Source organism: Calditrichota bacterium (genome assembly GCA_013112635.1).
In the GTDB taxonomy this organism is placed as follows: domain Bacteria; phylum Calditrichota; class Calditrichia; order Calditrichales; family J004; genus JABFGF01.
Genome location: JABFGF010000016.1, coordinates 1 through 50,905 on the forward strand (window position 1 = coordinate 1; position 50,905 = coordinate 50,905).

Annotated in this window: 50 protein-coding genes; 29 read left to right on the top strand and 21 right to left on the bottom strand. The window is 34.2% G+C overall.

Going from position 1 to position 50,905, the window contains the following annotated elements; genetic code table 11:
- Positions 1–665: 665 nt before the first annotated feature.
- The 6 genes from HND50_21670 to HND50_21695 all read left to right on the top strand — a co-directional run bounded on the left by HND50_21670 (position 666) and on the right by HND50_21695 (position 9,949).
- On the top strand, positions 666–3,083 hold the full coding sequence (locus HND50_21670; protein NOG47863.1) for a hypothetical protein: 2,418 nt from the start codon (positions 666–668) through the stop codon (positions 3,081–3,083).
- 314 nt (positions 3,084–3,397) lie between these two features.
- A complete protein-coding gene (locus HND50_21675) occupies positions 3,398–3,751 on the top strand; it encodes a hypothetical protein (protein NOG47864.1) in 354 nt (117 codons plus the stop codon).
- The gene (locus HND50_21680; protein ID NOG47865.1) at positions 3,732–3,986 is read left to right on the top strand and encodes a hypothetical protein; all 255 of its coding nucleotides are present in this window, start codon (positions 3,732–3,734) and stop codon (positions 3,984–3,986) included. Before HND50_21675 ends, HND50_21680 begins: the two co-directional genes overlap by 20 nt.
- Before the next feature lie 328 nt (positions 3,987–4,314).
- Positions 4,315–6,507 carry a T9SS type A sorting domain-containing protein gene (locus HND50_21685; GenBank protein NOG47866.1) on the top strand — a complete coding sequence of 731 codons (2,193 nt, stop codon included), beginning with the start codon at positions 4,315–4,317 and terminating at the stop codon, positions 6,505–6,507.
- Positions 6,508–6,518: 11 nt separating this feature from the next.
- Positions 6,519–7,778 carry a T9SS type A sorting domain-containing protein gene (locus HND50_21690; protein ID NOG47867.1) on the top strand — a complete coding sequence of 420 codons (1,260 nt, stop codon included), beginning with the start codon at positions 6,519–6,521 and terminating at the stop codon, positions 7,776–7,778.
- A 131-nt stretch (positions 7,779–7,909) separates the two neighbouring features.
- Positions 7,910–9,949, top strand: coding sequence for a T9SS type A sorting domain-containing protein (locus HND50_21695; protein NOG47868.1), 2,040 nt, complete (start codon positions 7,910–7,912; stop codon positions 9,947–9,949).
- 168 nt (positions 9,950–10,117) lie between these two features.
- Here the strand turns inward: HND50_21695 and HND50_21700 are convergent, their stop codons facing one another.
- The 5 genes from HND50_21700 to HND50_21720 form a co-directional block, all read right to left on the bottom strand.
- A complete protein-coding gene (locus tag HND50_21700; protein NOG47869.1) occupies positions 10,118–11,509 on the bottom strand; it encodes a T9SS type A sorting domain-containing protein in 1,392 nt (463 codons plus the stop codon).
- A gap of 247 nt (positions 11,510–11,756) precedes the next feature.
- On the bottom strand, positions 11,757–13,424 hold the full coding sequence (locus HND50_21705) for a T9SS type A sorting domain-containing protein (protein ID NOG47870.1): 1,668 nt from the start codon (positions 13,422–13,424) through the stop codon (positions 11,757–11,759).
- 104 nt (positions 13,425–13,528) lie between these two features.
- The gene (locus HND50_21710; GenBank protein ID NOG47871.1) at positions 13,529–14,194 is read right to left on the bottom strand and encodes a response regulator transcription factor; all 666 of its coding nucleotides are present in this window, start codon (positions 14,192–14,194) and stop codon (positions 13,529–13,531) included.
- 2 nt (positions 14,195–14,196) lie between these two features.
- Positions 14,197–17,307, bottom strand: a complete 3,111-nt coding sequence (locus HND50_21715) for a hypothetical protein (protein NOG47872.1) — start codon at positions 17,305–17,307, stop codon at positions 14,197–14,199.
- A 226-nt stretch (positions 17,308–17,533) separates the two neighbouring features.
- Positions 17,534–18,412 carry a hypothetical protein gene (locus HND50_21720; GenBank protein NOG47873.1) on the bottom strand — a complete coding sequence of 293 codons (879 nt, stop codon included), beginning with the start codon at positions 18,410–18,412 and terminating at the stop codon, positions 17,534–17,536.
- A 244-nt stretch (positions 18,413–18,656) separates the two neighbouring features.
- Here HND50_21720 and HND50_21725 point away from each other — a divergent pair, with 244 nt between their 5' ends.
- From HND50_21725 to HND50_21750, 6 genes are all read left to right on the top strand, one after another.
- Complete coding sequence (locus HND50_21725) at positions 18,657–19,343, top strand: hypothetical protein (GenBank protein NOG47874.1); 687 nt, start codon at positions 18,657–18,659, stop codon at positions 19,341–19,343.
- Entirely contained in the window at positions 19,330–20,082 is a 753-nt protein-coding gene (locus HND50_21730; GenBank protein NOG47875.1) for a DUF5131 family protein, read from the top strand. Before HND50_21725 ends, HND50_21730 begins: the two co-directional genes overlap by 14 nt.
- A gap of 50 nt (positions 20,083–20,132) precedes the next feature.
- Complete coding sequence (locus tag HND50_21735; GenBank protein NOG47876.1) at positions 20,133–20,990, top strand: hypothetical protein; 858 nt, start codon at positions 20,133–20,135, stop codon at positions 20,988–20,990.
- A gap of 28 nt (positions 20,991–21,018) precedes the next feature.
- Complete coding sequence (locus tag HND50_21740) at positions 21,019–22,902, top strand: sigma 54-interacting transcriptional regulator (protein NOG47877.1); 1,884 nt, start codon at positions 21,019–21,021, stop codon at positions 22,900–22,902.
- Between the two features lie 234 nt (positions 22,903–23,136).
- Positions 23,137–24,975, top strand: a complete 1,839-nt coding sequence (locus HND50_21745; protein NOG47878.1) for a hypothetical protein — start codon at positions 23,137–23,139, stop codon at positions 24,973–24,975.
- Positions 24,976–25,032: 57 nt separating this feature from the next.
- On the top strand, positions 25,033–25,644 hold the full coding sequence (locus tag HND50_21750; GenBank protein NOG47879.1) for a hypothetical protein: 612 nt from the start codon (positions 25,033–25,035) through the stop codon (positions 25,642–25,644).
- Between the two features lie 102 nt (positions 25,645–25,746).
- Here the strand turns inward: HND50_21750 and HND50_21755 are convergent, their stop codons facing one another.
- The 8 genes from HND50_21755 to HND50_21790 all read right to left on the bottom strand — a co-directional run bounded on the left by HND50_21755 (position 25,747) and on the right by HND50_21790 (position 32,571).
- Positions 25,747–26,733, bottom strand: coding sequence for an alpha/beta hydrolase (locus HND50_21755; GenBank protein ID NOG47880.1), 987 nt, complete (start codon positions 26,731–26,733; stop codon positions 25,747–25,749).
- A gap of 174 nt (positions 26,734–26,907) precedes the next feature.
- Positions 26,908–27,708: an HAD-IB family phosphatase gene (locus tag HND50_21760; GenBank protein ID NOG47881.1), complete on the bottom strand. Its 801-nt coding sequence runs from the start codon at positions 27,706–27,708 to the stop codon at positions 26,908–26,910.
- Positions 27,709–27,773: 65 nt separating this feature from the next.
- Positions 27,774–28,817: a hypothetical protein gene (locus HND50_21765; protein NOG47882.1), complete on the bottom strand. Its 1,044-nt coding sequence runs from the start codon at positions 28,815–28,817 to the stop codon at positions 27,774–27,776.
- Between the two features lie 559 nt (positions 28,818–29,376).
- The gene (locus HND50_21770) at positions 29,377–29,595 is read right to left on the bottom strand and encodes a hypothetical protein (GenBank protein NOG47883.1); all 219 of its coding nucleotides are present in this window, start codon (positions 29,593–29,595) and stop codon (positions 29,377–29,379) included.
- Positions 29,596–29,784: 189 nt separating this feature from the next.
- Positions 29,785–30,282, bottom strand: coding sequence for a SocA family protein (locus HND50_21775; protein NOG47884.1), 498 nt, complete (start codon positions 30,280–30,282; stop codon positions 29,785–29,787).
- Positions 30,275–31,177 (bottom strand): hypothetical protein, encoded by a 903-nt coding sequence (locus tag HND50_21780; protein NOG47885.1) that lies wholly within the window; start codon positions 31,175–31,177, stop codon positions 30,275–30,277. The genes HND50_21775 and HND50_21780 overlap by 8 nt, the downstream gene beginning before the upstream one ends.
- Before the next feature lie 361 nt (positions 31,178–31,538).
- Positions 31,539–32,075: a hypothetical protein gene (locus HND50_21785; protein ID NOG47886.1), complete on the bottom strand. Its 537-nt coding sequence runs from the start codon at positions 32,073–32,075 to the stop codon at positions 31,539–31,541.
- Positions 32,076–32,217: 142 nt separating this feature from the next.
- Positions 32,218–32,571, bottom strand: a complete 354-nt coding sequence (locus HND50_21790; GenBank protein ID NOG47887.1) for a hypothetical protein — start codon at positions 32,569–32,571, stop codon at positions 32,218–32,220.
- A 171-nt stretch (positions 32,572–32,742) separates the two neighbouring features.
- Here HND50_21790 and HND50_21795 point away from each other — a divergent pair, with 171 nt between their 5' ends.
- The 3 genes from HND50_21795 (at position 32,743) to HND50_21805 (ending at position 35,724) form a co-directional block, all read left to right on the top strand.
- Positions 32,743–32,904, top strand: coding sequence for a hypothetical protein (locus tag HND50_21795; GenBank protein NOG47888.1), 162 nt, complete (start codon positions 32,743–32,745; stop codon positions 32,902–32,904).
- Positions 32,904–34,097 (top strand): T9SS type A sorting domain-containing protein, encoded by a 1,194-nt coding sequence (locus HND50_21800; GenBank protein ID NOG47889.1) that lies wholly within the window; start codon positions 32,904–32,906, stop codon positions 34,095–34,097. The genes HND50_21795 and HND50_21800 overlap by 1 nt, the downstream gene beginning before the upstream one ends.
- Positions 34,098–34,299: 202 nt before the next feature.
- On the top strand, positions 34,300–35,724 hold the full coding sequence (locus HND50_21805) for an MBOAT family protein (GenBank protein NOG47890.1): 1,425 nt from the start codon (positions 34,300–34,302) through the stop codon (positions 35,722–35,724).
- Here HND50_21805 and HND50_21810 read toward each other — a convergent pair.
- The 6 genes from HND50_21810 to HND50_21835 are packed head-to-tail and all read right to left on the bottom strand — an operon-like array spanning position 35,705 to position 42,235.
- Positions 35,705–37,741, bottom strand: coding sequence for a hypothetical protein (locus HND50_21810; GenBank protein NOG47891.1), 2,037 nt, complete (start codon positions 37,739–37,741; stop codon positions 35,705–35,707). The genes HND50_21805 and HND50_21810 overlap by 20 nt on opposite strands.
- Positions 37,734–38,522 (bottom strand): DNA/RNA non-specific endonuclease, encoded by a 789-nt coding sequence (locus HND50_21815; GenBank protein ID NOG47892.1) that lies wholly within the window; start codon positions 38,520–38,522, stop codon positions 37,734–37,736. The genes HND50_21810 and HND50_21815 overlap by 8 nt, the downstream gene beginning before the upstream one ends.
- Positions 38,519–39,661 carry a His-Xaa-Ser system radical SAM maturase HxsC gene (gene hxsC / locus HND50_21820; protein NOG47893.1) on the bottom strand — a complete coding sequence of 381 codons (1,143 nt, stop codon included), beginning with the start codon at positions 39,659–39,661 and terminating at the stop codon, positions 38,519–38,521. The genes HND50_21815 and hxsC overlap by 4 nt, the downstream gene beginning before the upstream one ends.
- Positions 39,658–41,130: a His-Xaa-Ser system radical SAM maturase HxsB gene (gene hxsB, locus HND50_21825; GenBank protein ID NOG47894.1), complete on the bottom strand. Its 1,473-nt coding sequence runs from the start codon at positions 41,128–41,130 to the stop codon at positions 39,658–39,660. Before hxsB ends, hxsC begins: the two co-directional genes overlap by 4 nt.
- Positions 41,130–41,414 (bottom strand): His-Xaa-Ser system protein HxsD, encoded by a 285-nt coding sequence (hxsD, locus tag HND50_21830; protein NOG47895.1) that lies wholly within the window; start codon positions 41,412–41,414, stop codon positions 41,130–41,132. The genes hxsB and hxsD overlap by 1 nt, the downstream gene beginning before the upstream one ends.
- A 26-nt stretch (positions 41,415–41,440) precedes the next feature.
- Positions 41,441–42,235: a peptidoglycan-binding protein gene (locus HND50_21835; GenBank protein NOG47896.1), complete on the bottom strand. Its 795-nt coding sequence runs from the start codon at positions 42,233–42,235 to the stop codon at positions 41,441–41,443.
- A gap of 335 nt (positions 42,236–42,570) precedes the next feature.
- Between HND50_21835 and HND50_21840 the strand changes: the two genes are divergently transcribed.
- The gene (locus tag HND50_21840) at positions 42,571–43,452 is read left to right on the top strand and encodes a hypothetical protein (GenBank protein ID NOG47897.1); all 882 of its coding nucleotides are present in this window, start codon (positions 42,571–42,573) and stop codon (positions 43,450–43,452) included.
- 14 nt (positions 43,453–43,466) lie between these two features.
- On the opposite strand, the gene HND50_21845 is transcribed toward HND50_21840, so the two are convergent.
- Positions 43,467–43,634: a hypothetical protein gene (locus HND50_21845; GenBank protein NOG47898.1), complete on the bottom strand. Its 168-nt coding sequence runs from the start codon at positions 43,632–43,634 to the stop codon at positions 43,467–43,469.
- A gap of 198 nt (positions 43,635–43,832) precedes the next feature.
- Here HND50_21845 and HND50_21850 point away from each other — a divergent pair, with 198 nt between their 5' ends.
- From HND50_21850 to HND50_21910, 13 genes are all read left to right on the top strand, one after another.
- Complete coding sequence (locus tag HND50_21850) at positions 43,833–43,991, top strand: hypothetical protein (protein NOG47899.1); 159 nt, start codon at positions 43,833–43,835, stop codon at positions 43,989–43,991.
- A 122-nt stretch (positions 43,992–44,113) separates the two neighbouring features.
- Entirely contained in the window at positions 44,114–44,335 is a 222-nt protein-coding gene (locus tag HND50_21855; GenBank protein ID NOG47900.1) for a hypothetical protein, read from the top strand.
- A 122-nt stretch (positions 44,336–44,457) separates the two neighbouring features.
- The gene (locus tag HND50_21860) at positions 44,458–44,712 is read left to right on the top strand and encodes a hypothetical protein (GenBank protein NOG47901.1); all 255 of its coding nucleotides are present in this window, start codon (positions 44,458–44,460) and stop codon (positions 44,710–44,712) included.
- On the top strand, positions 44,705–45,229 hold the full coding sequence (locus tag HND50_21865) for a hypothetical protein (protein NOG47902.1): 525 nt from the start codon (positions 44,705–44,707) through the stop codon (positions 45,227–45,229). Before HND50_21860 ends, HND50_21865 begins: the two co-directional genes overlap by 8 nt.
- Before the next feature lie 171 nt (positions 45,230–45,400).
- The gene (locus HND50_21870) at positions 45,401–46,318 is read left to right on the top strand and encodes an SAM-dependent DNA methyltransferase (protein ID NOG47903.1); all 918 of its coding nucleotides are present in this window, start codon (positions 45,401–45,403) and stop codon (positions 46,316–46,318) included.
- Positions 46,315–46,716 (top strand): hypothetical protein, encoded by a 402-nt coding sequence (locus HND50_21875; GenBank protein ID NOG47904.1) that lies wholly within the window; start codon positions 46,315–46,317, stop codon positions 46,714–46,716. The genes HND50_21870 and HND50_21875 overlap by 4 nt, the downstream gene beginning before the upstream one ends.
- 7 nt (positions 46,717–46,723) lie before the next feature.
- Positions 46,724–46,957, top strand: coding sequence for a hypothetical protein (locus HND50_21880; protein NOG47905.1), 234 nt, complete (start codon positions 46,724–46,726; stop codon positions 46,955–46,957).
- Complete coding sequence (locus tag HND50_21885) at positions 46,954–47,805, top strand: hypothetical protein (GenBank protein ID NOG47906.1); 852 nt, start codon at positions 46,954–46,956, stop codon at positions 47,803–47,805. Before HND50_21880 ends, HND50_21885 begins: the two co-directional genes overlap by 4 nt.
- Before the next feature lie 2 nt (positions 47,806–47,807).
- Positions 47,808–48,896, top strand: coding sequence for a hypothetical protein (locus HND50_21890; GenBank protein ID NOG47907.1), 1,089 nt, complete (start codon positions 47,808–47,810; stop codon positions 48,894–48,896).
- Positions 48,886–49,677: a hypothetical protein gene (locus HND50_21895; protein NOG47908.1), complete on the top strand. Its 792-nt coding sequence runs from the start codon at positions 48,886–48,888 to the stop codon at positions 49,675–49,677. Before HND50_21890 ends, HND50_21895 begins: the two co-directional genes overlap by 11 nt.
- On the top strand, positions 49,658–49,936 hold the full coding sequence (locus tag HND50_21900; GenBank protein NOG47909.1) for a hypothetical protein: 279 nt from the start codon (positions 49,658–49,660) through the stop codon (positions 49,934–49,936). The genes HND50_21895 and HND50_21900 overlap by 20 nt, the downstream gene beginning before the upstream one ends.
- Entirely contained in the window at positions 49,937–50,128 is a 192-nt protein-coding gene (locus tag HND50_21905; GenBank protein ID NOG47910.1) for a hypothetical protein, read from the top strand.
- Positions 50,125–50,268 carry a hypothetical protein gene (locus HND50_21910; protein ID NOG47911.1) on the top strand — a complete coding sequence of 48 codons (144 nt, stop codon included), beginning with the start codon at positions 50,125–50,127 and terminating at the stop codon, positions 50,266–50,268. Before HND50_21905 ends, HND50_21910 begins: the two co-directional genes overlap by 4 nt.
- A gap of 11 nt (positions 50,269–50,279) precedes the next feature.
- Here HND50_21910 and HND50_21915 read toward each other — a convergent pair whose 3' ends face one another.
- Positions 50,280–50,786 carry a hypothetical protein gene (locus HND50_21915; GenBank protein ID NOG47912.1) on the bottom strand — a complete coding sequence of 169 codons (507 nt, stop codon included), beginning with the start codon at positions 50,784–50,786 and terminating at the stop codon, positions 50,280–50,282.
- Positions 50,787–50,905: the final 119 nt, after the last annotated feature.

Consider the following 50,905-nt stretch of genomic DNA (forward strand, 5'->3'; position numbering starts at 1 on the left):
GACTAAAGTTTAAGTTATTATGATGAGTTTCAGATATATTAAGCAGAGAATTTTTTAAAAATTGTTTATCAGAACTACTTAGCTCTCCTTTTGATATTGAAAGAAGACATGCATCTTCAGCTTTTTCTAGATCACCTTTTTTTATGCTTTGCTCAATTGTTAGTGTTATAATTTTCTTATTCCACATTTTGGTTCCTTAGTTTGTGAATATTTTGTAATAAATATAGATATAATTTAGTAAAAAAAAATGGGATAATAGAAAGAAATATTCAACTTTAGGAGCGTTATATATATTAATTAATTTCATCTTTTTTGAGTTACAAACTAGCTATTGACATACGGAATGGATGTAACTATACTATAATATGAGAAACTCAATTCTCAAATTTTGGTCGGGAGAAACCTTGATTTATCAGGGTTTTTTTCGGCCTGAAATCATTTTAATTTTTTTAAGAAAAGGAGCTATATGACCTGTCAAAATACCTGCACAAATTGCAGGGAAAGTTTTAACACAGACAACAGGAAGAACTATCTTTGCCCTAAGTGTCGCAAAGAATATAACCGGAAATATTACCGCAAAAACAAAAAATTCGCCTTGAATAATTTCAGCGAATAGAAAGGATACCTATGTACAAAATTTACCAAAATTTGAAAGTTGAACTAACATGGAGTTTGAACTATCGTTAAATAACGAGAAAGCAGATGCTACAAATGTAGCAGCAAACTGGTATTCAGAGAGAGCGAATATCACATCTGAAGCAGATGTAAAAAACATATTTTGCAAACATTCCTATTCACCCCACCAATGGATAGATGGTAATCGCAAGCAAGCGAATTACATCCAAACCTCGTTTATAGTCGTTGATTATGATGATGGGTTTACGATTAAGGAAGCCCGCCAGCGATTTAGTAAATACAATCATATTATCATCACATCAAAAAGCCACCAGATCGTAAAAACGAAGAAAGAAACTTTGGGTAAAGTGGACCGCTTTCATATTGTTTTCCCGATTGACAAAGAAATCAAAGATCCTGAAACGGTAAAAGAGTTGAAATATGCCAAGATCTTTGAAGGCTCAGATCCGGCTGTTTATGAAACAGGCAGGTTTTTCTTTCCTTCACCGGATAATGCGGAAATATATATAAATGAAGAAGGTGAGAATCTTGAGATCGAGAGATTAGAATATTTTGAACAGAAAGGGAATAAACCTGCTAAGCAGGCGAAGGCGAGGGTTCTCGATTTATCAACCATTGACACCATCCGCACCCATTGCAAAACAGTAGATGAAACCTTTAAAGCCATTGAGACTGATGGTGCCCATGCTTCTGTCGGGCATAAACAGAGACTGCTGGCAGCTAATATCATTCGTAATACAACGGATGATGAAGCCTATGTAAAGAAACTGTTTGGCAACCTGTCCGATTATGATGAAGAAACAACCCTAAAACATTACAGGAGTTTCGACTGTAGGCCAATCACCTGTTCCAAGCTACAGGATATTGACTGGAAGCTGTGTAGTGGGACGTGTCCATTGATGAAAGATATCGATAAGCACAGCCCGATTGCTTTTAAGTATCGAAGTGGTGAGGGGCTGATGACCAACGACGAATTACTACAAGATGCTGAGAATGAAGAAAAATTTAACGAATTGATGAAACGGGCCCGAGCGTCTTCTAATCCACTGAAAAAGCAGAAACTTATCGAACGCCTTGCCACAGAATCAGGATTAAAAGAATCTACTTTAAAACAGGAAATCAGAAAAGTACAGGTGGTCGATGATGAAAAAACCTTTGTTGTTAATGGCAGGATTCATGAAGTAAAAGCCGCCGAGTTTATAATCCATAAATATAGTTTTATTCGGTTTCAGGAAGACTTTTATCAATATAATGAAGGCATCTGGGAGAAGATGTCAAAAGAAGAGGTGGAAGCTATTATCCATAATGAAATAAAAAACTGGTCGGATAACCATACGATCTCAGAAACAATTAATGCAGTCAGACGGGAATGTTTTGTCTCAGCAAAGACCGTGGAAGAAAAAACAGGTACATATGTGATTGCCTGTAATAACGGGTTGTTTGATGTGAAAACGAATGAATTGAGAGATTTCACTGAGAAATATTACCGCTTTCAGAAGATGCCTGCTAATTATGATAAAGCAGCAAAGTGTCCTGAATTTATGCAGGTATTGGAGGAACTGTTTGATGGAGATGAAGATGCGGATGATAAGAAGATCATGCTGCAGGAGATTATGGGCTATCTGCTGATCCCGGATTATACATTAATCAAGAAGATGTTTTACCTGTGGGGACCAAAGGCCAATAATGGGAAGTCTACTGTACTGGATATTATCCAGGCCGTTATGGGAGAAGATTATATTGACAGCGTGCCTCTAAACAAGCTCGATGGCTTTATGTTGAAAAGACTGGCGGGTGTTCATGCCAATATAGTTGGTGACCAGGATGCGGCTGTTAAAGTACCGGATGGTGTTATAAAGATGCTTGTGGGTGGCAGGGATAAGATAACCGCTGATGTAAAGAACAAAGAAGCCATTAACTTTAAGAACTACGCCCGTTTGATTTTTGCTGTGAATAAGCTTCCCTTTAGCCAGGCCAAAGACGCCGGTTATTATACCCGAGTAGCCGTACTTGTTTTCAATAATGAGTTTGTTTCTGACCCCGTAGGGGGACAGAAACAGGCTGATCCGGAAAAGATTGACAGGATTATTGAAAATGAGCTTGATGGAATATTGAACTGGATGCTGGAGGGACTACAACGATTGCTTAAGAATAAACAGTTGACGATACCCAATTCTTCTATTCAAGCATTGAATGATTATAAGACAGAGAATAATTCTGTTTTAAGCTTTGTAAAAGATAAATGTGAATTAGGTGATGGAATTAGAAGTAACCGAACAGCGGTATATGAAGAGTATTGTGAATGGTGTAAAAGAAATGGTTTTAAGAACCAGGTTAAGGCATCAAACTTTTATAAAACATTGCAGTCAGATTTTCCAGTTAACGATTATCGCGATAATAGAACAAGATATTTAGAAGGGATAAAAGTGTCAGCTCTTCCTTTTTGAGCTGTCACTTACCTGACACAAAAGGGTATTAGCTGACACAAAATCGATGAAAAAATTAAAAAAGTAAAAGATTTATTCAAAAAATGATGAAATAAAGGCATTTACCTGACACACCTGACACCTTGCTGTCACCTCTAAACCCTTGCTATCAAAGGGCTGTGACGGCTGTGTCAGCTAAATACTTAAAATTGTTAAAAAAAATAAAATAAATAATCATGAAAATTATAAAATATTTACCAGAACCTGAAAATGACACATTTTACCTGACACAGCTGTCACCAACAAACAATAAATAAACCTAGGACCAATTAAATATGGAAAAACTAAATGCATGGGATAAATGGCTTGAAGCTAAAACGCCCAAAAAGAAACGAAAACATAATTACCCGAAAAACAGAAAGAGCGGTGTTCATAAGAACTCACAGAAATATCACCTGTTACAAGAGCATCCGGAGTCTTTTATAAAAGAGACCTGGATTAAACACGGAATATATCAGGCTGGTGAAATATTGGATGCGAGTCCAAAAGTAATCTGGCACCTGGCCAGGGAAAAAGGCTGGAAACGTCCTTTGCCGGATTTTTTAGCTTTAGCTGCCCAGACGGGCAATTGGAAGATCACTGAGAATTATTATATAGAGGAAGAGAAAGATGAAAATATATTGGGTTAGGAAAAAAATTTTCAAATGTGGCACAGAAGAGTTTGATGATTATTATAACTGGATCGATAAGAACTTCATAGTTTACGGATTTGGAGATTTTCACTATTCTGAATTGGGAGTAGACATTCCGGTTCACTATCTTGAAAAAGGGGATTTACTGCCCAGCAATCCTTACAAGCAAGTACCTGATTGGCAAAAAACTCCATGGATTGCACCGGCAGAGGCTGTAGCTGAAATAAATTAAATAATAGTACCTCTAGGGGTACTATTATTTAGAATAATCCTAACTAAAAAAAGGTTGCGTTTCGATTTTTCTTTTTAGTATATTTATAGGTAATAATCACTCGGTATTTTTTACTTTGCTGATCTTGAGGGGGAAGGCAAAGTAAACAAAGGGAAACAATGTGTTTTATTAAACCAACACCCTCAATCTTTTTATATATTTTGAATTGCCTTCCTATTCTAATAAATCCACGGAAGTATTATTGCCAAATGGATGTGAAAACATTTACCAATAATAACACAAAAAAGTCGAATTGCGGTTTTCCAATAGTTCAAATAAGGAGGACAGAATGAATACTCTTAGGTTTAGAATCATTATTTTAACATTTATAGTTTTACCTTTTCTTATTTCTGCTCAAGACAAAACACCACAAACTACACAAAAAGATGCGTGGTCAAAATATCAAGATGACAACGGCGCTGACTGGAAACTAAGATGGAATAAAAAAACTGGTTCTCCAGCAAGTATGTATGGTGGAAAATCGAAAGAATATGAAGGAAGTTTTGAAACAAAGGCAAAATCATTTTTGAAGGATAATATTGAACTCTTTGATTTTGAAAATGAAAGTTATATTGATCAATTAATAGTAACGAAAACAGTTGATAGAAAAGAAGGAACTTTTGTCCGCTTAAAGCAGCTTTACAATAATATACCTGTAGTTGGTGGTGAATATGTCACAAGATTTGACAACACAAATAAGGTGACTTATGCCGGCGGTTATTTATATAATAAAATAAACCTTGACTTAACGCCGAAAATATCTGAAAGTGTTGCTATTGAGTCGGCCAAAATTGGACTTAACATAATGGAATTGAAAAGCCAACCATTAACAGAAGTAGTGATTTTACCTTGGGATGGAAACTATTCTTTATGCTGGAAAGTTCTATTAGTTGAAAGTGCTATAGGGAAGTGGGAATGTTTTGTTGATGCTCAAAATGGTGCGTTAATTTATCATGAAAACATAGTTTCCAATTCAGTAACCAAGAGTGGAAATGTATACTTGACAAACCCAGGAAATGGAGGTATTACCAGCGACTCAATTGAGGTTGAGTATGTTGGAGGAAAAAATCAGTTTGAATTAAGGAATAACTTTGCCACACCTATAAACTCATCAGGGCAAGTAATTACCAGTACAACCGGTAATTTTTATTACACTCCGCCAGGATCAACTGTTTATGATAATACGAATTTTGATTATGTCAATACACTTTATCATGTTTTCAATTTTGCCACGGTTTACATAAGAGATGAACTTGGATATACACCTTCAGCAATTGATATTTATGTACATCAGAACTACGACAATGCCTATTTTGATGCAGAAACATCTGTCTTACGTTTTGGGCAAACGTTAACGGGGGATTATTTTGATTTTGCAAAATCAAATGACATGATTTATCATGAATATACTCATTTCATTATATACAACATTAGTGGTATCTACGGATTTAATGATGAAAAAGGTGCTATGAGTGAGGGTTACGCCGATTATTTTGCTTGCTCCTTTACAGATGACTCAAATTGGGCTGAATGGTTGCATACTACTTATACAACTCATTTACGCAAATTAAACACTGATCCGGCCACATTTAATTATTCGAACTATGATAATATCTCCTATCGTACAAGCCCCGTTGGAAGCGCGCATGCAAATGGAATGATATGGTCTGGGGCTTTGTGGGATTTACGGACACTGCTTGGAGACTCACTTGCGGATGAAATAATATTTACTAGTGTTATTTCATTAACATCAACGCCAACCTTTTTGGACGGATTAAATGCGATATTAGATTATGCAGGGACAGTTTATCCTAGCACTATACCTACCATAAAAACTATTTTTTGTAATAGAGAAATATCATTTCCTGAAACGCCTGGATTATTACAAATATCAACAAGTTCCGGTGGTTTTGTGCAGTTAAATTGGCCGCTAAATACAGAATGTAATCATTCTGGATATAAGATTTATAGAGACTATGACTTTAATGGTTTTCAATTACTAACAACAGTCGGCGCATCTACTACATCATATGAAGACAGAGGTATTACTGTAGGAAACAAGTTTGATCCAAAAGTCAGGTATAAAATATCTGCCTTTGATGTATCAGGTCAAGAATCATCAACATCCAATGTTGTCACCACTTATGCCGGTGGCATAAATAGTAAAGATGTATTGAATAATCTTAAAGAAATTCAATTAACTAAATTTGAATTATTTAATGCCTATCCAAACCCCTTTAATCCCCAAACAAATATTAACTTCTCGCTTCCTGAAAAGTCTAATACAATTTTATCTGTCTATAATACATTAGGTATGGAAATAAAAACACTGGCAAATGGTATATTAGAAAAAGGTATTCATAAAAGAGTTTTATATGCAAGCCAACTTCCGACTGGAATTTACATAGTCAAGATAAATTCAAGAGGTTTGGAAACAAACAAAAAATACACACAAACACAAAAGATCATTTTGATAAAATAGTCAGGTATAAAATGAAAAAAATCATATTCATTTTGCTGCTATGCAAATTTTTATATGGCCAGAATTCTTTAGGCTGGCAACAGCTTCCCCAAATTACAGAAAATGTTAAAACTCTAAATGGTTTGCACTTTTTTAATAAAGATTCTGGCTGGGTTTGTGGATCCTATCGGCCTAGTTCTACATTCCAGTTTGCAGCTAAAACAAATAATGCTGGTGGCACTTGGGAACAATATGATGACATTGGGAATTTAAGGATTCTAAACGATATTACTTTTATAAATGATTCAGTCGGTTTTATTTTGAACGGGTGGATTTTAAAAACAATAGATTTTGGGAAAACCTGGATAAAAGTATTTGACGACTTTGGAGCAGATGTAAAAAGCCGCATTAAATTTTATGATGAAAAATATGGTTGGGCAATCGGAATGGATGAAACAATAGTAAAAACATCCGATAGTGGTGAAACCTGGGAATATGTTACTATTGACAGCTTAACCATGCAAACACTTGGAAATCTTAGCATCGTTGACACGAATATTGTTTATGTTTCAAATTTTCGTTCCATTCATAAAACCATTAATAGTGGCCAAACCTGGTCGGTTATTTATAAAACGACAGGTACTTTCGAAGAGTTTTATGATGTAGAATTTACATCTCCAAAGAAAGGCTGGATAGCCGGGACAAGCAGAAGAGTATTGTTTTCGGAAGATGGTGGTGAAAACTGGGTGGATAAATCACCAGTATTAAGCTTTGATGCAATTAACAACCTCGATGCGCTTGACTCATTGACTGTCATGGCTGTTACATCTGAAGGCGCTATACTGAGAACAGATGATGGTGGTGAGAACTGGACTGAACAAGTACCTCAGGATGTTTTTAGTTATTTAGTTGATGTCAAAATGATTGATTCATTGACAGCTTATGCTGTAGGTTTCAACGGCACCATTGTAAAAACCACAAATGGGGGAGTAACCTGGCTAAATGAAACACAATCAAATGATATACCAAATTCTTTTAAACTTTACTCGCCTTATCCAAACCCGTTTAACCCAACTACGACCATTAAATTTGAAATACCTAAACGAGGCTTTGTAAATATTGGTGTTTATAATACAATAGGTCAAAAAGTTCAAACACTGCTTTCTGAAGAAATCAATCCAGGGGTGTTTGAGTTGGTTTTTAATGCTTCTGGTTTAGCAAGCGGTGTTTATTATATAAGTTTAAAATCGGGCTCTTTTATCAAAAGTAAAAAAATATTGCTATTACGTTAAACCGGTTTATTTAGCATATTTATAGAAAGATTTTTTTATTTGTACCTCACGAATGATTTATGGTATAGAATACAGACACTTTAATTGCATGCAAAGCAATCGGGGAAAGTAAATAAACAAAAGGAAACGACATGTTTTGTTTTGTTAAGTCCAATACTCTAAGGCTAATACTTATCTCATTGTTTTTGACATATTCCTATGCTCAAAATAAAAATTTAACATCCCCGGAAATTAAAACTTACTTTTCCAAACAAGATTCTTCAAAGCAATTTGTTTTATATAATCATCAAGCAAAGATAGAAAATAAAAATGTAGCCAAACAAACACTAACTATTTCTGCTGACTTTGAAATGGATGTATTGATTGTGTTCAACGAAGAAGATATTGATACTTTTTTATTTTATGATAGCACGGTATATGAAGTACAGATACCTAAAGGAAAATATAACTTTCTTGTAAGTAAATTTGAATCAAAACACATATTACAATTGTATTTTAAAGAAAATATATTATTAAACACTAATACTTTTATTGAAATAAGTCAGAAAGAAATTAGTCGTCAAAATAAATATGCTTTTTATAGGGAAGATAACTCAAAACTCAGGCTAAACATTGCCGAGTTAACATTTTTATTTCCAGAAAAGAAAATAGGACGTGATGGTTTTATAGGTTTTGGATATTATATCGGCCTGGATTCATCTCAGTTCAATATTCATTATAACATCCTCCCAGACTTTTTAAAGAAAGAATGGGCTTTTCAAGGAAGAATAAAACATAATATCAACCTATACTTACTAAACGGAGTATTATGGGATTTTGGTTTTGATACTTTAATTACAAATGACATTAGTAATTGGGCTTTTGCAGATTTCCAGTACTTTTTTGAAGATTCGATTTTAAAGAAGAATAAAACAGTACAGATCGGGCCAAAAAATCCGGGTAATTACCATGCCTGGGTTGATAGTTTTTTACGTGAGCCTTATAAATTAAGAATTTTCCAAGATGAGTCTACTTCCAATTTATTGTATCATTCAAAATTCTCCACATTTGTAAATGCACAACAATTTTATAACAATCAGTATAAGACATCACAAAAAAGAATATTTAAAGACAAGGTTGAACACTATATTTCGCCCTCAAATTATGAAAATCCAATTATATCAACCAACAACAATTACGTAGGATGTGGCATTCCACCCGTGTTTTGGAATGGGCGGTTTAAAAATAAAAGAGATTCAATAAAACTTAGTGCACCATTTGATTTTTTATCACGCGATTTTTTATTTGTGTCACAATCAAATGACGTAATTAATCAGTCTCCTTTTGATTATTATATTTATCAAAATGGTTCTGAAATAAAAAGAGGGAAAATTGGGCAAATAATGGCTATTTATTTAGGCGTTGGAGCCCTTTTTGATACTCTTGACTATGCAGTTGATCCTGATAAATATCGTTATTCTATAACAAATGAAAAAGTTGAGGTTGCTGGAATTGCAGGAGGTGTTCGAGTTGATGCTGATTTTGATTTAAGGCTTGAAGATAAAAGCCCGCCTTACATGGATTTTTTTCAAATTTCAGAAGATAATATTATCACGAATGTTCTACGAGGAAAAGAGGATGCTAAAATATCAATCCGAGCATATGATGATGTAGCTATAAAAGATGTCTCTTTTCAATTAGAGTCTTTTGAAACATTCGAACGAATTGATTTGGAAGTAACAAAAAATCCACCTTATTATGAAGCTGATTTACCATTTTTAAACGATGACAGCTATTCATTGTATCTATCTATTTCAGATTCCAGTGATAATAAAATTACTACATTTATGGATCCAGTATTTTTGGTTGATAAAACCACCTCTTTGAATGAATCGATAGTACCAGTCAAAGATTTTGAAATTACTTCTATCTATCCCAATCCTTTTAACTCTCGAATAAAAATCAAAGTAAACCTTGATAATAAGAACTATAAGAAAAGCAAAATTGAAATTTATAACATCTTAGGTAAAAAGATTAAAAGTTTTGAAAATAAATTTATTAAACCGGGAATTACAACTATTATTTGGGATGGAACTAATAACCAAAATTCTGATGTTGCAAGTGGAGTTTATTTCATTTACTTGAAAATCTCTACTAAATTTGTTACAAAGAAATGTGTCATTATTCGATAAAAAATAAATCGAAACCTGTTTTGAAAACTAGAAAAGCGAGCTGCCGTTCATAGTGGGAACAAAGAGTATATAATTTGCCTAGTTTTGGGGCTAAAAAGCATCCGATCTTCGAAGAACTGATGGTTTCAATAATGATTGAGCTTGCAAAGTCACAGATACTTTTACAACCTATTTTAACAATAATATTTTTTTCACCGCGGTATAATCCGGTGTTTGAATTTTAGAGTAATATATGCCTGTTGAAAACTTCGAGGGATCCCAATTTACTTCATACCTTCCGGCGTGCTTTTTCTCGTTTATGAGTGTTTGTATTTTTTGCCCCATTGTATTATAAATCTCAACTTTTACATTTGTATTTTTTGCTAGATCAAACTTGATGGTTGTAGTAGAGTTAAATGGATTAGGATAGTTTTGATATAAAAATGGTTTCTCTGGAAACACGGCTGGATTACATTTATTGATTGCAACAATAGTTTGGTTCTCGTACCATTCAATTTTATTTGTACTGCCGGAACCTGAGATTATATCCATATCACCATCACTGTCTACATCTTTGGCAAAGACCGACCAAGCAGAAACAGAGTTTGATGTTACAATATGGGATGTAAAGTTCTGATTTCCATCATTTTCATACCAATTAATATTTTCAGAAGCAGCTATAACATCGATATCACCATCATTATCAATATCAATAGCGTAAACAGAATAAGAAATTTGAGTACTGTCACTATCATTAATTAAATGTGCAGTAAAGTTTTCAATACCATCATTTTCATACCAAACAACTTTATCATCATAAGTAGAAGCAGAGATCACATCTATATCGTTATCATTATCAACATCAATTGCGAAAACCGAAGCAGCGCCATCTGCACTTGAAGTAATTATATGAGTTGTAAAATCTTCGCTTCCGTTATTTTCATACCAAACTACCTGATCATAGTAAGGAGATGCCGCAAGCACATCAATACTTCCATCACTATTAACATCATTTGCATATACTGACCATGCTGAAAATAAATCAGCAATTATATGAGCAGTAAAATTCTGATTCCCATCATTTTCATACCATTCAATTTTATTGTCAAGCCAAGAAGCGGATAGAACATCAATATCACCATCACTGTCTAAGTCAATCGCATAAACAGACCAAGCTCCACTCAAACCAGTTGTGACGGTATCAGAAACGAAATTTTGTTTTCCATCATTTTCATACCAAACTATTTTATAATCACCTGCATTGGTAGAAAGTACATCCAGGTCATTATCACCATCTACATCAATCGCAAACACAGAAGTAGCTTGATCTGCATTTGTTGTAATAGTATGTGATGTAAAATATTGGCTACCATCGTTCTCATACCATGCTATTTTGTCATCATCATAAGACGCAGATAGCACATCAATATCTCCATCCTTATCCAGATCAATTGCATAAACAGACCGGGCACTACGGGCGTTGTTTGAAATTGTATGAGGAACAAACTGTATCTGTGCTGTACTAAAGCCAAAAACTAAAACCAAAAACATTTTAGTAATAAATAGGCGTTTTAATGTCATATAGTAGTTCCTTTAAAACCTGATAACTATTTACCAACAATCTAAAATTTTGAACAAATCCAGTTGATGTTATCCGTTAATTCATTAAACTCCAATAGATTGTCTTCCAATTTTGTTAATTTCCCGTTAACACAATACTGATTTAACCCTCGATATTGCACTTGTTAAAAAGTAAACCAAACCCTAAAATCTAAAAAGCCCAATAACCTCTCTTGTAAACATTTACTTCTATTTACAAAGCCTAATACTATCTCAACAGTACCATTTTCCGTGTTAGCAAAAATTTATCTGCTTTTAGCTGGTAGTAATAAACACCGGATGCAAGACCGGTCCCATTAAAAGTTGCCTTGTGTGAGCCTGCCACCATCTTTTTATTTACCACTGTTGCTACTTTCTGACCAATGGCATTGTATATTGTAAGATTGACCAGTGAAGCTTTTGGAATATCAAACCTGATAACTGATGTTGGATTAAAAGGGTTTGGATAGTTTTGTCGTAGAATATAGTCTTTGGGCTTTAATAGATTAAAATCTTCAACCCCCACAATAGATTCAATTATAATATCCATTGTATCATAATCTGATTTAACACACTCATCTGTAACTTTTATATAAATCAAACATGTATCACAAGAATCTAAACTTGCTGACCAAAGTATCAGATTTTTTATTGAATCATTATACGACCAGTTCAAAGCTTTACTATTTGAACTTATATCATAGGTCATCAATGAGTCAGGAGAATCAATATCGTTTGTAAAATCTAAAAGGTCTATTGTAATTACTGAGTCAGGATATAAAACCATAAAATCAGGCAGGCTTAATTCTGGAGGACTATCATTTGCACAGATTACTCTAACTCCATCCAGATACCAACCTGAACTAACATCGCTTCCACCAACCCAAGGATTATCTTCAGAATAAAAACGGAACCCTATTTGAATTGTATCTCCCGCAAACGGCGTCAAATCAATCGATGGAGGTTGCGACCAAATTCCCCCACTTGTATTTACATATCTGTCTGAAACAACTTCCCATTTCCCATTATTTTTTTTGATATGAACCTCACCGAAATCGGATGAAGAAAAACTATACCAATGGTAAAAACGTAAACGAGGTAATCTTTCACTTTCAGGGACAACGATTTGTTGTGATAAAAATCTACTATCAACTGTTGATGCATAGTTTCCATTTAAAACAGTTCCTGCACAATTAGGCGGAAAAAAACATGAATCAGGCCCGGAAAATGGCATGCCAACCTCCCATGTACCTCGTTCAGCAGACCAATCATTAATACCTTCCTCAAAATATTCTGGATTAGTATTCTTTACCTCCCCTGATAGTAACGATATATTATCGATATACCACCCTGTACTTACGTCAGTACCACCGACCCACGGATTATCTTCCGAATGAAATCGGAATGCGATTTGGACTAGTGAATCAGCAAATTCTGCGATATCGATGAATGTAAGAGTCCAAACATTACTACTAGTTGCGGAATAAGTCGCCGATAAAGTTGTCCAGTTTTCTCCATCTGTACTTATTTGAAGTTGTCCATAATCAGAAGATGAAAAGCTATACCAATGCCAAAATTTAAGTCTAGGGTTTTCTGATTTTGGAGGTACCTTGAATGGAATATCTCTTATTAGTTTTGCTTCAGCGGTTGTAGGGTAATTGCCATTAAAAACCGTTGCAGCACATTTAATACCACCATAGGCAGTATCGGGCCCTATCACCGGCTTACCAAAATCCCAAGTACCTCCAGTAATCCCCCAGCGTTCTTGAGGCTCATCTTCAAAATCTTCAAACCACAATGTATCTACCACCTGGGAGAGAGATGAAATTGGAAGCAGCAAGCTAATAATCAATATAAAGTAAAAAAGACAGCGAGATAATTTTGCATGAAAAAACATGGACACCTCCAATGTTTTGAAGTTTGAAAATATTTATGTGGTTTATAAAAAAAAGTTAGGACTATTATAAAGAGAAATATATATGAATGTAACTGGCCAAGTGGTTAGTTTTCAGTAGAGGGATTATCTGAAAAATCAAGGTCATCTATATCGATAAGCCCTTTTTTTAACGCTGTTAAAACCGCATTAAGGCGGCCAGAAACATGCATGATATTATAAATATTGTTGGTATGATATTTAATGGCATGTACAGAGAGGTTGCGATCATCAGCTATGGCTTTGTTACTTTTTCCCGAACCTAAATCGAGTAAAACTTCCCTTTGATGTTTGGTTAGCTTGATTTCTGTACCGAGAAGTTTAAAGTATTCATTAACCTTATTGGCAATAGACATGCTCATTGCCGCGCGACCGTTTAAAACATCATCAATAGATTTTAGTATTTTTTGTGGACCATCCGTTTTTAACAAATATCCCGAAGCACCGTTTTTTAATGAATTAAAAATATGATTTTCATTATCAGACCTGGAAAGCATTAGAATTGGGGTTTTTGGCGACAAGGCTTTTATTGCTATGGCGCCATCAACTCCGGAAAGGCCTGGCAAAAATATATCCAGTAAAACAAGATCCGGTTTTTCATCGATTAGTTTTTTTAATGCGGATTCACAATTAGGAAAAGCGCCACTGCATTTGTACTGTTTATTACTTTCAATTATTTGCGCTAAATCTTCCCTATCCTGTTGCTCATCTTCGATAATAAATATTTGTTTCATATTTACAATTTAAACGTTTTTTTTATGAGATCAACTAACCGAAAGGGTAGTTTCGCACGAAAAACAATCGAGCTCCCCTTGTCATTTCCAGAAATAATTTCCAGCTCGCCATTTAATTCTTTTGCACGTGATTTGAAATTTTTAAGACCATTTCCGCGGTTTGTTTTTTTCTGGTCAAAGCCTGGGCCATCATCACATAAGCCCATAATAAGAACATTATTCGTTACGTTTACCTTTAACAGAACATTGCGGCATTCTGGGCAATGTTTGGAGATGTTGTTCATTGCCTCCTGAAAAATCCTTAATAAATTTGCCCGCCAATGTGACGGTAAATAAATCTCGTCAAAATCACTATTTAAACCTTCTAAACGAAAAACAACCAGCCCGTCATCAAAGATATTATCACTGCAATCTTTAAGGTAGGTTATGAGTTGTTTAAGGGTTGCCCTTTCCGGATCAAGGCCAAAAGCAAGGGCCCTCAAAGAATGTGAAATTAAATCGGTTTGCTGTGATATTTGCTCTGACAAACTGTCTTTATTATCGTTTGAATTTCCTTTGAGTCGGTAGCTTAGATTTTTAATCTTTGTAATCGGAATCCCTGTGTCATCATGCAGATCCCTTGCTAAGTCTGCCTGCAGTTTATCTCTTATTAGGCTTGCCTGTTTTAAACGAAAAAAATGGACACTAAGAGCTGATAACCCCCCAGCAGTGATGAGCGAAAATAAAAACCACCAAGTTTTCCAAAATGGTGGGGAAATAATTATGGCAATATCCAATCCATCTTCATTCCACATTCCATCACCGTTGGCCGCTTTTACCTTAAACCTGTAATTACCAGGATCAAGATTTGTGTAGACGGCTTCTCTCTTGTTGCCAATATGAATCCAATCCCGGTTAAATCCTTCCATTTTATATGCATACTGGTTTTCATGCGAAGCTTTATAATCCAGAGCTGCAAATTCAAGAGAGAAAAAGTCATCGCGCCAGGAAAGGTTTATTTCCTTTAATCCATTTAATGATAAATCCTCAACTTTCTTGCCAAATTTTTTAAAAGATGTTAAAACTACTGTTGGTGGTTTTGACTTTTGTCGCTCTTGTGGTATAAAATAATAAAGACCGTCTGAAGCACCAAAATAGAGGGTATTCCCATCTTTTAGTGAAGCGCCTAAATTAAAGCCCTGTTCAGGTAAACCATCTGAAAATGAATAATTAGTAAATATTTCAGTTTTTGGATTGAAACGAGAAATCCCTGTATTTGTTGATAACCACAGGTCGCCAAAATCATCCTTTAAAATTCCATAAACCATTTCACCAATAAGACCATCTTGTGTACGGTATACTTTATAATTTTCAACTAATTGACTTTGTGCATTATTATAAATGCTTGAAACATTTAATTTAACTATCCCATGTCCGTATGTCCCCATCCAAAGTATATTTTTATCTGTTTCGAAAAATGAAGTTATTCGAAAGCTGTAATCATTAGGTAGGCCTAATTTAAATTGGGAATAATTCTTTTTTTCAAAATCAAATAACAACAAGCCTTCTGTCCAACCGGAGGCCCATATCACATTTTCTTTTAATGATGTTTGATAAAATGCTGGAATAAATGTTTTATCACTGTTATGGGACTCTGCAAAACTATATTCAGTAAATTCTTGTGTTTCTAGATTAAACAAATTCAATCCTCCACCATTTAGCCCAATTAAAAAATTACCTTGAATTTCTTTTAGACAATAAGTGGTATTGGCAGAAATCGTTTGAAGATTATTCTCATCATGTAAAAATATGTCCATTTTTCCGGTTTCAGGATTTAATCGAATTAATCCGGAACCCAACACCGCAACCCATAAAATCCCTTTTTCATCTTCATATAAGTCACGTACTTGCAAATTATTGTTATTTGGAAGAGAGAAATAAAACTCTCTTACTTTTTGGAAGGAATTTTCATCTTTCTTTAATAGACACAAACCACCGTCAATACCTGCCCATAAATGGTCTGGCTTTCTACTCTTTTTTATTGTCCAGACATTGGATAATTTCGTTTTATTGAATCTTTTATCATCAAGATAAACAGGATATTTATTAAAATATATCCTGTCGGTAATTATTTTATAAATACCAGTATCTTTACTTCCAGCCCATACAACTCCAGTACTGTCAATCCACAGGGAGTATATTCGGTTAGTTCCAAGTGTATTGCTATCATTTTCCTTGTGTTTCAAATAAGAAAAACTTTCCGAACCAGGATTATATTTCATAATCCCTGCTCCATCGGTAGCAAACCAAATGAAACCATCCTTATCTTCTACGATCGAATAAAAAATACAATCTGTCTGGATTTGTTTACTTCCCGTTTGGGATGTGTTGAAATAAAAAAAGTTGTTTTCATTTATATCTCCATTTGGGATTTTAACTAAACCACCACCATTACTGCCTACCCAAATATTCCCTTTTGAATCTTCAAAAAAGGAAGCAACGTCAAAATAGGATTGCTTAATATTACCTGTAAAAGTTTCTGGGAAGTGTGATATTTTTGACTCCATATTCACTTTTCTTTTTATAACAAATAAACCGATTTTATCAGTCCCAATCCACAGGTTGCCTTTACTGTCTTCGAAAAGTTTTTTGATTTTATTGTTTGAAAGTTTAGCAGAGTACACTCCCGTAATAGGAAAATCGCTAAATGAATTATTTTTAAACAAACGCAATCCAATTGCTGTAGAAATCCATATTTCAAAGTCATCAGTTGTATTTGGTATCTTAAGATGAAGTATTTCAGTATCAAGATAATTACTAAATCGGCCATTCATTTGATTTATTTGCGAAAGTTTAGATAATGAATGACCTGCTGCTATCCATAAATTACCGTCCTTGTCTTCCTTGATATCTTTTATTTGAAATCCACCGATTGAGGTTGAATCATTTGGGTTATGTAGATAACGGGTAAAAGTATATCCATCGTATTTACACAAACCATATTCAGTACCATACCACATAAAACCCTGGCTGTCCTGAAAGATACAATTTATTGTGCTTTGAGACAGACCATCTTTTACATCAAAGTTTTCAAAGTAATAAGAATTTTTCTCTTGAGGGTTTGCATTATTCAAAAAAAGAGAAACAGCTAATATCCAAGTAAATCTGTTTAGTACCATTTAAGGAGAAGTTTTTATTTTAGTGACTTTATGAAGAGTAACATGTACTGAACATTCTAAAGAATAACTAAAACTGCAAATTTATTTTGAGTTACTCTCAATAATTATGCACATCATTACTGTATTACTCATTTTTAATCGAAAATCAAGACTTTTTTAAAGCCTTTGAACTCCAGGGGCTTTATTTGTAAAAATATTTCTTTTTCTCGGTATCATAGCCAACCCCTAATTCTTTAAGAAGTTTTTCTTTCGAGTTCTCAGCATGTGTATTAAAAATAATACGCTGAACTGCTTTAGATTTAGATTTTCGAGCACCTTCATCATCTTCATCAAAAAAGAACCTGGATGTACTTATAAGATCGCTATAACAGCTTTCAAAATTACATAAAAACTCAGCGATAAAATCTTTGGTTCTAGAATTATCAATGCTCATCTGAGGGTTATCCACATGCTCCAAAGCATCCAGTAATAATTTATCTTTTTCTTTGGCGAGCTGTCTATATGAAGCCTTACTTCTTCCATCAATATATTTTTGAAGTCTGGTATTGAACAATCGTTCTCCATGTATTCCCGGGTTTGGATCAAATTGGTAGGTATCATGTTCTTCCATTTTTGGTGTATGAAGTAACAGAAGGTTATACAAATTAAATATCCAAATATATAAAGGGTCTGCCCAGAGTTTAGCATTATATTTTTTCTTTCTCTCCATTATGTCTTTTTTAAACTGTTCAATCTCTTTTTGGTGTTCTGGGGTTAATGGACTTTTTTGTGTCATCTTATTCACCTTAGTTTCCAGGTTTCTTTCGAGAGAAGAGTAGAGCTTTTCCATCTCTTTTCTACTTTTCAGCCATACATTTTTATCATAAATGCGCAACAGCTCTTTATCATATATCTCAATTAATTTAACTATTGTCTCTTCGTCTATAGCATCCTCAGGAATTTTATTTGGGGCAGCCAAGGGCGCTACCAGGTCACCGTATAAAGCCCAGCGTTCACCCCAACACTCTTCCTGCAAATCTATAGTGATCTCCTGCCCTTCAGAAATAAAAAAACTATACAAAATAGACTCCCTCATCGAATTAGGTCAAAAACATGCCAAAAGAAGCACCTTGAATGACCTAAATAACCCAATTCAGTTTATTATACTTCATACTGTTGAAATTTAAAACATAGGATTGAGGATGACAAATACAAGAAAAAACAAAATAGGTCAAAAAGGAATAAAAAAAGATCATAGTAATGACCTAAAAAGAATTTTTCATATCAGTATAATAGAAGAAACACAAACGGAGGATAAGTAGAAAATGAATAAAGAGCACGAAAAATCGATTGAATTAGCCCAGCAGGAAAACAGAAAAAATGGAGATAGAGGTAAAGTCTCGGTGGCTAAGAAACCACATTACCGCAGCAAAGGGATAAAAACCCATCCACGGAGGGAAGGCTATAAGAACATTGATGTGACATCCGGAGGCCCAGCTAAGTTTAAGGGCTTATCACCCATGTTACTGGGTCCCGTAGATTCTACACCCCAAGCCCAAAATATGGAGAATTTGTGGCAGTTTTCCAAAGTATTTAAAGGGGATGTAGACGCAGATGGGCAGCCGACACCTGCTTTTTTTGATAGAAGAAACAGAGGATTTGCCGATAGAGTCGCACACCGCAGAGTGAAAAGCAATGAATTCTATTTATTTCATTATTGGCAGGGCAGAAAACTTAATTATACAGAGGCAAGAGAGGAAATATATGTAAAGAATTATAGCGAGTTAGTACGTGAAAGCCAGGTTTATAAAGACCTATTGGCTTTATTAGATGAAGGCATGAACCTTCAAATAATTGGTTATGATGGTCGTGATTACGATGCGACATTAAACCAGGATGGTAAACAATTAAATGAATGGTTAAGAGACTTAAACAAGCCTTTTGGGCACGAACTTGTCCTTGCTGGTCTCTTGGCAGAAACTAAAGGATTTTTAATAAATGAAGAAAAGTAATATTGATAGAATCGGGTTAGAGCGTTGGAACCCAATTACCGGTTGCACAAAATATAGTGCTGGATGTAAGCACTGCTATGCAGAAAGAATGGCAAATAAACTGGCAAGCTGGAATAATCCCAGATATGAAAATGGCTTTGAATTCAAAATGCATGAAGATTTACTGGAAAAGCCCCTAAAAGTAAAAAAAGGTAGAAAATACTTTGTCTGCTCCATGTCAGATTTGTTTCATGAGAATGCAACCGATGAATTCATTTTGAAAGTTTTTGAAACAATGAATCTCGCACAACAACATACTTTTATGGTTGTTACCAAAAGGGCAGAAAGACTAATTGAACTAAATGATAGGATAAACTGGTCTGATAATATTATCATGGGTGTTACTATAGAAAGCGATAAATATGAGTTCCGCGCTGACCTGCTCAGGCAAACCGGAGCCCTCCATAAATATCTATCCTTAAAGCCACTGTTAAGCTCATTGAACACCCTAAACCTGGATGGCATTGACTGGCTTCTGGTTGGTGGAGAATCAGGTGGAGAAGCAGCACGGCCAGTAAAGATAGAGTGGATTAGGGAACTCAGGGATAAGTCTGTTGAGGCAAATATTCCTTTTTATTTCCGTCAATGGGGCAGGGCTGAAAACAATCCTGATCCACTAGATCCTAGCATTAAAAATGTTAAGGGCGGCTTATTGTTAGATGGCCAGACCTGGAAACAACTACCAAGTGTTTTACAATAAATAATAACTATGGCCGGTCTGAAGGCCGGTCTTTTAACCAAAAAAAACAATTGAAAATTAACTGGAAAAAATATGAAGAATTTGATTGGAATTCTTCTTCACAAACAGCAATGAAAAAAAGTGAAAGAATGGAAATAGCCGAAATTGCAAAAGATATGCTTGAATTAAATGATAATGATATGGCCGAAGCTACACCACCCGGAAGATTCGCAGCTACGGTCATTCATCCTAATAACTGTGATTTAGGCATAAAAATCTATAAGAATAATGATGATGGCAGACGCCAGGCGAACAGGGCAATGGCTGTTTACCTGCAGGATATTGAGAGACTTCCCGGTCTTCCAAGTGAGAATGTGCAAAAGATAATCCGTGCAGATCGCTATAATAAGGAGAGAAACTATATAATCCAGGAGTGGATTTCCGGTGACAGCCTGGAATATCTACAGATCAAAAATGCGATTGAACCTGCGCATATTCGCCCGATTATCGAACAGCTATTCCTAAATATTATTATCCCGCTTTGGACAAAAGGAACCGTCTGGTGGGATTCACGGGATGGTAATTACTGTTTTGATGCGAACACTCAAAAACTAACGTTGATTGATATTGATTCTTTAACCACTTATTATGAAGAAATTATTGAAACACCCGATGTATGGAATAGACGTGAACGTGGAAGGGCATTTGCCTTACCTCGCCTGCGCCAAATGGTACTAAGGCTTTTGCAAACCCAAGGGTTCGATAGAGGAATGCAGAAAAAATATAGAGCGATATGGGATAAAGAATTCCTACCCGTTCTTAAAGTCCTTGGCCGGGAAATTACTGATGAATTAGTAGCTGTTACTCACTACCATCATTTCATAAGTGAATTAGAAACAGCAGGACTATTACCAACCCTTACAGTATAATGCTGTAGGGGTTTTACAGGAGAAGCGAATGATAGCCAGAATCAGGGAACTCATTGATAAACGCAAGCATAACGAAGCCTATGAGTTAGTAAAACAAGAATTAAAAAAGAAATTCAATCTGCATAATGAAGAAGATGAGCTAATTTACAGTGAATTACTTGCCTTAAATACAACTGTCAAAACATTGCTAGGCGCCAGTTATGATGACCTGATTTTAGATGCTGTACGGCGCAAGAAATTTAACTCTCAGAAAAAATACAAGATTGATAATGTGAATGTTTTTCTTACAGATGAAAACCTGCTGCTATCTGATAGCGAGACATATATTAATATTATACATGACACTAAATATTTTAATTTTTCTGATAGAAGCGCATCCGATGCTTTTATTAAACGACTTGGTCAGAAACATATAGACACAGAACTGGAAAAACACACAAACCTAAAAAGAGGCGATTATATAAAGATAAAACATCCCTCTTTAAAGGCCCAATACAGCTTTCATATACTGGCATTATTTGGGAATAATAACCAGCTCGATTTTGAAGCAATGGAAAAATCATTAAGCTCTATTCTGATTGAAATGGAGCAGATGGACCTTAAAAAAATTAGTATGCCGGCCATTGGTTTTGATTGGGTCTATATGGTTCCGGATGAACAGAAAGAACAAGTTGCCACCTCCATTGCTGACAAAGTTGCTGAGGTGATTGTTACAACAATCAAACAACAAAAATTTTCTGCTTACCCGGATATACACATAAAATTTGTGGCTTCTGATACAAAAGAAGCATTCACTAAAGCTTTTTACCACTGGAGTAAAATGGATGACTACTATTTTAAGAACATCATTCATTTTCAGGAAAACCAGAAAAAACTAATCAAGGAAGCCAAAACAAATAATCCTAATTATATAAAGCTATTAAATGAAATCAGTAATGCTTTTCGCGAAGACTCTATTGTCTTGCTTTTGGGTGAAACAGGAACAGGTAAAAGTTTCTTTGCAGAACAAATCCATAAATACAGTGCTCGTTCAGCAAAACCATTTGAGAGCTTTAACTGTGCATTATTGAAGCAGGGTAAAAACTATACCCAGTTGTTTGGCTGGGTAAAAGGTTCCTATACCGGAGCGGATAAAGACGGTGTTGGATTAATTGAAAAAGCAGAGGGTGGCACTTTATTCCTTGATGAAGTGGGTAACCTCGATTTGGAATCTCAAAAATCCCTCTTATTGTTTTTGGATAAAGGGCTCTACAGGCGCTATGGCGATCCTAACCAAAGACAGGCCGATGTCAGATTGTTATTTGGTACAAACCAGAATTTAGAAAGAAGAGTGAAAAAGCATCTGTTTGCCCACGATTTGTTTGAGAGAATCGCAGGGCGGGTATATACTCTACTGCCACTACGATATAGAAAAGATGATATTGAAATATTTACAAAATGGCTGGTAAATAGTTTTAATAAAAAGAAAAATCAGTCTGTAGTAGTAGACAGCCTTGCCATCAACGAACTTATGAAGTATTCCTGGCCTGGCAATGTGCGCCAGTTACAATATTATCTACAAAACCTCTACCATAATAGTATCTATAATGAATCGTTCAAGATTGATGTACAAAACATTCGGGAACTGCCTCCCCGTGATTCATTATTTGAAGAGTTTGATAGATTCGAAGAACTTGAAAACATTCTTGAGTCATTCCTAAAAGACTGGAATTCTAAAAAAGGTAAGTTCACCGAAGAATTTATCAATCCAATTCTGGCAAAGATTTATAAAGAAAACATAAATGGAAATATCCGTGAAACGGATAAATTTCTTGGCATAACGGGCTCTTCAGGTAAGCAATCAGAATTCAACAGAAGTTATGCAAAATTCGCAGGACTTGAAGAAATATATAAATCGAACTACATCGACTGAAATCGATCCTCATCGATAATCCTAGCATAAAGTAACATCTTGTAAATCTATATAACTCCTTGTAATTATTAGGTTAAGGCCTAATAATATCCTTTTGGCACGCTTATTTCCTTTGTTATGGAGAAAAAGGGCAAACAAAAGGACTGTTCAATGAAAATACGAGGACCACCACCCAAGCGAAAAATCCAAGACTGAAACATTAATTAATTTAATAATAACAAAATTGGTAAAAAAATGAAAAACCAAAGAACTTTGAAAAATCGTCTGAAAAGACAAAATAAAAAACGAAGAATGAAAAGGAAAAGAGGAGCATCTCAAAATCAACGACAATTCATGAATAAAGCTCAAGAGAGAAAGCAGGAAAACCTGGCACCACAAACAAAAAAAAATACGGTGAGCAAACCAAATGATTTATGTTCTTGTGGCAGCGGAAAGAAATACAAAAAATGTTGCATAAGATACCACCAAGCAGAGATGCTTATTATAGTACCCATTAGTGTTGTTTCAGAGATAACATACAATGTAAACATAAAAACAAAAGATGGTGAGTTTATTGAAGGGTACTCTATGATTCGATTAATGTCATTACATGAATTCTATTTTGATATAGAAACAGACAAAGAAGAATTGTTAGAATGCTTAAAAAATTGGGAGTCATACAGTACATCCAGAATTGATAATTACATAATTCCATCATTACACAAACATATAACTGATGGCGAAATAAACACTTTAGATACTGGGACGCCGAATCATTTAACTGATACAAATAATAAAACAATAGAAAACTACGACTGGATAGAATATAATTCAGTAAAAAAAATTGAGAATGTCAGTGTTAATAAGCCTATAGAGATCGAGCTTAAAACCCTGGATGGAAATGTTCAACCTCTATCACCTGAACTGAACCTCGAACTAAAAAACCCAGAACAGTACTTGGATGATTTACTTAAAGAAGCATATAAATTTTTTAAAGAAGAGATTTTTTCTTCAGTAGGATTTTGCATAAGTCCTCTTGATCAAATTAAAATTGCTTTAGAATACTCTGCTTATAATTACTCAATTTTAAAATATGGGAAAGTTTTTACAAAGACTGAATCGGATGCTTTTATCGATGATACTCTAACAGAAATAAAAAAAGCCGGAAAGTATGAAACATTGATTGAAAAGACAAAGGAAATGCAAGAAGCTTTTCGCGCAAAATATGAAGAAATAACATCACACCAACTTGATGATTTTGTAAATGATTGGCTTGAGTTATTAATACTACCTAAACACTATAGTAAAGAGGAAGACAAACTGCGTTTTGAAGCTGTTCGTAATTGGTATTGGTCGTTTTATTTAATGGAAACAGGCATTTACGATGCAGTAGACTTGGACAAGGAAATTAACCACCAAAAAGATACTGAAAGCGATCCTGGAATCACATATACATCATTCAAAAAAGAACATCCAATTATCGGTATGCATTTACAATTTTCAGAAATAGAGAAAAGATTACTATCTGAGATGGCAAGAAATCCAGAGTTTGTAAGTACATATTTTTATCAAATGATCAACGGTACTGAAGAACTTTTTAAAATAGTTCCGAAAAATTGGATAGACGATTTTTTATGGGCCAGCTCGAATGGGTTTACTGCAAGCCAACTATCCACTCCGATTATTTTTCGCTTTGGGCCAAGCAGAAGTATGTTTTATCAAACTTTTGGCAAATCTACATTACAAAATCTTTTTAAAAAGGAGGGTTTCTGGGGTTTTTCTAAACAGTTTAATATTAAACTTAATCCAAAGGGAATTTTTTCAAATTTTTTAAATCCAAATCCAGTTTTTAAAGATAATATCAAGGCTTATTATGAATCTATTGGTACTAATATGGATCGCTTTGAAGCAATGTGGAAATTGGAAAATAAGTATTTGGCATACCAATATTTTTCTCAAATGTTGCTATCAGAATCTGCCGTAAAATTGTTTTTAGGTAATGATGCAACGCAGAAGGAGGAAGTTGTTCAGAATTTAAATAATATAAAAGTTTTTAGGAAAGTATTCATAAACACTGAAAAGGTATATCACTAAATTAAAAGCCGGTTCGCTTCGGACCGGCTTGTTTTAACTTTAAATGCGGAGAATAAAATGAAATTTAAAATTGGCAATTGCATCGGTGAAGTTTTAATAGACAGGGTAAACTCAATGTACAGCCCAAACCCGCCGTATGGTTATGAAAAAATAACCGCAGAAATGTATTTCAACAATAAATGGCAAAAATTATCACCAAGACACACAGGGGAATTAACTAATCCCAAAGCAAACAATCTCCTTACGCTTTGGAATAATCTTAGGGTTTGGGAAGGTGATGTCGACAAAAATGGTAACCCAACCGCTGAATATTTAGCCAAAAGAAATGAAAGATTGAAAATTGGTGATTATTGGAATCAAACCCGCAAAAATCCTCTTTATTACTATTGGGAGGGCAGGAAACTAAATCGGTCAGAAGCAATGAGAGAAGTATATATTCCTATATATCTGGATTATGTGTTAAAAACAGATCTTTATGCAGAACTCAAAAAGCGAGTACGTGCAGGACGAAATTTATTAATTTTAGGTTATCAAGCCACTAAGTATTCATCAATAAATGATATGGATGGAAAAAAGTTAAAAAAGTTATGTTTTAGCCCGAGCAAGAGATTCGTAAATGCTCATATTTTAGCAGGCCTGTTAACTGATAATCATGTATGGGAAGAATAAAAAACTAATTAGCCGACTCAATTGAATCGGCTTTTTATTTGTATCCATCAGTTCGATATCTTAATTTGGTGTACAAAAGGGCAATAGTGGAAGCTCCAGTATCTATTTTGAATCAGCCAAAGTTAAAATACTTGTTTTTCTAAATTCATCTTTTGGAAAAACACGGCCATTCAAGAGTGTGTTGAAGATGTGATCAAACACAATGCCAGGCTCTCCTTTTTTCTTTCCAGATCTAAAATAGGAATGGCCTTTCGGATAATCATACGTTGTATTGACCTCATCACAATCAACGGCATACACATTTTTTGGTGTAAGGCCCAAATCCTCAGGCCCAGAATGTCCAAGACGACGAGACGCTTCTGCATTCTTCAAGTTTGATACTTTACTCGCTCTTAATGCTAAGTCATCAGATGCATAATAAATAACAACATTTCGCGATGTGTGACTTATCAGCTCTCCTTCATGTCCTTTGTGTAATGATTCATTTAAAATGTCAGCTGCTACCAAAAAAGTGTTCCTAAACAGTAATGGTAAACCTCCAGGCTGGTCATATTTATGCCAGTTACTTAAGGTTTGACGAAGAACCCGGTTTCCCATTGAGTGAGCTAAAATATTAATTCTTTTCAGACATGGATTATCATCAGGGTTATATTCTGTTGAGCTTCTCCATTCCATGAATTTCTGTAACATTCTAGCTAATGAAAAAGCACTTTGATCCGCAGCTTTTTGGTCATCCCAGTAGTCCTTTATGATTCCGATGTCATTATCACAAGGCCATATGATGGGAATAACAAGAATTTCTTCATCTTTTTTATTATCACAGAGTGATTGTAACTCTTTTGCATGATTAAACACATCCTCAGGAAGAGTAGAGAATCCATGTATATACATCAAAACGTGTTTATAGTTTGAGTTTTTAATTGCAGATAGCAAGGTCATACTTCCAATTTCCTCGATAGATTTTTTGGAAGACCTACGGCAACAAAAAAAGGCACGACTCGATGAATTGTTTTCAAGGTCAAATTCAAATTCTTTGTTTAGTTCAGGCTCGGTATTTTTTGTGGGCACTCTATTAGTAATAAATAGCATGTTTCCCTCCCTGTATAATATCGTTAACTTCTTATTTCAATCTTAAGGTTCTTAAGTACTTAAATAAGAACTCACAGTCTGTTGAGGATAAATTGATTTCGAACGATATTTTGTTTTCTTACTTTTAGGTTTTCAGAAAGAAGTGATCTCTTCAATATTTATTTAAGCATTTAACTATTTACTTAGTATATGTGGCAAAATTTTTAGTAAATCATTTTCTGCAACTTCAATATTTGCTGCAGCCTTCATTCCTTGTCCTTTAGGAGGATATGCGATGGCTAAACCTGCTTTCTTCGCTACTTCATCATCATTAAATCCTTCTCCAACAAATATAGAATTCTGTAGGGTGAAACCATTCTCAGTACACATCTTCTCCAAAGCTATTGCCTTACCTTCAAAATCATACTTTGTTGCATTTACTCCAGTTAGTAAACCATTGCTATCAAATAAGAATTTATTTATGTATATATGATCAAACAATTCGTCAGCATTCGGGATTTTTTCGTAAAGAAAAACATCAATCCCACCTGATATTAAACCTACAATAAAACCGTCATTTTTAAGTATATTTATTGCTTCATTTAAATTTTTTGTTACTTGTATATTCTCAGTAATTTTTTTAAAATCTGATCGTTTTAATCCCTTCTCTTTAAACTGGTCACACGCCCATTCACACCACTCTTGATATGAAGTCTGTTGTGTTATATAGCGTCGCATTCCTGCTTTTCTAACAGCTTCTGGAAAACCAAGAAAATCCCAGACCATAGTCCATGAAAATTCCAAACCCCGGAGTAATGTTCCATCAAGATCAAAACCAATTATTTTATACCCATCTTTTGGTTGAATAATAATAGAATTAGCTTTTTCCTGTGTTTTCTTCTTACGATTTGTTTTTATTATTGTAATATAAGTAATTAGTGCTGTTAACAAAGTTGCAACACCCGTTATTATTGCAGCCGTTATTGTTGGATCCATAATAAATAACTCCCCGTGGAAAATCCTGTTTGACAATCCACTTATAAATCGTTGGGTTAACTATTTCAAAAACTAATTTTGTCTTTAAGTTTATCAGCTAATCCTGGGCCAATACCATTAACACGATTTTGGAAATCGACCATATCCTGAAAAAGATTGCTTTGTCTTTCGGATACTATTCTCAATGCAATAACATCGCCTATACCAGGAAGCGATTTTAGTTTAACTGAAGTTGCTGTGTTTACATTTATTAAAACGACAGGGGTTGTCAGATTGTCTGTGATTATACCATCATCATCTGGGTCAGTAATAGTAAACTTTGCCCAAATGGGCCTATGGTCGCTAACTTGCAAAGAAGCCTTTTTGTCATCATTTCCAAAATCAGTTTCATCAAATTTATCTATACCCGTTGTACCCTCAAATTCACGTGTAAAAGAATTGTTAATCCAAATATTATCATATTCGCTTTCTTTAATAGTAGTTCCACCACTGATTAATTCCTGCATTGAGTATATGTTCCTTAAATCATCAAAAGCAGCATCAGATGCTTTTAAATTAAAATCACCACACAATATTACATCTTGTTCAACACCATTTTCATTTTGAACAAAAGCATAAACTTCATCCAATAACCGGGCTTCTTTTCTTCTTTCTTCCTTACTATGGCCAAAGATTGAATGCATTGTGATGACAGTGAAGTCAAAATTGCCGGAGATAAAACTGGCGTAAAAAGGTTCACGTATGAAGTCATTACTAGGATCAGAATAGACATTTGCAAAATCTAAATAATCAATTTTATCCGAACGATATAAAAATGCATATATTTCTTTTTGGGTATTTCCAACAGCCGGACTTAGTATTTTAGAATACTCCAAATTGAATGACTCATCTAACATCTCTATTGCCCGGTCAATTACCCTTTCGTCGCGAAGTTCCTGAATAGCTATAAAGTCATAATCTTTTAATTGATCACATATTAATTTGAGTTCAGTATCATCACGACTGTTATCAGAAAAGATTCTAATATTAAAACTCGCAATTGTTATTGTGTTTTGAGCATGAGAGAGTGGGGTTAGAATTAAAAATATTAGCAGAAAAAAATATTTCATGAGAACCTCCTTTGTTTAGAGGTCTTCCTGACGGGGACTACATTTTTCTTCCTGAATGGTAAGTAAGAAAAGGATACGATAGGAAAAATACAAAGTCAATATTATAATTGATGTTAGCCTTTATAAAATTTCTTAAGAATTTCTGCAACCCCCTGAAGTTCAAATAATCCAGGTGAGATATCCAACATTTTTGTTATATCAATAGGGTCTGCAAGAACAATGGGAGCTTCTAGTCTACGAATCATTCTCTCTCTCGAATGTGTTCAGGTTGCTCATCCAGTTTTTTTAGTTCTTTTTTATGCAAACCTTCAGCACCTTTATTCAATCCGCTATTGGTATTTGTTGTTCTTGAAATTGGGCATAAACGAAGATATGGATGTTTATACCCTGTTATTCTTACACAAGCACGATTTAGAATGTGATCTAAGAACGTTTCACGGCCTATTTTATCAAAACCTAGTCGATTCCACGTATTTCTATAATTATCATAATCTACATGAATCCATAGTTGTTTTTCTGGATGAAGTTTTTTGAAATAACTCTGACCTTTAGTTTCTTTCTATAGTTGAATCTCTGAATTCTGATTTGGAATATTAGGTTTAACGATTACAGCGTTTATAGCACGTTTGCGACCAGGGATTTTCAATTCAACATTTCCGAAGTATTTCTCAATAGTTTGAATATCTACAGCCGCTATGGGTACAATTAAATCATTAGTAAGGCCATAAGTTTGAACATTCATCTCCTCCCAATCTTGGATTTCAAGTCTTTTTAGCATTAATCCCTTTGATTTATTTCTTATAAACTGATAACTGGATATCATCCAGTTGGCAAATTAAGCTTAAATTATCTCGCAGATATATGAACTCTTAGATCGACTTGAAAACCCCTCCCTGCACTCACTAGCTTTACTACAATTTTATGCAATTAAAAAATATTAGATCGTATAAGAAATTCCTTCATCTTTTTATTCAAATGAAGAGGAATTTGTTTTATCACGGACTATTTTTGCATTACCAATTATATCTAAATGATTATATCTCACTTGATTTTTTACTGGTAAGGTTGAATAAACATGATTTATAAAGTTATTCCAATAAAAAGGCGATGTTGTTTCAATTACATCGATTATAATTTCTTTATCGTTTTCGGATAAAGAATCAATAGATATTTTCTTTAAATCCGCCGTTTTATCAAATGTTATAAGTTCCTTTGTAAATCCATAATAGTTTTCTTCTTTTACAATTTTTAAAAACGGATCGATTGAAACCTCTTGAACAACATCTTCAACATAAGGACCATAATGATTAAAAAGCCAGTTGATATTTGTCATTTGATGACCATACTCAACAGCATTTTCCCAATCAATAAGATATATTAATTTTGTAAACCTCGCTTTTGAAAGCTCTTGTTTATTTGGGTAATTAATGTATGTAAACCTAATAACATCATTAAGGTTAGCCATTGTTTTGCCCTTCTATTTTATCGAAGTTTCTTTGTATTTTTTGCTGATTGATTAGAAAACGTATTAATTCTACAAATATAGGTTCGTAGGTATTAATAGTTTCATTAATTTTTGTTTTATGTTTACTAAAGGCACTAGCGATTAAACTTTCAAACACAATAATACCAATTCTTATTTCGTTTTGGCTAATAGCTTTTGCATAATAGCATCGGCTTTTCATTGTTAGACTTTTTGCGGTCTCAGGTTCGATGTTGAATCTTCGTTTCAATGCTTCGTAATACTTATTAGTTCCTGAGGGTGGAAGAGAACCAACATAACAATCACCCTCACCCGCCCATGCATTACCAACAGCACCTTGGTTGTCGGGAATTGCCTGTCTACTACTACTGGAGTTATAAACAGGAGATTTGCTAAATCTACCCCCATTATAAAATTTTTCTTCAGTTGAATCATGGTAGTACAAAGTAATTCTTTCATTAGATCTAATATTAAACAATTCAGTTGAAATAATTCTTAACATACTATCCGCTAATTTTTTAATATTCTTATTATTTTGAATACGTGCATCCGCTGAAAATTCTTCAAAATCATTTAACCGAGTTCTTATTTTGTTTCTATCGGATATAGTGTCTTTTTGACGATCAGAATTTATTCCAGTGATTATAACTAGAAACACGCTGATACTTAAAATAAAAATATGAAAAACAAACCAAAACCCAGTTAGTTGCATGAAATACAATGCTATTACTATAAGGAAGGCATTTGCAACATAGTTAACAGTAGTATTTTTTATTGAAATAAAAGTTAAAAATTTGCTCCATAATGTGGAATTAGTAATTAGGCCTTTTCTTCTCAAAATGCTTGCATTAATTATTTTATTTCTATTGCGTTCCATATATTAACCTACTTTTCATCGAGGCAGTGTTATTCCGGAATTATCTCAATAACTTTTCCACCAGATACCATTGATGAATCATATACACTTCCATCAACTTTATGCTTGTGTGTCCCTTCACTTTTCAATCACCTTAATCATTACACCCCAGTGTATCCATACATGATCATTATTTTACATTCTGGACAATTGTAAGTCACGGAAGTTTTATCATACATTTGTTTTCCTCTATCCTTTAAAAACTTAATTTGTACAATTTCTTAAATAATTGGAGTGAGGAAATTGTAAGGTCTCATTACTCCATAATCTCCACTAGATGCAAAATTCAAGGAACCATCTGGATTATTGAAAACAATTGATTTTAGAGATTTGAATCGATTTTTCGGCAATTGTTAATCAACTCTTCAACATCCGCGACTAAGTTCTTAATAACGTCAAGGCAGCCTGATCCAGCATAAACTTTTTGTACTTCTCCAGATCGAGGATCTTTGAACTCGTTATCAATTAACCTTACATTTGATAAATTCACTATCTTTCCTATCCTTCCGCGATGAGTTCCATGATTACGCCACTCAAAAAGTAAAGCCAACCAACTCTTTTTATTTTTTCGAAGACTTTCTAAGTGATTAAACGATAGTGAAACTTGGTCGTTTTTTTTAAGTGTGTTGGAAACGGTATCCCACCTTACATTATGTAAGTGAAGTTTAAGAGAGTACGCAGCATTAATTTCATGGAGCATTGATTCAATTGAAGCGGCGAGATGGAAGAAACAACTCTCTTGATGAGAATTCTCCCATTCATCATTAGAAGTTGAATCGAGATAATTCTTCAATTCTTCAAAATGAATTTTCGCATATCTCAATTTCTGATCAGTTCTTTCCTTATATTGTGAATTCATTCTATTTTTCTCTAAAAGGTCAGTATTGCTAAGTCGAAAAAGCCCTAAGCTCCCCCTCCCAAGCTCAGGGTTAAATAAACAACTAAACTGTATTAAAAATCACAATCCAAGAGGGCATTTGGATTACGTTTTTTTGATATCGCTAGTTTGGAATCCATAAATATGTATTTACCAGACCATTAGTTCCTTTTTTAAATAGCCGATTATCGTTGGACAAAAGTTTTTTAACAATCCAACCAAGGTCAATTGCTGCGCTTTCAAAAGAAGCGTCTTCATCTTTTCCAGCCTTAATATGTTTATCATAAAGAACTTGAAGAGGAGTTCCATTCCAATCACTATTTACACCACCTACCAAATCACGAACCGCGAAAGGTATTTCGGTTTTGTTTTTTATCCAACAATATATAGCCCCTTGCATAAATACCTCAATTAGCTCCCTTTCATTGTCATTTAGCCCATAGACCTCTCGAATCTCTGATTCTGGTGTAAGTGGCATTCCTAATTCCTGTTTTTAATGACCGGACAAAGTGTAAATATTTTGAAAGCAGTAAAATACATACTAATCTAAAACCGTGCGTAAAACAACTAAAATATAAAATTATTTTTGGTTGGAAGTAATGATTTCGGCGTATATTTTACATCAACTCTATAAATAGAAAGGTAAAACATGAGTGAAACTGTAAACTTAGAGCAACTTGTTATTTCAAATATGTATTCAATTGAAGCTTTAGTAATTCTACTAATTGAAAAAGGCTTAATAACCCAGGAAGAAATCCTTTCAAAAATTAAAGAAGCGCAATTAAAAAATACAAGAACAGGTACCAATTAATGAAAACCAACCTAGTATTCCTTTTTCTAATTGTATCCATTGCTCAATCGGCTGACACACTTAGGGTAGCTACCTACAATATTTTAAACTATAACGGCACTACACGAAATGAATACTTGCAACCAATCGCTCAAGAGATTAATGCCGATATTTTGATCGTTCAGGAAATACTTAGTCAAGCTGCTGTAAACTCTTTTACCACTTCAGTTTTAAATGGTAATTACAGTACAATACCTTTCAATGATGGCCCAGACACAGACAATCACATTTTCTATAAAACAGACAAAGTAGAGTTTATTTCAGATTCATACATATCCACAGAACTGCGAGATATAGCTGAGTATAAATTAAAAGTGAATTCAACAGACGAATTTCTTTTTATCTATTCCGCCCACCTCAAAGCGAGCCAAGGATCTGATAATGAACAAAAGCGTTTGGCCGAATGCACTATTTGGCGGGATCGTTTGAACCAACACTTACCTGGAACGAACTTTATCATCCTTGGAGATTTTAATTTTTATGATTCGGGTGAACCAGGTTATCAGAAACTTTTAGGTGATGAAGCAGACAATGATGGACGTTCGTTTGATCCAATTGATTCACCAGGTAACTGGCACAACTCGGAATCTTTTGCCGGGATCCATACACAAAGCCCACGAGTAGAACAATTCGGAGGAGGTGCCTCAGGTGGATTGGATGACCGTTTTGATTTTATTCTTATTTCTGAGGCTTTGAAGGATGAGGTTCTTCCGAGTTCTTATACGGAATTTGGCAATGATGGTCAGCATTTCAATGTCTCAATTAATAATGGAGATAATAGTGCTGTTAGTTCAGAAATAGCAGATGCTTTGTACTATGGAAGCGATCATTTACCTGTTTATTGTGATTTTGTATTTGATGATGTCTCTGGAATTGAAAGCGAAAAACCAAAAGATTTCGTATTGCTACAGAATTACCCAAATCCGTTTAACTCCATAACAAATATTGTATTCGAAGTAAAAAAACCGGGAAATGTAAAACTTGATCTTTATAACACATCCGGAAAGAAAGTTCTTAATCTTATTGATAATCCCTATTCAATAGGAAAATTTGAGTATAGATTTAATGCAAGTTCGATTGCAAGTGGAGAATATTATTTACTACTTTCTAATGATAGTAAAAATAGTCCACGGAAAATTGTATTAATAAAGTGACATTTATATATATTTATGAGGCCTCTTATTATCTGCTGTTTTCTATACAATAAAAACTATTTCCTATTGCTATTTCCTTTTTACTTGGAATTCAAACTGTACTAACTTATTCTTTAAATATTAAAATTACTGTAGCTAAAGTTATTTCGATTGAACTCCAAGTTCTATCTTTTAAATATAGAATATAAAAGGCTTCTCCAGAATGAGTTTCATAACAATAGAATTCATTTTCTTTTTTTCTATAGTTTTTATTTTAGTAAAAATAATTCCTGAAAAATACAAAATAATATTTCTTCTAATTTCGAGTTATTATTTCTATGCTTATTGGAACTCACTATTAGTATTTTTACTCCTTTTTTCTACACTAATAGATTTCTTTATTGCTAAGAGAATCGAGAAAACTGCAAATTATTTTCAACGCAAAAAGCTTTTATTTTTAAGTATATCTTTAAATTTAACTATTTTATTTCTCTTTAAATATTTCAATCTGACTATTGAGACATTGAATAATTTTTTACAAATGATTAATCCAAATTATTTAATTTCGTACAGAAGCGAGCTATTATTACCTATAGGGATATCATTTTATACATTCCAATCAATATCATATACAATCGACATCTATAAAAATAAATATCCTGCCACAAAATCATTTTTAAATTTTGCTTTATATGTTTCTTTTTTCCCGCAGTTAATCGCAGGACCTATAGAGAGAGCCAACTTTTTGTTGCCACAGATAAAGGCTTTAATAAGGCAAAAATCAACCCAGCTCATTAGTGGTTTAAATTATTTCATCTATGGTCTTGCAAAGAAAGTCATAGCAGATAATATCGGTTTATATGTTAATGATGTATTTGGCAATATAGAACAATTTAGTGGATTAGAAATTGTTATGGGTTCAATCATTTTTGCATTTCAAATATATTTTGATTTTTCAGGATATTGTGATATTGCAATAGGTGTTGCAAAGTTTTTTGGCATCAATCTTACAAACAACTTTAATAAACCATATTTTGCGACTTCAATAAAAAATTTTTGGGAGAGATGGCATATTACATTGTCGACTTGGTTTAAAGACTATGTCTATTTTAATCTCGGGGGAAATAAAAAAAGTAAGCCAAAATGGGTTTTTAATATAATGATAGTTTTTATATTGAGTGGCCTATGGCATGGAGCAAAATATACCTTTTTATTATGGGGCTTGTTTCATGCAATATTTTATTTTATGGATCACTGGATTTATAAAATAAAATATGTAAATAGCCCGAATTATTTCATAAAAAGTATAATGATAACAAAAACATTTCTTACAGTTTGTGTAGGATGGATACTTTTTCGAGCAAACAACATATCTGATATAATTTTAATTTTCGAAAAAATTATAGATATTTCATTTTATGCACCAAGTGTTGAGCTTGCTTCAAGGTTTTTTCAAAATTTTAATCTTATAGTTCTTTTTTCTTTTTTATTTATAATTATTATTGATCATACTGACTTTTTAAAGAGACGGTTTATAGATATTAAAGAGTATTATATTACTTCAATAATAATTTTTGATATATTGTTAATAATCATACTTATTTTAAACATTAATGAAAATGCGCCATTTATTTATTTCCAATTTTAGGGAAAGCTTTATTCTTCATCCTATAAATCCCGTTAAAAAAACCAAATTCCCCGGCATATAATATCTCGTTTATCTCCGAATACATATACCCATCCCATTCATCGCCTCGGGTTGAGGTTATTTGATATTCTTTTTTTTGGAAAATATCATAATAGAATAAATCCCAATTGTTGTTTTTAAAACCAGAATAAAGAATAAGCTGATTTTGTGTATTATCAAATCTCGGATCCCATTCATCATACGATGTATTTGTTATTTGAATTTCCATCTTTTCAAATAGGTCAAATACAAATATATCAAAGTTGTCCGTTCGTTTAGAAATATATACTAATAGTGAATCATTTGGAGAAAACGCAGGTCGCCAGTTTTCAAAATTATTTTGAAAAACGTTATAGCTCGTTTCTGTTTTTATGTCATATATATAAATTTGAGGTGGTGTATATGATGATTTTAATGAATCAGAAAACCACCCAGAAAAGACGACCTTTTCTCCATCTTTTGAAAAAGTTGGTATGGCTCCAAAGAAATTATTTTGTGAAGTAATTGTTTGTTTTTGATAGTTATTGTTATTAAAAATGATAACTTCTGTTTCTGAACTACCATATTTTCCTTCTGTAAAACAAGTAAAATTGTCTTTGTTAATTGATGGGTGAGACTCATCGAAAGTATTATAAGATATTTGTTTTAAATTGTGAAAAGAATAGTCAGCTACGAGAATTTCAGAGTTAAAATCTCTAGTTGATTGAATTAAGATGCTATCATAATCAGCAAAATAACTTGGATATCTATCGTTTAGTGAATTTTGACTTAAATATTGAATTTTTGATTCACTAAGTTTCGATTTTTTAATGAAGTGCGATAATTCCTTTGCTAATAAGTCATGTCCATCTTTATTTAAATGTTCATCAAACTCAAAGAACAATTCTTTATCACTATTTAAGAAACTTGGCAATAAATCTATGTATAAGACATCCAAACTATCGGTTAAATCTTTCATTAATCTATTTGGAAACCTCATATCGAGTTGATCAACATCAATTCCAAATTCAGTAATGACCTCGTTAAAATATCTATAATGCACCTGTTCTTTTGTAGGGATTAAAAATACAACCAGTTTTATATTATTATCTCTAACAAATTCAACAAATTCTACAAAATAATTTTTAAAATTCTCTATATCTTGTTTTTTCATCTCAGATGATTTTTTATAAAATATATTATAGTTAATATTATTTATTTCGTTTTGATAAAATGGTTCTGCCCACCGACCAAGTGGAAGTTCATCGGGATTTTTATATTTAATAGAGGAAAAAAGAAATCGAAAATAATCGGAATAGTGCATTAAATAATCTAAGAAATTATACTCCTTCAAATTGACATTCATGAAATCATTAAAACTGCAAACTTGTAGAAAAACGGTTTTAGGATTTAATTCATTTTTGAGTTTTTTCAATAGCAAGAACTCTTCAGTAATACCAAATCCACTTATTCCGGCATTAATAATTACTTTGTTTGGAAAGTTTCGATATAAATTAGAAGAAAAAATTTCACTATTATTTACTTGAGCAGCTTGAGTATAAGAATCCCCTAAGAAAAGCCAATCGCAATTATTAATTGTGGTTTCAGGATTTTGATAATTGTGTATTCGATATCCTTGTGAATTTGTATAATAAAAAGATGTATACTCTTTATCAGTAATGGTTTTATCTAAATTGGGCTTATTAAAATAATGATTATCATACATTTCATAAAGGTCTTCTATAACAAACTCATTAAAATTGTAAATAAAAATAACTTCAATATTTATAAAAGTTGCAATAATGATTAGAAAACTAATAATTAATGAGAACAGTTTTCTAAAGAAGAAAAAGAATATAAAAACCAATAATAAAACTATGAGAAAGCTTAGTAGAGATAAGATTATATTATCATAAAGTAGGTAAAATATCACTGGATTCCCTAGGACTATACTAATCAGTGATACTGTTTTAAAATGCGTTTCTTTTTCTTTATTCAATCTCGTCATAATATATTATGTTTGATTCAATTTTTTCTTCATAATCATCATCAAATTTGTCAAAAAAATCTTCATTAGTAATTCTTTCAAGACTATTAACATCAACCTGGTAATCTTTTAAATCTACTGAGTGGAATTCATTAGCATGTGGGAACAAAAACGCTATTAGTATATTAGAATTTTCCAGAAAACATATTTTATAGAAAAAACTAGGAATTCCAATCTTATTATTTCCGAAAACCCCCATGTCGCTATCAATAAAAATGCTACCAGTAATAATACACATGCGCAAATTCGATACCCTAACCATTTCCCTTAATTTATTTTCTAAAAGAGCAAATATACCCCGGTTTAATCCGGGTTTTTGGGGAGAAATATTTGACATAACAAAGGTTTCATCTTTCAAGTCCTTATCCCAATAATAGTCTCCAGCAGGAACAAAATGCCCTCTATCAAAACCGCTTTTATAATAATCCTTTTTTGTTGCTGTTACGGTTTTGTGGAAGTCATCTATCCAAAAGCTGTTCATTCTTTTGGCCTTCGGTTGACTTTGATCTAACTGTTCAGGCGATAGAAAATGAATAGTAAAATGTGGAGACTTTTGTTTTTTATTATATTTAACTATAAATCCACGATAGATTAAAAATTGGTTTGCTGAATCACTTTCATATTTTAAAAACTTATTAATTGAATCTAATTTTTCATCAGATGATAAAGGTATATTTATTTGTCCATTGACTAAATTAATAGCCAAGTAAATAAAAACAATTACAAATTTCATTTGACGTTTTCAATTAGTTGTTTGAACTCAATTCCTGCTGAATTAAAAAGTCCTCCACATTCGTTTTTTACACTACAGTCAAGACATTCATCAATATATATATTTTTCCAATCTGAAATAGATTTCCTGGCAAAACTCCACAATTCCTTTGGAATTAAGCATAATGGGAAATTATAAAGCGAAACATTCATAAGGTTCTCATCTAAATATAAAACAGCATCTTTAAATGTTTCAAAATATTCCTTTGGATTAAAATCTAAAACGTCTTTGTTTGCTCTTGTATACCCAGTATTTTCGAGGTTCATCAAGGCAATATGTTCAACAAACGGGAAGTTAAAATATATATATCTTACTAAATTATTTAGCCGTACAAGTGTTAAGTTGTGAATAACAATTCTTATTTCAATTCTAATATTTAGCCGTGCTAAATTATAAAGACCTTGTACGGTTTTATTAAATGAATTTCGTGCTTGTACAATGTAATCATGATCTAAATAATTATCCGAATATAGCGGTATACAAAATACCATCTTCGGAGAACAGTTTTTTGCAATTTCTTTGGCAAAGCTAAAATCACAAAACTTTTTTCCATTCGAAAGAATATGTATTTCGGACTCTGGTAGCTTGTTAGATATTTCAGCTAATAGCGTTGATAACTTGTTATTTAACAAAGTTGGTTCACCACCGGTAATTCCTAGAAGAGTAACTTTCGAATTTATTAAACTTAAGATTTTTAAATTTATTTTAAATAAGTAATCAATATCATCGATCTCTCTTGGTGGTTGCGAACACATGAGGCATTTTGAATTACATTGTTCTGTAACAAATAATGCATTATGGAAAGAATTGCTTTGAAAAAGAACCTGTAACACGCCTTTTGATGTAATTTCAACAATGTCATTCTCGTTTAAAAAATGAAAATCATCCATGACAAGTATCGGAATTTTAGATGATAGAGAATTCTTAGGAAGGGCATTTGTAATTATAGCTGAATAATTAGAATTGTTAAACTTCTTAATCTCTTTCTCATCCAAGATTAAAATACAATTCTCATCTTCAAATGATGATTTTTTTTGATGAGTAATTCGACCAATTATTGACTTTGAAAAATTGAATGTTTTCCCTTGTTTTTTTATCATTTTAAAGTTACAGGTTTACGTACGACCCAAGACCTAAAAATCTTTTGATTTATAGGATCTTCTAAAAGTTGAAAAATATATTTGATTATTTGTTTGTTCTTTGCACAAAATGAATTTGTTGGCCTAAAGCCATACATATCATTTTGAGTAGAGTAATTCCTTATTGGATCGGCACCACAAAATGGTTGAAAAGCACAATCAGAGCACCCCGCTATACATTCATTAGCCCAGTTTTCAGCAATTTGATGCGCTTTTTTGCCATAAAAAATCTCATGATATGTATGTTTTTCCATGTGTCCAAGTCTAAAAAAGTTATCATTATCTTCTGCAAGCATTCGTGATTCATCAGAGGCATATACATAGCCGTCATGGTTATAAACAATAACATTATTGATAGCACCATTTGGAGATTGTAAATCAGTAAATCCAACGGGAAAGGGTGTTAATATTTTCGATAAAATTACAGTAGTAAATTCTTCAATAAAAAATGTCCCTTTTTTATTCAACTCCAATATGTAATCAAGAGCAGTTTTAAAAAAACTAATAAATTTTTCTGTATTATAAAGATTAAGTTTTTCTGATTTTTTCGCGAATCCAAAAGGATTTATTTCTCTTAAAAAGATACTAGTAAATTCTTGTTCTAAATAATCATTAATTATTTCTACTGGATATTCCAGTGATAACTGTGATGTTGTCATTAAGGGTGATATTGAATCATACCCTAATATTTTGCGACACAACTCAATCCCTCTCAATGTTAAATCGTGACTACTTTGTTTTGTAATAAATCGATTTTTATCGTGAATAAATTGAGGGCCATCGTACGAGGTAGAAATAGAAATATCATTTTCTTTACAGTAAAAAAGGAAATCTTCTTCTACTAAAGTGATATTTGTGCAAACGACAAAGGTTATATTTCTTTTTTCTAAGACATTGATCTTTTTTATTCTTTCAACAGCAAATTTGATCTTACTTTCTGCCAATAAAGGTTCACCGCCCTGGAATTCTACCGTGAGATAATTGGAGGGCGATTTAAACATTAAGGAAATTGCTTTATCCAGATTACTGTCTGATATATCATATTCTAAATTATATTCCGGTTTCCTAGAAACCTGACAATAATGACATGTATGGTTACATCTAAGAGTTATAACAAAGATATGTAATGAAGTAAATTTATCGAGGAATGATTTTTGGGTTCGGAATCTAATAGCCAATTGTTCAATGTTTTCGGGAACAGGGGTTTCAGATATAAAATTTTTTGATAATAAGTCTTTGTACAAACTGGAAAATGAATCTATCTTTCTATTTACTATAGACTCTACAGTTCCAGATTCAAACCATATATAATCACCAAGATCATTTACAATTAATTCTTTGTCTTCGATTCTTTCAAATCTAAAAGGTAAAAGGAAATAATTATCAGTTTTCTTTTTAAAATGATCCTTTGGCAAAAATTTCATAAACATCAATCATGGTTTGAAAAAGCTTTTGCAATAATTAGTTCTTTTATGTTTTTAGTTTCTTTTGAAATAATAGATCGAAGTTTATAATCAATTAAATCTCTTTTAATATTTTTACAAATTTTGTCTTTTTGTGAATTCTCTATTGAACCACTATTAAGTAAGTCCATTTTAATAGATGCTGTATTGTTTTTATTTAAATCTATTTCAACGCTAAATTCTTTTTGATACCAGTAAAAACATCTATGTATTGTTTCAACATCATAGAGGTTTGTATCTATTTCAAACACTAGCTCTTTATTTTTTAGAATGCATTTCAATACAGTATACCTAGTTTTAGAAATGTAAGAAAAGAAACTATACCATCAGGATTTATTCCATTTTTCTTTTGAAAACTTTTGATCGCTTTCTCTAAATCAATGTCAAAGTCATCACTGATTTCCAACTTATATCCTAGTTTATTCATTTTTTGTTTTAATAATCTTACATCTTTCCCACTAAAACCAAGTTTCAGAATCCTAGAGCCTAAATTTGCTTTGGTTAAGCCCTTTTTAAATTTATAATTTTCGGAATTAAAATTTATTATATAGTATAATGTTAAGGGGCCAACTACTCCATCAATTGATAACCCAAATCGTGATTGGATATCTTTGACTATGTTTGTTGTATTCTTATCGTAAATTTGGTCTGGAATAATTGAATAAAGCAAAGTTTTTAACTTTGATTCTAATTTGGCTACATCTTTTCCTTTATGGCCTTGTTTTAGGGTTCTTGATCCCAATTCATCATTTTGCTTAGTGTAAGTTTTGGGGGTTTTTGGAGTATAACTGGGTGTAGTTGTCCTACTTGAATAATGAGATCTATGTGACGAGTGGGATCGATGTGATCGATGAGAAGCAAAAAAGAAATCATTTGAGTTAGAATATTGCTTCAATATTAAAACAGGTTTCTTTGTAAAATTTTTTTTCTTCGTGTCAAAAATGGGTGGCTCACTATCTGGCAAATCCTTTACATAATCGTTTGTATTATTAGATAATACATCCTCTGTAATGGTTCCGATACCTGTTAATCCAATAAGAACACTCCGTACTACATCATTGAGACTTTTCATTTGGCCTCCATTCATTTCCTATGATTGGTATATTGATACTATCAATTACTTATTTTGATGACCAATTATTTTTAAAACCTGTAACAAATATGATTACTTAAACGAATTATAACAAACCTAAAACTAAAGCGCCATAATTTTTTTATTTTTTTTAACTTGACAGAAGTAAGATAATGACACTAACATCAAAGTTTTAATGTTACTTAGCCATAGTAAATTAAAATCGTTGGAAAATTTAAAACAAAGTCTAAATATTAGGTAGTTTATTTTGAAGTTATCTTTTTTTTCGAATATTTTTGTTGGCAATCAAGAACCTACTTATAAGAGGGTATTCGATGAATAATTTGCAAATTCGTAATCGTATAATTGCTGATATAAACATTCAGAATATTGGTGGTGAAAAAACAATTGGTAATTATCTTCTAAGGTTAAACTTTGAACTTTCATCAAACTCCGGAATAAAAGCATTTCATCTAACTGCATTAAACTATGTAGATATTAAGCAAGGATCTGGTCGGCAAAGATATAATATTGGGCTCTGTCACTTCGATAGACTAATACTTAATCTAAGTTATACAACCCATTTAAATGTCTATATATCGTTCGATAAATATCAATTAATAGAGTTAGAGAAAATAAGAGCAGGAAAAGATCTAAATTTTGAATTAGAGATTAAATGCTTAGCAAAGGGATATGAAGAGCATGAAATTAATAAAGAAGATATTGTTGAAGCTGATGCAAAAATATATGTCAGGATTGAGCAGAGCAAATGGCTTGAAGTATTAAAGCAAATAGGGTTTTCAGAAAGCCTTCTGCTTGAAATTGAAACACCAACATTCCCCAAAAATAAGAAGTACCACAGTATTATTGATAAGTTTAAAAAAACACTCGAACTCTTACATAAAGGAGAATATACATTCGCTGTAAACCAAAGCCGAATGGTTTTAGAAGGATTAAGGAAAGAACTAAATTTAGAGATTAAAATTGGGGAGACCATAAAACAGATAAAAAATAACCCCCTGGAGATGAATAAGGATTATCGATTTCTTTATATTTTAAATGCTACAAACCATGCCTTGCAATATGGCATGCACACTGCTACTAATTCTGAAGAGACATATATTGACTATTCACAGAAAGAAGCTCAATTAATTGTTGGTAATACAGGACTTTTGGTTTCCTATTTACTTGATAAAGAACAAATAGGTGAACTATAAAGCCCCAAACCATCTCATTCAGGGCTTCCTTTTTCCAATTCATCCTTCAATCTCCAAAATTGATCAAACAACGCTGCACTCAACATCATTGCCAACGTACTCCCATCCTGCATCAAGAATTTCTGAACACCCTCAATAACTCCAAGCAAGATATTCAGCTCATTTTTCACATTCTCTTTCATTATAACCCCCCATAATTTTCAACATACTTCTCTTATGCCAGCTTTTATGGCATAAGAAGAGGGATAAGCCTATCAGTCAAAAGGGAAGGAGGAGCATTGTGGAAAAAATTAATCCTGCCTAGAAAGATCATCCTCACCATACAACCCCGTTTCAACAGCCACGAACAGAAACTCATTCTAAAGTACAACCTGTCCGGAATGAACTGGATACTAAAGCTAATCCTGAATATCGCCCGCCGTTATGCCCGGATCAAAATCACCGCTACAAAAATAATCATCCCGCTTCAATCGGATATGCCCTATAGAATAGAAGATATTTCAGGACATGATATAACCATCAACCTAAAAAGGAGATAAACATATGACCCAGGAAACCCAAACAAAGATAGAGAAAGGCGCTGTCATTGCATCCGTCATAGTCTCAGGTGTGCAGCTGGCCCTGCAAGTAACAGGTCTGTTTCGCGGAAAGGCCTAGCGACATGATGCCACCGGAAACAGAAGATAATGTCGTGGATGTGTCACTCAAGCATATAGTGCTGGCCTTTGGCGGTATTCTGTTTGGTACCGCCGTTGTAGGCACCACCATCGTTCTGGTACGTGATCATATCCGCTTTAAACGGCAGAAGTCATTTTTTGACAGCTTCAGCAACCTGATAAATTCCATTACCAATATTGGAGGAACTAAATGGAAAAAAGAGTAGATGGATATTTTATTAGTAATGATGAAGTCAACAAAGGCAAGAGGATACTTACATATGTAGGGATCGGCACCATCGCCTGGAAAGTAATGCGCTTCATTATTGCCTCACCGGTGAGATAAGCCATGGCCACAAAGTTGAGATTCAATATTAACTCACAGGCAATAGCCAAAACAGCCAGCCTGATCTCCAACAGCGTTTTATTAACAGCAAACGCTTATTTGATTGGGACCGGTTTTGCTAACAGCTTTCGGGAGCAGAAAACTATCAGCCGTAACCAGAACCTGCAGCTGACAGCTGAGATTGCCACATCCATCGCTTCACTCACCCGGGTAATTACGGACACCCTCAATAAACATAATAACAATGAGAGTGGTTAAGTATTACCCGCCCGAATCCCGCCGCTACCTTCAGCAGAACCTGCAATGCATCTACTGTGGAAACACCACAGCATTCTTTATCGATCTCAAGTTAAGACATCAGGTCATCATCCAGGATGACAGCTCCATTCTTGTTGAACCATCCAGGACAACGAAGAAGGTCTTTCATTCCATAGCCAATAATTTGGATATGGTACTGGATAATGACAATGAAGTGATCAACTGTGCCAACTGTAAGAATCCCGGTGTAGACAGGCAGGACCGCCTGCTGGATTATTGTTGGCAGGTGGGTTGTCCCGGCTGTGATGTCTGCGGCAGCTATATAGATAAGGAAGATCTTATTGAGACCTGCACAGAATGCCTCAGGGAAAACAAAGGTAAAATCGAGGAGGAAGACTGTGCCTATCAATGCATGTATTATGATAATGGATTAGACGCCGTACGCAGTCACTATGAGATAACACTGGAAGAGTTAAAGCGGGATGCGGGTTATAAACAGACACCAATGAGGACTTAGTTTAATCGAGTCCTCATTTTTTCTGGTGATACAAGAAATAATTATCCACTAATTTCACGAATTATCACGGAAAAGAAAAACTATAAAAGTTCTTGAAAATCCGTTGAGCGAATTGTGCGAAATCCACGACGCTTTATGTCGGGATGGATAAGAAAAAGAAAGAACTAAAATATGTTGAAAACTACAAAGGATAAAAAGGGATGGTTATTGCCATACCTGGTCTCACTTGACCTGATGTTTTATAAAAGATGGGATTATTGGCTAAACATATGTAGCAGAAACAGGATTCCCGATGAACCCATTCCCCCTATCGACTTCCATCCTATTCATGAATATCCCAAGAAAGAAGTGCAGAAGAATTTGAAAGATTGTTTGAAAGAAGCTACTTATCAGCTATCGCATCCTTTGCATAGTTTTGTGGACTGGATACTGTGGGGCTTCAACTACGGCAAAGAATTTCCTGTTGGCGTTACTGAGAAGATTGATGATTATTGGTATCGTACGTTTAATCTGGGATTGTTTTACAGGGAACCGGCTGATCATTGGCCCGATCTGGCCATGGATGTGATGGGAAAGAATAACCCTCTCGGATTCTTTGCTACGCCCGGTGCTGTTGTTGAGATGATGGTCAAGATGCAGTTTGGCGGCAAGCCCACCCATGAGCATAAAGCAAAAAGCGTTCTTGATCCCTGTTGCGGGACCGGCGGCATGCTGCTCTATGCCTCCAACTATTCCTTAAATCTGTTTGGACAGGACATCTCGCCACTGCTGACAAAGATAGCTATGATCAATGCCTTCATCTATATGCCCTGGATGGTTTCCAAACCAAAACATTTAAGTATATTTGATGTTCAGATCACTGAGAAAGAATTCCCATCAGGAATCAGGATACCCGTCTGTAATAATTGTGATCCGGAAAAGCAGAGTTTCTATATGGATCTGCAAACAGATTACCAATGCGAAGTTTCCAACACAGGTCATTTCACTCTGGACACACCCACCATCAGCAGCGATCTGATTAAAAGAAAACTAAAACCCGAAAACATTTCCTGCTCAGAATGCAGTAAACAAAAAGAGGAACATGCATGAGTATAATATGTATCGACTGCGGAAATCGACAGTTCTTTGATTGCGAAGTGGAAACAGTCATGGAAATCGAAATGTCCGGAGAAGGTCTTTTGTTACAACCGGCCAAGTTTGAGGATTGGAACTATGCTGAGGAAAATGTGCGTGACCAGGTAAAAGAAGCGGTGCTTTCCACAGAAAAGATGAGTGCCGATGAATTATCAATGGAAGATTATAATCCCTATTTGCGCTGCGCCGTCTGTTTTTCCGGATCCGTTTGCCGGCCTTTCTCAGACTGGTACCCAAAGAAGGCCACTGTTGGTCTGGATGAAGAAATGATTTCTAATAGAAACCTATTAAAACAGTTAAGAGGAGAAAAACAAAAATATGAAAATAAATTGCCCGTCCTGTGGCAACCATAAAAAGTTTTTGATTCCGCTCTGGGTGCGCGCCACCTTCAAGTTTACTGAAGAAGGCACTATTTCCATTCTGCATGTAAAACCTTTGGAATCCCTGGAGGAGAAACTGACCGACCAGGGTAAGACATCCTTCCAGCTCACTTGCCAGGAATGCGGTGATGATGCACTTATTAATTTCAATGAATATGAAAAGCTGGATAAGGAATCGGCAGAACGCAAAGCACTGGAAGGGATTGGCTTATGAGCGAGGATTATAAAAGCCAGATCAATCAGCAGATTAAGGATGCTGTCAACCAGTGGATAGAAGAGCTGAAGCAAAAACACCCAACTTTGCTTTTGACAAAACAGTGGAATGTATTATATCCCAAAGGTTTCCATGCCGGAAACAATCTGCTTGCAGTGGTAACAGGAGCAAAGAAGGGCAAACACCTGGTTGCAGAACTGAATATTTTCCTGCCCGATAACCTGGAGTTGGATCTTAACAGTGTGGAACTGTTGTTAAAGAACGAACCCTATACTCAAAAGAAAAAATCCGCCGGTGGGCGGACAGGCAAAAATGTACCAAGACCGATTGATGAACCGCTTGATACATTGAATGACATAATCCTGAGTGTAAACCAGTTCCTTCAAAATATCCATATCCCTGAAACTTTTCACCCGACAGCCGATCAGGCATATTCATCCAAATCGATAAACCGGCCGTCTCAAGCACATGTAAAAAATATTAATATAAAACAGAACAGTGCACCAGCTAATGTGGATGAAGTAAAGAAAGAACTACTCTATAGTCCTGCATTACCGGAATGGTACAGGACCATCGAAAGTCCATCGGTTAAGGCCGATCTTGCCCAAAAACTGGCGGAGAGCTTTGTCAGTTACCAGCAACAAACAGGCAGGAAAATCGAGTTTGTGGAGTTCTTTAATATCTTTACCGAGCATCTTAAAACCCAGAATAAGCTGCATCACTACTGCCGCTACAAAGGCCAGCCAGTCAAACTCGACTCAAACAGTTTTTGCACCGAGAGCTTCTGCTCCAAGAAACCCTATAATTCAGTCTGTAACCAAACTACTTTAAAATTTGGAGAACCTTAGTTATGTTATTTGAAATACAAACTTTTCTGCCATTAGCGGATAAGGTCTATGACCGAAAAACAACACTGGATATCCTGCACAACATATGTATCCGGGATGGATTCATGATGATGACCGATCTGAATATCTTTGTCAGGATGCCCATTAAAAATACCCGACAGTCGAACAGCCATTATTATACATTGCCCATTAAAATCCTCAAGAAAATACTTGCCACCAAACCTTCAACCTTAAGCATTGAAAAATCTACAGAAGATAAATTAAGTATAATGTTTGATGAGTGTCAGATTATTGTTCCCACTGAAAAGACAACCGATTACCCTTTTTTTCCGGATGAAACAGAAGATTTCGAAAAGATTGCTGAGTGGAACCGCGATGTGTTTAAACAGCTGGCTAAGCAGATCACCTTTGCATCCATGGATATTATGCGTGCGTCACTGACAGGCATTCTTGTAAAACAGGATGAGTATCTCAGTTCCGTAGCCACTGATGGACATGTTCTGCAATGGATCAAGAACCTGGATACAGCTAATAAATGCCTGCACTTCAAAGAATACGAATGCATCATCCCGGCGAAGGTCATCAAAATAATAGCAAGATATGTGCAGTACAAAACAGAAGCCTGGCAGTCAGAGAAATACCTGATGTTTAAGTTGGGTCACGGTATCGAGTTTGTGGTGCGCAAGATAGATGATCCTTATGTAGACTTCAAAAAAGTAATTCCTATCGAGCTGCCTAATACACTCATTTTAAACAAAGACCAGTTGCTCAAGCATATTAAATCAGCCAAGAATTTTTCCAATTCCAACACAAATCAAGCTGAGCTTAAGGCCATGAATGGTTCCATTGAATTTAAGTCCCGGGATATTGATATGAACACAGAATATCATTCCAAAATGGAAATAGAAAAAAGAGAAGGAGCTGAGATGGATGTTGCGCTCAATCTGGCGTTGCTGGAAAAGAGTGTAAACGCCATGGAAGGTGAGCTGATCGAGTGGAAATATATCGATGGTGATGGCCCCAACATTTTGAGTAGTGATGATAATACTCTTAACCTGCTTATGCCGGTCAGGAGGAACAATGAAGAATAACCTGGTAATAGACTTTCCTGAAAAGATTGAAGATAATATAGAAGATTTTAAACAGGATAGCCTTGACACTGAAACAAACTACACTGCTGCCAAGATAAAAGTCACCCGCGATCCCGAGTCAAATAATCCCATAGTTTTCTATTCTCAAGAACTCAGTAGGAATTTCAAAGATCATTCGGATAAGTTTGCTAAAAGGCATATTATCAAAGCATTTACACCATCCAACATGGAGGCCGTTGCTGATACAACTCTGGAACGAAAGTTTTCAGATACTATCCTGGCCTTTAAAAATCAAATCCCGGATTACTCACCTTTGTCTGATATTCATTCCGAGAAAATGAAACTGTTTATGGATGAAGACTCGGCCACTTTCCTCTCTGATATCGGTATAAATATCGATGGCCTCGGTGAGGATTTTGGTGGTCTACAAAGTGTCTCTGCCAACCCATTTATGGAGGACATAGCTTATAATGCCAGCCAGCTAAAAACAGAGTTAGCAGAACTACGTGGAAAATATATGCTGGTAAAAATTCAGATGTCGGAATCGTTTGAAGCTGACATAGATCCACAGAGAATGAGTGATAGTGATTTTGCTGAATGTATGGCCTTGGAGAATGTCAATGAAGGGCTTGTTCAGGCTTACCTGGCTTTCAAAGAAAAAATTAAGACATTGGAAAGCAAGCTTGGTATTGTCTCAACAGAGATATTCAATGAGACCAAATCCAAAATCCGTTTACCCAAATCACTGGAGGGACAAAACAATGCCTTATTACAAATATGATTTTGAAGGCTTGTGGTTCAGTATCTATAAACAGGTCCTCAAGCATAATGAAAACCTGGGTGATGACGGCCTCGATAAGAACCAACTAAGGGAAGTGACTACATCAATCTTTATTGCCCAGACATCCAAAGGAATGAACAAACCGCTTCTGATAAACAGTTTTATGGAGTCGGTCATAAAGAAAATCCAGTTTATAAAAGATAGAAAAAAACAGGAGGAAGTCTATAACACAATAAGTAAAATATTAAAGGAGGGATAAATGCCACTATTCGATTTTTCATGTTTGAGTTGTCACTATGTCTTTGAGAGAATCTGCGGTCTTGAGCAGGACTATCCTCCCTGTCCCATCTGTGGAGGTGAAACGGATAAAATAATGGGTGCTCCGGTAGCACACTTTAAAGGCAAGGGATTCCACTGCACGGATTATAATTCAAAGAAGCGCCGGGTATGAGTAGCAAGTACAGATGGCCGTCAAGTGCCCTGAGTGAAGAAGAAATGCAGGCCTTGTATCAAAAGAAACAGCAAACTCAGAAACCCATTAATCAATTAATAAAGGAGGCTGTAAAATTATATCTAAAAGAAGAGCGCTAGGGTCTCTTCTTTTACCTTCCATTTCTATACTTGCGGACAGTTGTATGTGAACAACCAATAAGTCCTGCAATCTCCCTGCTGCTCATATCAGGATATTTATCAATATGAAACTTTACCACTTCCTGCAGCTGTCCATTGGATGAAGTAGAAATAGCACTTTCCCTTATCTCCTTTTCCAACCAACCAAAGAGTCCCAACATGGCCGGGATAAGAAAGCCCACCGTAATTCCAATAATCAGTGCAAAGGTTCCGGGCGGCTTCCAGTCAATCATATACTTCACATTAAGTGTGATTGAGATTGTGGCAGCCAGAAGTAATATTATCTTTGCCGGAAGCAGTTGGATATGTTGCATGGAAAAATAGATTGAAGAATCAATGGCCAGGACTAGCAGGGTAGTGGTCACAAATGGAAGTAGTAATCCATTGCTGTAAAGCGATAGAATGGAATAACAGTGCTCAAAAGTAGCAAGCAGAAAAAGAAGCGGAAGGATGGTTAACCAGATTTTACGCGATGACATAAGAAGCTCCAAAATATATATATACACTACTCTTATGCCGGAAAAGAAAGCAGTATTTACTTCTTGTCGGATACTTTTTGTATCAAATCGCTGGGAGAAATTTTAAGCTGTTCGGCCAG

Coding starts and splice junctions, on each gene's coding strand:
- HND50_21670 (NOG47863.1), top strand. CDS start 666: ATGGAGTTTGAACTATCGTTAAATAACGAGAAAGCAGATGCTACAAAT.
- HND50_21675 (NOG47864.1), top strand. CDS start 3,398: ATGGAAAAACTAAATGCATGGGATAAATGGCTTGAAGCTAAAACGCCC.
- HND50_21680 (NOG47865.1), top strand. CDS start 3,732: ATGAAAATATATTGGGTTAGGAAAAAAATTTTCAAATGTGGCACAGAA.
- HND50_21685 (NOG47866.1), top strand. CDS start 4,315: ATGAATACTCTTAGGTTTAGAATCATTATTTTAACATTTATAGTTTTA.
- HND50_21690 (NOG47867.1), top strand. CDS start 6,519: ATGAAAAAAATCATATTCATTTTGCTGCTATGCAAATTTTTATATGGC.
- HND50_21695 (NOG47868.1), top strand. CDS start 7,910: ATGTTTTGTTTTGTTAAGTCCAATACTCTAAGGCTAATACTTATCTCA.
- HND50_21700 (NOG47869.1), bottom strand. CDS start 11,509: ATGACATTAAAACGCCTATTTATTACTAAAATGTTTTTGGTTTTAGTT.
- HND50_21705 (NOG47870.1), bottom strand. CDS start 13,424: ATGTTTTTTCATGCAAAATTATCTCGCTGTCTTTTTTACTTTATATTG.
- HND50_21710 (NOG47871.1), bottom strand. CDS start 14,194: ATGAAACAAATATTTATTATCGAAGATGAGCAACAGGATAGGGAAGAT.
- HND50_21725 (NOG47874.1), top strand. CDS start 18,657: ATGAATAAAGAGCACGAAAAATCGATTGAATTAGCCCAGCAGGAAAAC.
- HND50_21730 (NOG47875.1), top strand. CDS start 19,330: ATGAAGAAAAGTAATATTGATAGAATCGGGTTAGAGCGTTGGAACCCA.
- HND50_21740 (NOG47877.1), top strand. CDS start 21,019: ATGATAGCCAGAATCAGGGAACTCATTGATAAACGCAAGCATAACGAA.
- HND50_21745 (NOG47878.1), top strand. CDS start 23,137: ATGAAAAACCAAAGAACTTTGAAAAATCGTCTGAAAAGACAAAATAAA.
- HND50_21750 (NOG47879.1), top strand. CDS start 25,033: ATGAAATTTAAAATTGGCAATTGCATCGGTGAAGTTTTAATAGACAGG.
- HND50_21755 (NOG47880.1), bottom strand. CDS start 26,733: ATGCTATTTATTACTAATAGAGTGCCCACAAAAAATACCGAGCCTGAA.
- HND50_21760 (NOG47881.1), bottom strand. CDS start 27,708: ATGGATCCAACAATAACGGCTGCAATAATAACGGGTGTTGCAACTTTG.
- HND50_21765 (NOG47882.1), bottom strand. CDS start 28,817: ATGAAATATTTTTTTCTGCTAATATTTTTAATTCTAACCCCACTCTCT.
- HND50_21770 (NOG47883.1), bottom strand. CDS start 29,595: ATGCTAAAAAGACTTGAAATCCAAGATTGGGAGGAGATGAATGTTCAA.
- HND50_21775 (NOG47884.1), bottom strand. CDS start 30,282: ATGGCTAACCTTAATGATGTTATTAGGTTTACATACATTAATTACCCA.
- HND50_21780 (NOG47885.1), bottom strand. CDS start 31,177: ATGGAACGCAATAGAAATAAAATAATTAATGCAAGCATTTTGAGAAGA.
- HND50_21785 (NOG47886.1), bottom strand. CDS start 32,075: ATGAATTCACAATATAAGGAAAGAACTGATCAGAAATTGAGATATGCG.
- HND50_21790 (NOG47887.1), bottom strand. CDS start 32,571: ATGCCACTTACACCAGAATCAGAGATTCGAGAGGTCTATGGGCTAAAT.
- HND50_21795 (NOG47888.1), top strand. CDS start 32,743: ATGAGTGAAACTGTAAACTTAGAGCAACTTGTTATTTCAAATATGTAT.
- HND50_21800 (NOG47889.1), top strand. CDS start 32,904: ATGAAAACCAACCTAGTATTCCTTTTTCTAATTGTATCCATTGCTCAA.
- HND50_21805 (NOG47890.1), top strand. CDS start 34,300: ATGAGTTTCATAACAATAGAATTCATTTTCTTTTTTTCTATAGTTTTT.
- HND50_21815 (NOG47892.1), bottom strand. CDS start 38,522: ATGAAATTTGTAATTGTTTTTATTTACTTGGCTATTAATTTAGTCAAT.
- hxsC (NOG47893.1), bottom strand. CDS start 39,661: ATGATAAAAAAACAAGGGAAAACATTCAATTTTTCAAAGTCAATAATT.
- hxsB (NOG47894.1), bottom strand. CDS start 41,130: ATGTTTATGAAATTTTTGCCAAAGGATCATTTTAAAAAGAAAACTGAT.
- HND50_21835 (NOG47896.1), bottom strand. CDS start 42,235: ATGAAAAGTCTCAATGATGTAGTACGGAGTGTTCTTATTGGATTAACA.
- HND50_21840 (NOG47897.1), top strand. CDS start 42,571: ATGAATAATTTGCAAATTCGTAATCGTATAATTGCTGATATAAACATT.
- HND50_21845 (NOG47898.1), bottom strand. CDS start 43,634: ATGAAAGAGAATGTGAAAAATGAGCTGAATATCTTGCTTGGAGTTATT.
- HND50_21850 (NOG47899.1), top strand. CDS start 43,833: ATGAACTGGATACTAAAGCTAATCCTGAATATCGCCCGCCGTTATGCC.
- HND50_21855 (NOG47900.1), top strand. CDS start 44,114: ATGATGCCACCGGAAACAGAAGATAATGTCGTGGATGTGTCACTCAAG.
- HND50_21860 (NOG47901.1), top strand. CDS start 44,458: ATGGCCACAAAGTTGAGATTCAATATTAACTCACAGGCAATAGCCAAA.
- HND50_21870 (NOG47903.1), top strand. CDS start 45,401: ATGTTGAAAACTACAAAGGATAAAAAGGGATGGTTATTGCCATACCTG.
- HND50_21875 (NOG47904.1), top strand. CDS start 46,315: ATGAGTATAATATGTATCGACTGCGGAAATCGACAGTTCTTTGATTGC.
- HND50_21885 (NOG47906.1), top strand. CDS start 46,954: ATGAGCGAGGATTATAAAAGCCAGATCAATCAGCAGATTAAGGATGCT.
- HND50_21890 (NOG47907.1), top strand. CDS start 47,808: ATGTTATTTGAAATACAAACTTTTCTGCCATTAGCGGATAAGGTCTAT.
- HND50_21895 (NOG47908.1), top strand. CDS start 48,886: ATGAAGAATAACCTGGTAATAGACTTTCCTGAAAAGATTGAAGATAAT.
- HND50_21900 (NOG47909.1), top strand. CDS start 49,658: ATGCCTTATTACAAATATGATTTTGAAGGCTTGTGGTTCAGTATCTAT.
- HND50_21905 (NOG47910.1), top strand. CDS start 49,937: ATGCCACTATTCGATTTTTCATGTTTGAGTTGTCACTATGTCTTTGAG.
- HND50_21910 (NOG47911.1), top strand. CDS start 50,125: ATGAGTAGCAAGTACAGATGGCCGTCAAGTGCCCTGAGTGAAGAAGAA.
- HND50_21915 (NOG47912.1), bottom strand. CDS start 50,786: ATGTCATCGCGTAAAATCTGGTTAACCATCCTTCCGCTTCTTTTTCTG.